This is a genomic window from Chryseobacterium sp. KCF3-3, assembly GCF_045865955.1.
Lineage (GTDB): Bacteria > Bacteroidota > Bacteroidia > Flavobacteriales > Weeksellaceae > Chryseobacterium.
The window spans coordinates 5,475,363-5,533,033 of the sequence record NZ_AP035792.1 but is presented as its reverse complement, the minus strand read 5'-3'; the positions used below and the strand labels follow the sequence as shown (position 1 = coordinate 5,533,033).

The window sequence follows — 57,671 nt, the reverse complement described above, 5'->3', positions numbered from 1 at the left end:
CATTATCTCTGATTCCCTATCTCTGGAAACAGATTGCAGATGTGAGAAATGTAAAAATGGAAATCAATTACGGAATAGAAAACCTTAAGTTCGGAGAAGCTGTTCCCGTAAATAGTGATGTCAAACTACAGGCAACCGTAAAATCTGTTACTAACCTCAGAGGAACTGTAAAAGCAATCGTGGAGGCCAAACTCCTGATTAAAGACCATGTAAAACCTGCCTATACAGGTGATGTGATCTTTCTTTATCATTTTAAAGATTGATTTTCTTGTGAGTACGCAAGCTGTTAACATTTTTATATTTTACAAATAAGAAAACATCATTGAATACAATGATGCTTTCGATTTTTATGACCTTCTTATTAAATAGTTACACTGTAAGTACAATCTTCCCCAATAAAGGTCTGTCCCGTTTAGAATCCTCTATTCTTTGATGGGCTTCCTGAATATCTTCAATCGGATATATACTGTCAATAACAGGTTTTATATGCCCGGCTTCAATTAATTCGGTGATGTGATGCAGCTCATCCCTGCTTTGTCGGGTAAAAACAAAATGATAGGTGGCATTTTTTTCCCAGGCATTGATAAGGTTTTGAGGTTGCGGAATATCTACCAGCGTTACTACAGAACCATAATCCGCTAAAGCAAGCGGACTGTCTGAAAGTGTTGTTCCTCCTACAGTATCAATAATGACATCAATACCTTTCCCTTTAGTGTAGGTCTGTATTTCTTCGATCCAGTTTTCTTTATGGTGATCAATGACTACATCTGCTCCAAGATTTCGAAGTTTTTCATGCAGAACACTTTGCCCTGTTGTATAGACAAAAACCCCTAATACCTTGGCGATTTGTATGGCAAGAGTTCCTACACCTCCGGCACCGCCAAGGATAAGAATGCTGTCTCCTTTTTTTAATTGTGCTCTTACCACCAGCATTTCCCAAACTGTTCCTCCGATAAGTGGAATGGCAGCGGCCTCTTCATAGCTGATGTTATCTGGCATTCTTGATAGTGAAGATTCATCGGTAAGGTGATACTCCGTATAACTGCCAGAGCTACCAAAACGGGGAGAATAATACACCTTATCACCAGGTTTCCATTTTTTGACCGCTTCACCTACTGCAATAATATCACCAGCGATATCATGACCCGTTATAATAGGGAGTTCGAAAAATGGCGCATAATCACCTCGTCTTACCTGATAATCAAGAGGATTAATAGAGGTTGCTCTTACTTTTACCAAGACCTGAGACGGATTTTTTATAACAGGAACAGACATTTCCTCCAGCTGCAGAACTTCTGGCCCGCCGTAGTTTTTAATAACAATTGTTTTCATATTTCTTAGCAATTGATTATATGCTCTATTGAGGTAACTTCCCCATAAATTCAAAGATTTCAGCACCTATTTCTTCCGCATGGGTTTCCAGGGCAAAGTGTCCGGTGTCATAAAATTTTAATTTCGCTTCCGGCAGATCTTTTTTATAAGCTTCAGCTCCTGCAGGAAGGAAATAGGGATCTTTGTTTCCCCATACTAATAATAATTGGGGCTGATGCTTTCTGAAATATTCATGGAATTTTGGATATAAAGCCACATTGGTTCTGTAATCTTTTACCAGATCCAGTTGAATTTCTATATTTCCCGGTCGGTCAAGGAATTTCTGGTCAAGAGTGTAGGCTTCCGGTGCAATCAAAGAAGGGTCGGATACACCATGTTGATACTGAAACAGAGTAACTTCTTTAGAAACGAAACCTTTTAATGCAAGGCGGTTGGCTTCCGTTGTGTCCTGCCAGTATTTCTGGATCGGATTCCATTCATTGCTTAATCCTTCTTCATAGGCATTTCCGTTTTGTGAAACGATCCCTGTGATTTTTTCAGGATTATTCATGGCGAGACGTAAGCCTACCGGAGCGCCATAATCAAAGATGTAAATGGCAAAACGTTTCATATTCAGCTTTTCTACAAATGCTTCTACCGTTCCTGCAAGATTGTCGAAGGTATAAGAGAATTCCTTATGATCCGGAGCATCAGAATAGCCAAATCCCGGCAGATCCGGAGCTATGACATGGTATTTTTTGCTTAAAATCGGGATCAGATTTCTGAACATATGAGATGAGGTAGGATATCCGTGCAGAAGAAGTATCGTAGGCGCATTGGCCGGACCTGCTTCTCTGTAAAACAGATTTAAATCATTTACTTTGATGTTGCGGTAGTGAACAGGGTGATTTTCCATAATGTGATTATTTACATGTAATTTTTGATTGGTTTGTGCCATTGTCATAGTGCCAGTGAAAAGGGCAACTGATACACCTGCAATGAATTGTCTTGAAATTATTTTCATTTATTTTTTTTGATAGTCCAAAATTAATACGGATATTTGATTATTAAAAACGATTAATTATAATAATTTAAATCACTAATAATGATTAATTAAGATGAACATTAATGATTTAAAAATATTTGAAGCCGTAGCTGAAACAGGAAGTTTTACAAAGGCAGCTTCTGTGATGTTTACGGTTCAGTCGAACGTTACGGCAAGAATAAAAAACCTTGAAGATGAGTTTAATACAAAGCTCTTCTCCCGGACATCCAGAAGGGTAGAGCTTACTTCTGAAGGGATGATCCTGATGCAGTATTCAAAACAGATTCAGCATTTGGTGGAAGAAGCAAAAAATAATATCCAGAGTGGTGATAATATCAGAGGATGTTTGAAAATAGGTTGTATAGAAACAACAATGGCACTGAAAGTTCCGGAAATCCTCAATACTTTTGATGAAAAATATCCTGATATTGAGCTTGAATTCAAATCAGATACCAGAGATTCAGTGCTGTCTGATGTTCTGAATTACAACCTGGATGCTGCTTTTGTTTCTGCTCCTGTGAATGCCAAAGGACTGGAAAAAATCTGCATTAAGGAAGAGCAGCTTGTGATTCTGGCTTCCTCAAAAGGTCCCAGTCTGCAGACATTGATGGAGAAAGAACCCTTGAAAATAGTGGTCTTTGATGAAGGATGTATTTTCAGGGAAAGGTTAGAATCCTGGTTAAGCCACAAAGGAATTCTTAACTACAAAAGTACAGTTCTGAATTCTATTGAAGGAGTCATCAACTTTGTGGAAGCAGGGTTAGGAGTCAGCATATTGCCGGAAGAAGTGGTTACTAAATATTATGCAGGAAGAGGAATCAAGACTTATGGACTGAATAAGCAGCTGGGAACAATGAATACGATTCTTGTTTTTAGAAAAGACGGACCGCAGTCGAAAGCTTTACAGTGTTTTATTGATATGCATTTAGAAGTATAAATTATAAAGGATATGGCAAAAACTACCGAGACACTTGATGAGTTTTACAGGAATAAATATGGAGCTTTATCGGGAGATTTTCCCCAAAATGACGGACAGTTTAATGTCTTTAGAATTGAAGACAGAATAAGCTCCCATACTTCCTCACCCACCTTTATCCGAAGAGATTTCTATAAAATTATGCTGTTCAGTGGTGATAATATATTTCATTACGGAGACCGGAGTATTCCGGTTACAGGCAATACTTTGCTCTTCTTTAATCCTCATGTGCCGTATACTTATGAATCTTTAGAAGAAGGTACTCATGGTTGTTTTTGTGTTTTTAAAGATGAGTTTTTTAAAGGGAATTTTCGTTTGAATCTATTCGAACTTCCTTTGTTTGCGGCAGGTGCACATCCTGTTTTCAGCTTGAACGAGGAAGAAACGTCAGAAATCAAAACGATATTTGAAAAAATAATCAGAGAAACTGATTCAGACTTTGTCTATAAATATGATCTCATTAAAAACTATGTCAGTGAGCTGATCTATTATGGGGTAAAGTTACAGCCCGTCAATACAGTTTCTGGACATACCAATGCATCGTTAAGAGTTACTACTGTGTTTATGGAATTGCTGGAAAGGCAGTTTCCCCTTGAATCAACAGCTCAGCGTTTCGAATTGCGTTCACCGAAAGCTTTTGCCGATCGGATGAATATTCATGTCAATTATCTCAACCGGGCTATAAAAAAACAGACAGGCCGCACCACTACAGAACATATATTTGAAAGGCTAATCTCTGAAGCCAAGGTTCTTTTAAAATATACAGACTGGAATATTTCAGAAATCAGCTATGTGCTGGGCTTTGAAGATCAATCCCATTTTAATAACTTTTTTAAGAAGAAGACAGACAGCAACCCAACAAGTATAAGAAGGGTTTGAATTTGACAATTATTGGTTTGTATATGACAAAATACCGGTGAATGTATGCGGTAATTTTGTGAAAAAATAAAATTCATGAGTCATACAAAAATCTGGTATATCACCGGAGCATCTAAAGGAATAGGTTTTTCATTGGTTAAAAAACTTTTAGAAAATGGGCACAAAGTGGCTGCTACTTCAAGAACCATTGAAGCATTGGAGAAGCTGGATGTGAATTCGGAAAATTTTCTTCCTCTGGAAGTGGATTTAAAAAATGAACAATCTGTTAAACAGTCTATTGAAAAAACAGTTCAGCAGTTTGGAGGGCTGGATGTGGTAGTGAATAATGCCGGCTATGGGCTGGGTGGAGCTATAGAAGAAGTAAGCAACACAGAAATTGAAGAAAATTTTCAGATTAATTTTTTCGCTGTTGTAAAAGTCATTCAACAGGCATTGCCTTATTTAAGAAATCAGCGTTCCGGACATATTATTAATATTTCATCCATTGCAGGTTTTGCTCCCGGGCTGGGATGGAGTATGTATTCTTCTGCAAAATTTGCAGTAACAGGTTTATCAGAAGCGCTGGCTAATGATTTGAAGCCATTGGGAATTCACGTGACAGCAGTTTTGCCCGGGTGGTTCCGTACCCATTTTGCCAAGCCGGATTCTATCGCTTTCAGTCAAAATCAGATCGATGATTATCAGTTTCTGAGGACAGCTCATCAAAGAATGAATGAAATGGATGGTAAACAATTAGGAAATCCTGAGAAGGTAGCAGACGTTTTTATCAAACTTGCAGATCATGCCAATCCTCCGGTATTGCTATTCCTGGGAAGTGATGCCACTCAGAGAGCCGAAAGCAAAATTGCAGAACTGACTGAACAGATACAATATTGGAAGGAACTTTCCTCGTCCACAGATTTTAAAGAATAGCGCTACAGTCATTTTAATGATGTCATTTTTTACCAAATGGTAAATACGCCCAGATGATAATGGCTAACTTTGTTATCATGAAAGAGTTTATAGAATATATCCTGCAGTTTGGTCATTTGAACCAGCAGCAGATAGACCTCATCACAAGCAAAGCAAAAGAGATTGAGCTGAGCAAAGATGAGTATTTTGCAGAAGCAGGAAAAGTCCTGAGGCAGGTAGGTTTTATTCTTGACGGGATCATTCGTATCTGCTATTATAACAACAAAGGGGAAGAAATTACCAAGATCTTTATTGAAGAAAAACATTTGCTCTTCAATCTGAAAAATGTGCCTTCCACAGAATATATTCAGGCAGCAACGGACTGTACATTGCTGGTGTTTTCTAATCAGGACTGGAAAGAAATTTCAGATACCATTATAGACTGGGAAAATATTATTCAAAAAGTGACGAATAAAGCCCTTGCCCAAAAGCTGGAAAGAGTGAGCCCGTTAGTCTCTCAGGATGCTACCACCCGCTATCTGGAATTTATGGAAAAATATCCCACGTTGGTCAATCGTATTCCTTTGTCTTATATCGCTTCTTATCTGGGAATTACCCAGCAGTCATTAAGCAGAATCAGGAAAAATATCCGTTAAGATGCTTTTTACCAAATGGTAAACGGGTTCTTTTTTTATCGTTGCAACTTTGCAATATCAATATAAAAGAATAAAAAATGAACCCAACAATTTTCATTACAGGCGCATCATCAGGATTAGGAAAATCCACCGCCAAACTATTTGCATCAAAAGGCTGGACTGTAATTGCCACCATGAGGCATCCCGAAAAAGAAACTGAATTTACAGAATGGCCCAACATTCATCTCCTGAAATTAGATATCAGCGATCCGAAACAGATTTCCGGAATTGCTTCAGAAGCAGAAAAAATAAGCCCGGTGGATGTAGTCCTGAATAATGCTGCTTACGGACTTATGGGACCTTTTGAAGGAATTGCGGATGAAGAATTAGCTCAACAGATTAATACTAATTTCTTAGGAACACTATTGGTGACAAAATCATTTCTTCCTTATTTAAGAGCTAGAAAAAGCGGAACAATTATTACGGTAACATCCTCTACAGCTAATATTCCTTACCCGTTTGTTTCCGTATATGCTGCCACAAAATCTGCACTGGAAAAGTGGTCAGAAGGAATGAGCTACGAACTGAAAGAGTGGGGAATTAAGATTAAAACAGTAGTTCCTGCTTATATGCAGACCCATTTCGGAAGCAATGCACAAATGGTTTCCCATTCGGATTATCAGCATATTTTTAATCAATATATAACGGCCATGAGAGCGGATTCATCTGCAAAACGGGATGCTCCTGAAACCATTGCTGCTATTGTTTACGAAGCCGCTACAGACAATAGAGCGCAGCTTCATTATATTGCTGGTGAACTGGCAACTTCTGAATATGAATGGCTGAGAAAAGAAGGTATAGAAACGGTAATTAATCAGATGAATGAACGCTTTTTTGGTTAATAGGGATTCACAATTATTGTAGTGTAAATTTTTAGGTGGAATCTATCATTTTTGCTGTTGCAAAGTTGAATGGATAATGGGCAGTTAAAAATGGATGTTTTTTATATTAATTCCTTACATGGAATAGTTTATGGCTACCTGATTATGAGTCAGGTACTCTGAGAAATGGCAATATTTTGTGAGGGAGATCTGATGATCTGCTGAGGGTTCGAGTCCCTTCTTCCAGGAAAGTTCAGAAGAGGGGTCGAATCCCTCCAACTCCCCGAAAAGAGAAGCCTGGAGTTTGATTTTTAATTACAGTCATGGACAGTTAATCCTCAGCAGCAAGATGATAAAGGTGTACTATACTTTAGATATTGCCTGGTAGAATCCTGAGGCATTAACGAATATTCCGCCTTGAGGTTTCCAGCCACGGAGGATGTAATCGTTAACTTCCTGTTCTAAATTTTCTAAAATAAAATTGGAGAGTACTTTGTAATTCATGATGATAGATTTTAGTTTTCTCGAAGATACAAATAATTCGTTCATAGCCTATGCAGACGAATATCATTTTCTCTTAATCATCAAGTCTGTAAATAAACTCCTCAATCTCCGTTTGTCTGGCGAGGGCAAATCCTTTATCGGTCCCGATTTTTACAAAGCCACATTTTTCCAGAACCTTTTGTGAGCCCAGATTATCAAAAGCAACCCGCCCAAAAAGAGGTCTTGTGGTTTCAATTGTGAGAAAATCTTTCAAAGCGTTTGTGGCAATACCTTTTCCCCAGAAATTTTTATCAATCCAATAGGTGATTTCTGCATCGCCTTCCATGATGAACTTGGCAATACTTCCAACAATCACTGTACCGGCAATGATCGTTTGGTTGTTAATGGTGGGATCAGCCAGTAACTTGGTGAACTTGGCGATATAGGCTTTTTTATTCGCAGAATCTTTTGATGTAAATGCTGCCAGATGATTGGCTTCATCATCAAGCTGAAACTGAAAAAGAGTTTCTAAATCGTCCACTACAGTCGGCCTGAGTTTGATGTCATATTGAATATCTTTCATGGTGTGAGATAGGTGTTGGTTGATTTTCAAATATAGAATTTATTTAAGCTATTTACCTAGTGTCCTGATCTTTAAAAATTAAATTATAGAAGATTTATTTTTCCCACGGATGACACAGATTTTCACAGAGGCTTATGGTTAAAATAATGCGTTGTTTTTTATACGTACAAATGCCTATCGTCTACAGTACAAATACTTGACTTCAAAATCGGAAATTTATACCCTAAAATCTGCTTTTTTTTCGTCGTTACTTTGGTATGTTCAAAAGAAGCTTCAAAACCCTGAACAACGGCAGCATCCGAAAAGCCAAGAAAAGAGTAGGAACCATACCAATATTATTATCATGAAAAATCCAGAAAATGTTGCTCCCTTTGTAGAAGCATCACAAATTATTACAGAACTGAAAGACAGAGCCAATGATATTCTTTCCAGTGTATTAAGTTCAGACCTGTCTGCAATCACCATCAATGGTAAAGGAAACTTTCCTTATTACTGGCAGGACCCTTCTAATCTGAAGTTTAATAAGAAAACTTACGACTGGATCTCTTCCAATCTTAGAGCTAATACTGAGCCCGTGCAGCTGGATCAGGTGTTTACCAATTATTTTATTGATGCTTTTTCAAAAGTCAACTATTCTTTATCTGTAGAAGATACCGCTGTACTGAATGATGCGCATACAAGAGCTACAGATCAGCAGATGGCTTTGCTTAATGCCTGGGTAGCGGCTTATAATACGCTTCCTCCAGCTACCGATACCATGCAGCCTATTGATATCATTATGGATAAAATTGCTACGGAATGGGCGAATCCTTCCACTACTTTGTACCAGATTCAGAAGAGTGATAACCTTGATGCGTTACTGAATAAGACCCCGGCAAGCGGTAAACCTATTCTCCCTGTCTTAGCCAATTATCTGGATGCACTGGGCGCTACGATATCATTACAGAACAATGTAACGATGAACAACGGTTATCTGTCCAAAGCATTGAAGAATGTACAGAACCCTAAAAAAGAGAATGGCGGACTGCTGCTGAATGACGACAGTATTTTACCGGCTTTTGAAGTGACCACTCCGCTCAACGAAATTTTAAACGGGCTCAAAAATACAGCTCAGACAGCTCAGATCGATATGGAAGTTACCCGTGAATCTGAAAGCCGTTTCAGTGTTTCCGTAGAAGGGAAGACTGGTTTTTCTATTCCTATCTTTGATTTCTTTACCTTAGGAATTGGAGGTAATGCCAATTATTTCAGTGAAGATATTGCAATCAGCAAAAATTCCATCCAGATCTCGATGATGTTTACAGGGGTTACGCTTGTGAACTTTGGACCGAAAGACTTTAATATTGCCAGCAATATGTATTGGGCATGGTTTGATCCAATTCGTAAAGCTCAGATCAACAGCAGAGACAAAGAAGAAGAAAAACATATCTCAGGGTATAAGTTTTCTCCGGATCCGGGGATGAAATTCGGACCGGAAGGACCTTTCGGATTACTGAACGGGGTGGCAATTTCCAATTATCCTACTGTAGAAATCACGGTAACAGGTGAAGATTATAAAAGCATTCAGAAAACCTTTGAACAGTCTACTTCTGCCACGCTTTCTTTCTTAGGAATTCCGTTGGCAAGCGTTAAAGAATCTACCTATTCTTCTTCCTACTCTGTAGATCATTCTAAATCTTCTATCAAGATTACACTCAGTCCTCCGCCAAGTCTGGTAGCTGGAAACAACAGAGATTCCATAGCATGGGTTCTGGGTGCAGTTGTGGATTATCCGGCTGAAGTGAGTGATGATGTTGAACTTCTTAATGATGAAGAATTAGTTGCTAAAGGAGCTTATCCCAACTATCAGCTGTATAAAGATAACTTCGGAACTACCTATTGCTCTGTAAAAAAAGTAAAATCTCATGCCGTAGGTGCTACATGGGTAAGTGAATGTCTTGCCGCCCATCCGGGAACAAGCCCTGCAGGAAAACCATGGACAAGCCCTAAACAATCCGGGGTGATCTGGCCATAAACCAATAAAAAATAAGTAATAAAAATAGACTGTCTGAATAAGACAGTCTATTTTGTTAGATTTTATTTCAAGATCTTCTTATTCTGTCTAATTTTCAGAATTTTTGCTAATTCGAACCAAAGAGACTTTGAAGAATAGGACCGTTTAAAAAACTATTTAACCAGAAGATAGATTCCTACACCAATGGCGGCATAAGCGGTAACGGTAAGAATATCAGCAATAGGCTGCGAAAAACGTTTTTCTGCAATTCTCTCGCTATTGATCTGGTTCTTATGGAATTTCAGACTTTTCTTAGCATTGCGAACAGGGTGTGCCACGAGACTGTCTCCTTCCCAACGGTCAACAATGACTTTATAACTCTTGTTGTCTACTTCAATTCTGACATTTTTACCGGCAGCCAGTTTTTCCTGAACATTGACCGGTGCAGGAGCTGACTGTGCGCTCATGTTTGGTGCGGCAGTGGTTGTTCCCATCATTTGAGAAGAAGTATTATTCGCTATATCGGTATTCTTTTTAGGGCCTTGATTATTGTTGGCAGCCATAGCCGGATCTGCAGGCTTTTTTACCTGATAGGTATAGCAGCTGGTAAGCGTAGATAATATAAGGATGAAATAAAGATTCTTTCGCATAAGCCAAATTTAAGAATTAAACGGAATATTTGGGAGTTTCTTTTGAAAGATGATGTTTTTTTTGAAAATTCCTACTGTTTTTCATGTGAAAAGTTTCCTGACATTAGTTGGGATAAAGTAAAAGGTAAAGTGTTGTTTTTATACAAAGGGATTTCAGTTAATATCCTTGTCAAGGATGTAGCAATGTCATAGATTATCCTGATGAAAAAGGACTTTTTAGATTATATTATTGTCTTTAGAATGCTTGAAATGCTAAAAACCACACGAAAGGATTCGTACGGTAGCGAGGTTAAAGTAAAAAATAGAGTGCTACTTTTATTTGTACCTCTTTACTACGCTACCGCACGATTGCATCGTGTGGTTTTAATCTCATAAAGTTTTTTATCTTTATAAAAAACATAAATGATGAGTCGTAATTACAAATTTCATAATCCTGAAGGGTTATATTTCATAAGCTTTGCTGTTGTAGGCTGGCTGGATGTTTTTATTAGAAATGAATATAAAGACATTCTTTTAGAATCTTTAAGATTTTGTCAGAAGAGCAAGGGAATGGAAATACATGCATGGTGTATCATGTCTAGTCATGTACATTTAGTTTTCAGAAGTATCAATGGACAGAAACCGGAAGCTATGATTGGTGATTTTAAAAGATTCACAAGCAAAGCCATTGTGAAAGCCATTAAGGAAAATCCTACAGAAAGCAGAAAACATTTTTTATTAGATTTCTTCCTTAAAGAAGGTTCAAAAACTTCAAATGTAATTCAATATCAATTTTGGAGACATGATAATAAACCTATTGAGTTGTGGAGTAATAGAGTAATTAACCAGAAAATTAATTATGTACATCAAAATCCGGTAGCAGCAGGTTTAGTTTTCCGTGCAGAAGATTATAGATACAGTAGTGCCATTGATTATGCTGATGAAAAAGGACTTTTAGATCATATTGTTGTATTTAGAATGTTTGATTTATGAGGCTAATAACAACCACACGATATAATCGTGCGGTAGCGGAGGAATATAACTTCCTTCTTCCAGCTTCCAGCTTCCATCTTCCCACCTCTCACAGACGATAAATAAAAAATCCGGCCAGTATCAATCAAATTTTTATATTTGCATGGGTTGGGGCAGGACTCTCGGAAGGCCGCTGGAAAACTCATCAAAACTTAAAAATATAATAACCCAAAACAAAGAAAAATAAGGAATGGATAAGAGTAATTTATTAATTATTATAGCTTCGGTTTCTATATTCATTTCCATACTTCTTGCTGTTTTCCTCGTTACCGTAAAGACGAAACATAAGGTAAGCAATGTTTTATTTGCTGTTTTTCTCAGTCTGAACGCTATAGATATTTGTGATCCTTTGTTTTATATGATGGTGGATGGGCCGTCTAACCTCGGAATGTTCAAAAACATGTTTGTTTTCCTGCAGATTCCGGTTTTTTATCTCTACGTGTTATCTGTTTGTTATTCGGATTTCAAACTGAAACCTCAGCATTTGCTGCATGCTATTCCGTTTATCATTACTAATCTTGCTTTAGTGCCTCGTTTTTATGGTGTAGATACTGCCTCCAAAATTTTCTTTATTGAAAACCGCCAAAATATGATGGAACTGAAGTTTAATCATATTCTACTGCATGTTCAGATGATTATTTACTTCGTTGCGGTTTTCAGGGTATTAAGAAAATCGAAGACGCTTTATCTTGAAAATTATGCAGGGAAAAATATAAACTCCTATAACTGGCTGTTCCAGTTTACGGTGGTATTGTGCATTGTATATGGCATAGCCCTTTTAAAAAACATCCTTAAATTTTCGGATTATGTTTACATTTCAGAAGGGATAAAGGCCGGACTTTTATTATTATCCCTTTTCATTATCTGCTGGTATCTTTTCAAAGCACTGAATCATCCTGAGCTTTTCAGAAACGTGGATTCAAAATTGAAACTGGTATCTGAGATGATTTCGGAAGAGAAAAACAATGAAGAACCGGCGGTAAGCAACAGTGAATATAATGAAGAACTTTTGAGATTAAAAAACTATATGATTGAGAAAAAACCTTTTCTTAATTCTTCCCTTACTATTCAGGAGGTGTCCGGTGAAATTGAAATTCCTGTGCGTGAATTGTCTCTTTTAATCAACCACCAATTAGGACAACATTTCTATGATTTTGTAAATACCTATCGAATAGAAAATGCAATGGACATCCTAAAAGATGAAACCAAAAGTAAGGTAACAGTCCTTGAAATTCTATACGAAGTGGGATTTAATTCAAAATCTTCTTTTAATACAGCTTTCAAAAAACACACAGGAACTACGCCTACGTTGTATCGTAAAAGTTTGTAATACAGTGTTTTGTAATTACTCGTACGCTTTTTTTGAATGATTCGTACGTATTTTTTCTGGCCAATGTGAACGATTACTTTTATTCGGTCGCCAGCTTTGAGCAGCTTGCACATCTTTGTATCGAAATTAATATTTAACATTAAAAAACGATACAATGAAAACTTCATTACCATTCTTAGCAGGTCTTTTATTTTTAAGCAGCTTTACTTTCGGACAAAAATTTTCTACAAAGATTGATTCTATTATTCAGGATAGTTATAAGAAAAATCCATCGGTAGGAATCAGTGTTGGTTTTGTCAATAATAACGAAGAACATTTTACTTCTTATGGTAATCTGAATGCAGAAAATAAAAATAAGATTGACAAAAACTCTCTGTTCGAAATTGCCTCCATCACCAAAATCTTAACTACCAATTTAATTGCTCAGGCAGTGATAGACCACAAAATAAAACTGGATGATTATATAGATAATTTCCTTCCCAAGGAATATGTTTTGCATCAAAATCTTAAAAACAAAATCAGAATTTCAGATCTTGCCTCTCACCAATCCGGATTACCTGATATCGACTTTCCAAAATTAATAGAACTGAATCCTCAGCAGCCTATAAGCAGTGTGACCCAAAATACCTTGACCACTTTAATCAATACCTGCACTGAGCTGAAAGATTATGGTAAATACAGGTATTCTACCATGGGTTATACTTTATTGGGACAGATTCTGGAAAAGGCATATGGGAAGAGCTACGATGTTATTGTTAGAGAAAAATTAACGAATCCCTTGAAAATGACTACTACATTAACGAAAGATTTTAATGTAAAAAACCGAACAACAGGTCACAATCAGGATGGAGGAACTCAGGAATTTTTCAATTGGAATGTGACTGCGCCTGCCGGATTAGTGAAATCTAATTCTGCCGATATGATCAGGTTTTTAAAGGCTGTATTAAATGATAAAACCAAAGTAGGACAGGCTTCCATCATAGGGGAGAAGATCTTTTACAAGGATGAAAAAAGAGAAATGGGATTAGGCTTAAATATCTCAACAGATGATCAAAATACACTGTATATAAAATCCGGAGATTCTATGGGGCAGTCTTCCATCCTATGTTATAACAGGGCTAAAAAGTGGGGAATTATTATCCTTCTTGATCAGAGAAACTCAAAGATGAGACAGGATCTTCTGAATAAGATTTATGATACGGTCCTGCAATAAGTATCGTTAAATAATGCAGTTTTAATACATAAAGTAATACCATGAAAACTTTTATATACTTACTGGTTCTTGCTATCATAATGACGGGTTGCAAGGCAGGGCATACAACACTGTCTCAAAAAAAAGACTATAGCTTTCTTACAGATAGTTTACATGTTGAAAAACAATTGGAGAAGTATAAACTTCCGGGATTTAGTCTTGTTGTTTTTGAAAACTATGAGATTGTCTACTCAAACCAAATCGGGGTGAAATCCATGAATTCTAAAGAAAAACTGAATGTAAATACTGCTTTTTCTACCGCTTCTATTACAAAACCTATAACAGCACTTCTTTGTCATATCCTTGAAGAGAAAGGGTTGATTAATTTGAATGATCCGATAGATAAATATTTAAAACGCTGGCATCTGCCCAAAAGTAAGTTTACTGAAAACAACAGCCCAACCTGGAAACAGTTTTTTAACCATACTTCAGGAACAAGTCAAGGTGGATTTTCAGATTATTATGAAGGAGATAAAATTCCCACGATCAAAGAAAGTCTTTTAGGGCAGATCCCGGGATATAGCAAGGAGATTGAATTTTTATTCACGCCAGGAACTGATTTTGCATACAGCGGGGGCGGCTATGTGATTGTTCAGATGGCATTAGAAGATACTTTAAATAAATCTATTGCAGAATTGGCACAGGAATATATCTTTTCACCCCTTGGTATGAAGAATACTACTATGATACAACCTAATGAAAAAGGATTTCCAATGAATGTTGCTTCTGTTCACGATAAAGAGGCAAAAGTTATTAAAACAGGCTTGCCCATTACCCCACAAGTTGGAGCATCAGGAATGTGGTCTACACCTACAGATCTGGCTAAGCTTTCTATTGAGATACAAAATGCTTTGCGCAATAAAAATAACAAAGTAATTTCTCATCAGGTTGCCCAAAAAGTAGCAGAAGTAACAGCTTTGAAAAATGCTGTTGGCGGATGGGGCAATGGATGGCAGAGATCTGTAGCTTATAACAACTATGATTGGTTGATGTGCAGTGGTTCCAATACCGGAGTTGGAGGAAGTATTTTTGCCAGTATGAAAGAGGGGAATGGTTTTGTAGTTCTTGCGAATGGTGAAAAGCCTAACCGTATCCCGGTGATCAATCAAACCCGGATCAGGATTCTGAAATTAATGGATTGGAACAATAAGCAGGCTGATAAAAACACTCAGGAGATACCGGTAAGTTTAAAAAAGCAACTCATTGGTACTTACAACGACTTTCTTTATGGACAAGGAGCGGATACAAAAATTGTAGAAAGAAACAACCGTCTCTATGTTGAAAATCAGTTTTTAGACTATTTTAAAGGAACTAATGATAATGAATTGGTATATCTGAAAAACGGACGTTTTGCCATTATAGATTATCCAAATCTATTAAAATTCGATTTCAGTAATGGAAAGCCAAATGCTGTCATCTTAACAAGAGACGCTCTGGAAACAAAGATTGATATTACCAGCAAAAATAAATAAATACTCATTTCCCATGAAAAAATTAGTGACTGGAATTGTTCTCTTTCATTCTCTGCTGTCTTATGCACAGAAGGACGACAAAACAAGGGTTCTTTCTGAAATTACCGAAAAAGTGAAGCGCTATTATGTAGATAAAGAAGCTTACAAAAAGGTAGATTCTTCATTTCAAAATGACCTTAAAAAAGGAACATTGAATACGTTGAATAAAAATGATTTTGCAGCGTTTATTGGCAAGAAACTCAGATCGGATATAAAAGACTACCATTTTTCTTTCAGATATCTGGAAAACTATAGCCCCGAAAAGGTAGTGGATGAGAAAGAAAAAGAAAAACTGCACGATTTTCACAACAGTCTTGAAAATTTTGGTTTTGAGAGTGTGCGACGGTTGGAAGGAAATATCGGATATATCAATTTTAAAGGGTTTGCTTCCCCAAAATCCAGTGCCAGTACATTAGCCGCCGCCATGAATTTTGTTGCCAGTACGAACGCTTTGATTATTGATCTTAGAGAAAATCAAGGTGGAGATAATGATATGCTTCTGCTATTCTGTAGCTATTTTTTTGATAAGAAAACAGATCTTTATACCACTTATTTCAGACACGAAGATAAAATTGTAACCAACAGTACGCAGGCAGAGGTTTCAGGAACAAAATATCTTCATAAGAAAATCTATATCCTGACCAGTAAAAATACTTTTTCTGCAGCAGAAGGACTTGCCTACTTTTTGCGGGAGCATCATCTGGCCGAAATAATAGGGGAGAAAACCCCTGGAGCAGCCAATCCGGTAGATCCTTTTGTTATTCAAAATCAATATTTACTGCTTGTTCCTACAGGCAAAGTAAGTTCTTCATTGGATGGTAAAAACTGGGAGCATATCGGGTTGAATCCTGATCTGAAGGTAGAGGCTAAAGATGCTTTAAAAGCAGCTCATCGTAAAATTTTAAAAGACATTTTAAAAACTGGAACAAAAACAGAGCTAACTCCATCCGAAATAAAAAATCTTATTCATCAACTGGAACAATAACTGAATTGAAAGTTCTTGCTATCTATTATAATGTAAAAAGATATTTTTAAAAACATACTCATAAAAAAGGGACAAGCTGAATACAACTTGTCCCATATGATTATTTTAAAACCTGCTGGTCATAAAGAATATTGTCATCTTCATCAAAGCTTATGATCAACACCTTAAACTGTTTTGCACTGTCGTTATTAAAGAATTTAATTCTTGGCGGAACATAATCACTGTCAAATAAATTAGGATTCCAGTACAGTGTTTCACGCGTATCATTTTCAATTTTTTCCGGAGCATCATTATCTATCATTTCAATAGGGAATTCTGAAGGTTTATCATATCCTTTGATGATGGATGAGTTGTTCTTTTTTACCTCTTTTTGATTGCTTTTAGCCTGCATATTGCCCTTCATTGTGTAGATGGCTACTGCATCGCCCACCAATCCTGATCCTTTGATGATTTTTACCATCGCAATATTGTTGGTGGGAAGAGTGGAAATCATGGTAGGATCGGTAGCTATTTCATCTAAATAGAGCTTAGCCTGCTGGCCGCGGATATAAGGTACGTTGGTTCCTGAATTATTTCTCTGAAATGTCAGGCCGGCAGCTTTTCCCTGCAGCCAGTCTAAAATATTGGTGTATCCTGACGTATGCTGGTCTTCATTCACGAAATCAAATACAGTAGAATTGACAGAGCTGAACATTCCGCTGGAAAGTTGTTTATCAAGATCTGCCTTCACATCTTTCTTTTTTCCTACCAAAGCAACTTCCTGAATTTGGATATCATTACTCTCTTTCTTTTTTATATTTTTTTGCGTATTGATGGCTCTGGAAATAGTTGGAGGAAGAGTTTTATTTTTATCAGCTTTTACCAATGCATATTTTGTAGCCGGGAAATTGCCCTTAAATGGGGAAGGCGTGACTAACGGTTCTATGGTGACAAACAAATCATCATTTCCAGATTCTTTATTTTCTGAATTGACAAATGCTGAAACTTCCAGCGGTTCATCATTGTTGAGGTTATTTAAATAGATATATCCATTCTGATCTGTTTTGAATTGGCTGAATGCAGGCTGGCTTTGACCCGATTTTGATAATAAATTGATACTCGTATTGGGTAGCAGAGCATTGTTTTTAATAGGTTTTACTCTGTAAGAAAGGTATTTTTGAGACTGGTTCTTAATGGTGGGTGAAACTCCGCTGAGTACAGCATTCCAATCGAATCTTTTCCAGTTTTCTGAAATAAGAAGAGCGTCCAACGCTTCAGTATTGGCATTCTTAGAGAAGTATTGTGCCGGGCTATCTATTCTTGTGGTAAAATCTCCTGTTAACCAAAGACTGCTCAGGATATTTTCTTCTTCCGGTGTCTGAGTACCATTATCTTCGCTTACCACAACCGTATAATTTTTGAAATAAGATTCCGGAGAAAGATCGATACTGTTGAAAGCTCTTGGGGTTGGTTTTAAGCTCTGACCTACTATTTCTGCTTTTTCAACCTTTAAATTACCGGGTTTTATAAAGCAAAGCCTCTGTGCCACCACATTGTCCTGTTCATCAAGAATAACCAATTGCAAGATACCGTTAGCACCACTACTGATTTTTGTAGGAATAAGGCTGGATGCTTCATTGGTCAGATGGTTGATGTTGGCTCTGTAAGCAAGATGGTTATTGATGAGTCCAATAATTTTATAACCCTGCAGTTGCTGTTTTAGGTTAACGCCTTTCAACGTGTATTTGATTCCTTCTTTAGAACTGGAAACTTCTATATTCAGACCGCTGTCTGCAGCTTGTGGCAGATCTATGGTCTGGTTCTTTCCCGCATTATCCTGAATAATAGCCTGATATTTTTTTCCTGGCGCCGGAGTTATTTTAAAAGACGCAACATTTTTATCAAAAGATTTAAATGTAGTGACAGGAGTGTTGGGATTTTGAGAATCTACTATTTTTCCGGACCAGTTTTCCGGCAGAGAAGAATTGGAAGATAATCTTACAGCAAACTTTGTAGGCATGCCGTTAATGAAAGTTCCGCCTTCCGGAAAGGCCTTGGCAGACCAATCGGAACTCTTGGCGATCACCAATGATTCTGTAGAGTTTGGATTGTAAACCGGAATCGTTTTGACAATTTGGAAGTCTTCATTAAAATTGGTCATGTAAGGCGTGTAAGCTCTTACAAAATAAACCTGTTCAGGAAGGTCTTCTTTCAGTTGAAAATCCCCGCTGCCTTCACCATTCGTAAGGAGTACCGTTTTCCAGTCTATTAATTTTTTATCAGAATTGTACAGCTCAACAAACAGAGTAGTGGATAATGCGGAGCGGTTATATCCGTCAAATACAAAACTTTTGAACCAGATTTTATCACCCGCTGCATATTGTGATTTGTCGGTAAGTACATATACTTTTTCCTGCTCGTAATTATCCTCCAGATTGGTAATTGCTTTTTCTAATTTGGTTTGTGCCAGTACAGGCTGTACCATTGAAAGAAGCAATACACAGAACATATTTTTCATAGAAATCTCAGCACATTTTAATTCTTTGCTAATGTAATCATTTAAAGACTTCTGGAGTTGATATTTAACATGTTATTTCACAAGAGTGAAAAGAAATGGATGAGGTTTTCAAGTCAAAAATTTTGAGACGCAGTGCATGGTGAGGCATTGGTGAATGCTAATAGAGAATTGTGAATTAAACAGGAACTTGCTGTAAATTAAAATTTTAGAGATGAAAATTTAATCAACATTTAGTGATAAAAAATATTTTGAATGAATATTTTTATTATTTTTATAAAATAAACTAAAACATGAAAATATATGAAATTTATTCACCTTCCCGAATTCAACCTGACATAGAACCTTAAAAAATCCTTTTAATTTAAATTACAAATAAGCCTCGTCTGATGAGAGGCCTGTAGTTCTATGTACATTAAGATAAAGCATAATTAAAAATCAATACAAACAAAATTAAGCTTAAACAAATCCTTAAATCCAATTATTCCTATGGAAAAATCACACAATCACACACATGGCTGCACTCATTGCTCTTGCCACAATCCTGTTTTGGATGTTCTTAAAGAAGAACTTTTCAGTGCAGAAAATATGACAAAAATAAATCCGGGTTCCGGAAAAGCTACCCACGAAAAACCACAAACTCTGATGGTAAGCGGAGGAATCATCCGCCCTATGATTGGAGGATCAACAGTTACCGTTGAATCTGTTGGGATCGCTGATGGAAAAGTAGTGGTGACCGGTACAAAAGATCAGGTAGAAGAGTATATGAAACAGCACTATCAAGGGTTTCAAAGAAAAGAATTAACCGGTACCCAAACTTTACTTCCGGGTCTGATAGAGCCCCATGTTCATATGGTTCCAACCGCAATGATGCAGGGCTGGCTGGATCTGAGTCCTTTTGAAGGACAGAATTTGAAGGCTGTCTACGATTTGACTTCTGTAGGGACAATCATCAATAATCACATTCCTAAAATTCCAGGTGCTGTTATTTTAGGTAGAGGACTAGATCCTTCATTAATGCCTTTTAAGGAAAAAGACGGTAAAAAAGAGTTAATAACCATTGATAATATATTACTCGACAGTATTAATCATACTACACCGATGATGTTGTTAAGTGCTTCCATGCACACTCTTTATCTGAATACCAAGGCGCTGGAATATGTATTTAAACATAATTCTGACATCAGTGACGAGTATAAAACCGTTGAAAATTATATTGCTGAGACCAAAGGTCAACTACAGGAAGGCTTACAAATGACTCCGGCATTGAAGACGGTAAAGCTGCAGATCATTGCAATGAGCATAGAGATTAATAAATACCTTACCAACCTTTTCAATACGGCAAATTCAAGAGGAGTTACTTTTATGTATGATGCCGGGCTGAATAAAGGTTCTGTAACACTTTTAACCAAATATTTTGAGACCCACCCTGAGCTGGTAAGAACAGGAGGCGCTTATCTATGTTCCAGCCAGGAAGATGTTGATAAACTGGAGCCTTATAAAGAACCAGATCACTATAAACCTGTATATAATGGACATATTAAAGTGGTTTCAGATGGTTCCAACCAAGGTTTGACAGGTTATCAGAGCGCTCCTTATCTGTGTAATCCTGCCAATAATACAGGAGTGTTTAATTTCCCGCAGGCAGGTATTCCTGCGCATACGATTCCGCCAAGCTATAATACATTAATCAATACGGTTGTAGCTGTGAAAGGTTGGCCGCTGATGGTTCATGCCAATGGAGATCAGGCGGTCACATTTGCCATCAATGCTTATCAGCGTTCTTTGGCCCAATATAAAGGTCCGGAGCTTCGTAACCGTATAGAACACTGCTCACTTCTGACGTCAGATCAGATTACCAATATGCTTCAGATGGGAGTATCTCCAAGCTTCCTGATCGGTCACGTGGGTTACTGGGGTTATGCTTTTAAAGAAGTGATATTCGGAGAAAAGGCTCAAATGCTTGATCTTTGTGGTTCAACGCTTGCTGCCGGTATGAGAATTACGCTTCACAGCGACAATGAGGTGAGTCCATTAGGTCCTCTAAGAATGATGGAACAATCCATTACCAGAATCATGGAAAAAAATCCAAACGATATTGAAGTCTTAAACAGTGCGGAACGTATTACTCCGGAACAGGCTTTGATCGCCGTTACTTATGATGCTGCCTGGCAGTGTTATGCAGATAAATGGGTAGGATCATTAAATGAAGGATACTTTGCTGATTTCGTTATATTGGAGCAGGATCCTCTTTCATTGAATACGCCATCATTACAGTATATGAAAATGAGAGACATTCCGGTATTGGAAACATGGGTAGGCGGTATACCTGTGTATACGAAAAGTAAAAATGTAAAAACAATAGCTGAAGAAGATATTCTTTTTTCAGATAAATCATAAAAGGTTCTGAAAAGGACTTAAATAATTGCTAATCAAATAACTATCAGAGCAGATCATTTCTGCTCTGATTTTATTTTTGATACTGTATTGTAATTGATGTAATTATGATTTCAATATTATTTGTTCTTGACATAAGTGTCAATCATTTTTTGAAATTTTGGATTATTAATATAAACATCAAAGCTATGGCTGTTTTGCCCATCAAAATTATCAACGGTAAAAAAACTATAGGTAGATTTTAGATTATTATATGCTCTGTCATTGTAGCCTAAGGTTGTAGGATTCAATTCATTTTGAAGACCGATGAATTTTTTCAACACGTAATCGTCTTTATTGGTTGTAATGTGAATGTTTTTTAATTGTGGGCTGAAGTTTCTATAAGCCCTGTTGTCCGATTGTTTTGTGAAATCAATTTCTCCAATGGCGGGTGCGAGCATGATGCAAACAATCCGATTGGCGTTTTCAGAAAGAGGGGTGTTGTTGTCAACAGCTATACCGAGGCTTTCTGTATCTCTTCTGAATTTATCATTGTAAGGGGGATTGCTTAGAGAGCTTAGGACAACTGATGCTCCCCGGCTATGCGAAATTATAAAAATATCTTTATTGTGTATTTCATTGAGAATCTTGCGCAATCCAAATTCTCCGGCCATTTGGCTGTATCCAGTTGCATAAAACCATATTCTTGCTGAGCTGAATGGATTATTCGAGGTTAGCCCATCCCAATAGAATTCAATGACCTGATCTTGGGTAGGATCTATATTGATTTTTGTGCGTAAAAGGTCATAATTTTTTTTAGATTTTGCTTCATTATTATTGTAACCATGAACGAAAATGAATACTCTTTTTTTGTTTGAAACATCTCTATGGTATTCTGCAAGTTTTTTAGTTTCAAAATTGGTTAGAATGTGTGTTGTATTATTCTGTTGAGCAGTTAGGTATAATGAGGATGTTTTTTTGTATGGACCTATTTGTGTATCCCAGTTTTCAGGATAGAAATTGCCATTAAGATCTACAAACGCTACCGTTGTATTTGGAGGAATCTGTATGTTGGGGTTTGTACTGTTGGGAATATTATTTGTGCGGCACGAGCACAATATAATATAAAGACAAATGATTAGATAGTGCTTTTTCATAATATTTTGATTTATAGATTATGCAAATTTTGATTTTCTAAGTATAGATTGATGGAGAAAAGTCTAGGTAGTCACTGCTGAAAATGATATATTGTTGATAGCCAATTGCTAATAAGACGGTTGAAACCAATTTCTTAAAATGAATCCAGTTTGCTTGAGGTAACAAATTGTAAAACCTTGGGATGGTCTTATTTGATTTGAGGTAGTAGTGGTGTTTTCAAAATATGATGAATTCTCTCAATAAACCTTTCCTTGCTTTTCAATATTGTTGGGTGTAATTTTGTGTAGCGGGAAATGCAAAGAAATATTTTTATTGGAAGATATTTCTTGTGATGGTTTTAGTTTTTTATAACACTAATATACGATTTTATATTGATTGTTGTAAAATAAGTTATTATAATTTATTTTATTTGATAAAATAATACCGTATGTTGTTTATTTTTAAAATATATGTACCTAGTATAAAAAATAGTATTTGTCGTGTAATCAGTCTGAGTCATCGGTATAAGATATAGAATTAACATTTTTGTAAAATATAAGCACGCACATTCAGGTATAGAATGCCATAATTTTTTCTATATTTATAATAAGTAAGTATATGTTTTACTAATGGTTAGAAAAATGGCTTGTGTTTGTATTGTACACTCTAAAGCATGCCTGTAAATAATATAAAAAAAGACAATGCCAATAAACTCAATACCTCCGGACGGAGGCCTTTTATATAAGGAAACAGATATGACTCAGTTTTTCCCTGAGCCTTTAAACGCAATAACAGCCTTATTATTTCTAGCCATAGCTATTTTCTGGACCCTCAAAATGAAAGGTGATTTTAAAAAATATCCTTTTTTAACCTACTGCCTGGTTTTATTATATATTGGTGCCATAGGGGGAACGGTTTACCATTCTTTCAGACAGTGGCCGGTATTTATCATGATGGATTGGCTGCCTATTATGTTGCTCTGTCTGTCTGCCGGATTTTATTTTATAGCGCAGAGTACCCGATGGTATTATGCTGTTGTCTTGGTTCTGGTATATACAGCACTTATGGTGTCTTTGAGAAACTGGATTTTGGTAGATAACCCTTCTCTTTTTATCAACGTCAATTATGCCATCATGGCTTCATTTGTAGTTTTCTCGGTACTAAGGTATTTGATCTATACCCAATGGAAAGCCGGCAAATGGGTAGGCTTTGCTGTATTGTCATTTGTGTTTGCACTGACCTTCCGTATCGCTGATAAATGGGAATGGTTCAGCTTCGGAACACACTTCTTATGGCATACTTTCGGGGCGGTGGCGACGTTTTGTATGTTTAATTATATTAGTTTGACGCGGGATGAAATTAGGAAGAGGTAGGTGGGTTTTGTTACTTTGCTACAAAGTCTCCCACTTTAAGCTAAGCAAATAAGGTTATTTTCTTTGAACATGTTCCGAAGTCGGGAGACTTCGCAGAGCGGGTGATTTTAATCCATGTCTAAATCTAAATAACAAATTTTCCAGATAATTTTGCCTCACAATCTGGATCATTCATAATAAATTCATCGAATGTTTTTCTTAGAATCCCATTATTCCATTTTAAATAATCTTTGAAGGTCGCAAGTATATCTTCTTTGAAATTATCAAATGTTTCCCCTCGTTTTTTACATTTCCTATGGTATTCATCAACAATTCTTTGTTTCCAATCGTAGTTATCTCCAGCAATTTTAGTTTTATATCTATACTCAATATCATAAATTTCCATCCAACGTTCCTTTCTAGTTGAGTTTATGGGAAGTGTACAATCAATTTGTAAATTCCAATTATTTAAATCATCTAAATTTGTATCTGGAGATATAATGCTTAAAATTATTTCGTGATTATCTATGTTTGAATATGGATAAAATACTTCTTCTCTAATGATAGGATTGACTTTGACATTGTATGGTATGTCTTTTTGTCCTTTATTGGGAGCTTTATTACAATTTCCACAAGTTGGAACTAAATTGTAAAAATTTATACTGCAAAATGGATATTTCCCTTTAGAGATGTAATGGTCATAATCGTTTTTAGCTTTGTCATTAATTGGAAGTAAATTTTCCATACCACAAAATGGACAAACAGATGTTTTATTTAGATTTCGAAAGGTATTAAAATGAGTTATCAAATCACCACACTTATCCTTTACTGATTTATATGCAGTTTTGGAAGTTAGTATTTTATATAAAACACCTTCAGAATCATACAGTTCTTTGACTTCTTTTCTTATACTTTCATGAAGATCTTCATATTTGTATGGCATTATCACATTATTACATACACCTTCCACATTATTATTATTTATATATGCATGTTTTACTCTATTTTTATCTTGTTGGGTGGGTAATGCTATATAAGCATTGAAAAGTGCTTCTAATTTAACATCTATTAGAGTTTTGTAATTGTCTATAATGTCTTGAAAATCATTATGAATTAAATAATCATGGGAATAAGCTGTTTGAGTATCATCAAACATTCTTGCGAAGAAAAAATCTAAATAATTATGTAGATTTTCTATAGGGTGTGGAGATATGGATTTATAGAAATAAAGCATTAATTTTCTCTTTTTTCAAGTTGTTCTTTTATATTTCTAAGTTTACTGAATAAGTCGAATTTTTCTACTGAATCACCAAAGTCTCTGTTTAATCGCTCAACTACATTTTTTAAATCATTCATCGTCTGGATGTTCTCTACCATATCAATTAATTCTTTTTTAGCCATTTCTGAAATTCCTTCTGATTTCTCGAAAATTTCATCTAAAATGATTGAAACAGAAGTACCATATACTTGGAATTTTGGATTTGTAAATTGAATCAAACCGTTAACTTTTTCAAATTTATACACATCTTCACTAAATGAATCTGAAATGACAAAAGGGGAATGAGTTGTGAGTATCAATTCTTGATTTCTAACAGTTGCTATGTTACCTTTACTATCATAAGACTTAGCAGCTGCAAGATTTAATGTTTTTATAAATTTAGCTCTCCACTGTGGATTGAAATGGGTGTCTGGTTCATCCATTAAAAACAAACATCCTTCATCTTGCATCATCATGACAGTTCCAACTACCTCGTTGAACTGATGTTCTCCATCTGATAATGATTTATAATAAATATCCTTTTCAGATTTTCCTTCCTCAAAAATTTTACTTATTACTATTTTTTCAATTCTAAAAACTAACCTTGAGGGGTCGGGTTTAGACATTTCATCTGAAATGTTTAATGTTTTATTTGCATTTAGAATTTGTCTTCTTGTAATTGAGTTAACTAAATATAAATTGAAAATTTCTAGCTCATAAAATACTTTGAACAGGGAAAATGCATTTTTAAAATGAAACTTAAAAGTATCTTTTATAGCCTCATCAATCGAAAAATCTAATAATAAGAGATTATATTTTCCCACTTTTTTTTCTTTCCAAAGCGTAGCACAACATTTTAATTTTTCTAAATTTTCAGCAATGTTTTCACTTACTGGTAAAACTTTTTTAAATAAATCATCTGTGTTTAGTGTAATTCGAAATGAAACTAAGTTTTCAATTTGAAGTACTTTTTTTAGAATGCTAGTTTTAGTGTCCTCTCCCAGCAGCATGTTTGCAATGAAGATTGAAAAGTTTGCATTATAATCTAAAAAAAATAATCTATGATTTTCCGCTAACTCATCTCCTTTTTCTATTTTACCTTTGTTTTCAAAGGCTTTAAAATAATGGTATTTTAATTTATAATAAGGATTGCTTATCAACTCATTTTGGCCTGAAGTATACGCTATAATTTTTTTTGGGAGTAGTAAATGAGTATCTTCATCAACTCTTTCAAATGTTATAGCTCCATCAATACTAACAGAAAATTCTGGTTTGTAATCTATGGGTTTAATGATTCTTATGTGTTTATCATAACTAACAGAACCTTCAATTTCACCTATCATAACTGATGAGCTCTTGTAGGGTAGAAAATATTCTATTTCAAACCCAAAATTTTTACTGTTTTTTTCTTCTTCGCTAACTGTATCTAAATGATATATTTCTAAGAAGTAGAAAATCTCTGAAAACAACTCTAAAAAGTTCGATTTACCACTTCCATTTAATCCTGCAAAAACTTTTGTGGATAGTCTATCCTCTCTAAATGAAACATTGAATTCATAGAGTTTGTTCGCCGCAAGACTTCTGAAATTATCACCTAAAATTTTTACACTTTTTATCTTCATTCGATTACTTTAAAATAAACACCTGAGCGTAATTGATCGCCTTTGTCTTTTATAACTTCATAATCTTCGTGACGAAGATTCAACTGAATATTTTCATTTACTGCGTCATAAAAAAACTGCTCTAATTTTATGAATTGATTTTTACCTTTTAAAGCAGAGAAAACAAATGATTTTATATCATCTGCTTCATTTAATTTTGGATTTGTTTTTAATTCTTCGGATGAATGATAATTAGAAAAAACAACTCGTTCACTTTCTAAAAAATTTATTAATATTTCACTGTTAAAATAATATTCTGAATATTCTTCTTTTATCCAATTGGCAACCATTTCAAAATTAACTTCTTCCCATGTAAGTTTTGTTTTAAATTGTTCTTTGGCTTCCTGATTGAGTTGACTTGTTATTGACTTAATTCCGTCAAAAGATTTCATTGCCTGTGACAAAGATTCTGGAATTTGATACGATTTTAAATTTTGAAATGGACTAGCTATTTTATTGATAGATTCAATTTGCTCAAATAAAGCTTTTGGTATCATATTATTTGCTAATGCAATGCTTTTTTGAATATCAGCGGTTTGTTTGATAAACTGTTGCATTGATTTTGATAACTTGGTTTCTAAACTAATGTCTAAAATACTTTCTGCTTTAATTTTCTTTTCAACTTCTCTCATCTGAGCACTTACATCTAGTTTACTTAAGTCTAACTCACCTTTGAACGCTTTTTGGCTAAGTGAACCAAATAGATTTTCTAACTCTTTTAAACTCTCTTTATGATGCTCTTTTACTTTTTCTGCTTTTTCTACTATTGTTGCAAATTTGTTTTGGAATTTGATTGGAGGAACAATTATTGGAATCGAATTACAAATACTTTTGTTCATATATGCAACTGTTGTTTTAGAAGCATTTGCATGCATGAATCGCTCTTCAAAACCTAGAGCAAACATTAAAAAAATATTATTTAATTCTCGGTGACATTGAAATGAATGTAACTGTTGGTTTATTATACATTCAACTTTATTAATAGATATAATATTTAGTTGACCTACACAGGTCATTATTACACTATTTGAGGGTATAATTTTACCTCTAACATTAGTTATTTCTTCAAGAGTTAAACCAATATTTTCTTTTGATTTGTTAAAAAAGGATTTGTTGTTTAAATCTTCTGTTTTAATCCACGGAATATTTCCACTAAATGATTTTGGTTTATCTCTTCCAGGAACAATGCAATCAGTATATTTGCCAACACTAGTCTTTACCCATTTTTTTTCGTTTTTAACAGGATCACCAAACATATCTAGAAAAGTACTTCTCAAAAAATTTTCTAACAAAATAATACTTTCTTTACGTTGTTGTATTAATGTTTCAACTTTTGTTAATACTTCTACAATACGAATTTGGTCTTTTCTTGAAGGAACAAATATTTTTTCATTTATATAATTATCTAATTTTAGATTTATAATTCCAGTTGTTTTATTCTGGTATTTTAGAGTTTTACCTCTGATATAACCAATAAATAATTGATAAAAAAAATATCTTGGGTATATTTTAAATTTATCGGGTCTTAATACTGCGGTAAAATTATTACATAAGTATATTTCATCTGTTACCAAATCAAAATATACAACTCTTCCAACTGGTTGAGTGGGAGAACCTCCTGATTTTTCAATAATAACATCACCTTGCTTTAACTGCTTTTGGTCAATTTTCTTTTGGTCAATTTTCCTTTGAACAATATTTGAAAAATTAATATTTCCAAGATTGGTAAAATTTGCAGTTCTAATAACATTTATACCATTACCATCAATTACCTCTTCTCCCCATTCACCAGGAATTTTATCCGTAATTAAATCTTTGATTTTAATTTCCATTAAAAAAGTTCTTTTAATTCGTTAATTCCATTTTCTATTTCAACTTCTAAATCTGATAGTTGAGATAGTATTTTTGATGGCTTATCATATTTAATTTCCACATAAACTTCTTCTTTGTATTTACTTAAACTTAAATCATAATCGTTGTCAATAATTTCCTGTTTATGTACAAAGAAATGTTGCTTAGTACGGTCTATCTCTTTTTTAGGATTTCTTTTCTTGTATTTATCAATAATTACATGTAAATCTTGAAAATCACGCTTGCCATTTGATAATATTTTTGGATTACGCTTATCGTCTAAGCTCCAACCATCGCCTTGCATTTCATAGAACCATACATCTTTAGTTTCACCACTTTTCGTAAATATTAAAATAGCTGATGCTACACCTGCATAAGGTCTAAAAATACCACTTGGCATTGCAATTACTGCTTTTAGTTCACATTTATCAAGTAGTAATTTTCTAACGGTAATAAAAGCTTTACTGCTACCAAATAAAACACCCTGTGGTACTACTACACCGGCTGTTCCACCCATTTTAAGCATTTTATAAATACGCTCTAGGAATAATAATTCACTTTTGGTTGAAGAGGTTGTAAAACTGGGGTTTAAATCTCCTTTGTCCATACTACCTGCAAACGGAGGGTTGGCCATTACAACATCGTAAAAATTATCTTCATTATAGTTTTTACTTAAAGTATCTTTATAATCAATTTTAGGTTGGGTAATTCCATGCATCATTAAATTCATTAACCCAATACGAATCATTGTAGGGTCAATGTCAAAACCATAAAACGTTTCTTCGTTTAATATTTTTTTAGCTTGTTCATCCACTAACTTATCTGCAAGTGTTCCTCTAACAAAACCATTATCGTCTTTTTGTTTGTAATTATCACTTGTAAATTCAGTAATGATGTATTTGTACGCAGATAATAGGAAACCTGCTGTTCCACTTGCTGGGTCTGCAATTTTGTGCCCTAATTTTGGTTCAACCAATTCAGTAATTAGTTCAATAATATGAGTTGGTGTTCTAAATTGTCCGTTTTTACCAGAGCTACGTAATGAATCCAAAAGAAATTCATAGAAATCTCCCTGAGCATCAATAAAACGATTCTCTTTTTCTAGTTCTTTATAAATATCATCGATAGTTTTAACTGCCTCCGTTAACATTCTTCCGCTAGGAATCAAGAAAGCAGCATTAGCCATATGTTTTGTGAAAAATGAATTGGCATCATCTAATTGTTTTATAAAAGGAAATACTTTGCTTTGAATGTGTAACAACATATCATCACTGGGCATATTTTTGAAAAAGCTCCAACGGAGTGTTTCTTTTTCTACTGCATTTTTTTCGTCTTTTTCGTCTACACCAGGTGGAAAATATTTTCCTGAAAAAATAGATTTAGAATTATCGCCCTTGTAATCAGCATCACTTATTTTCCTTTTATCCATTTCATCTAGCTGCTTGATAAAAAGTAGATATGTTATTTGTTCAATTGCGTTAAGTGGGTTTGATATACCCCCAGCCCAAAACTTATCCCATAAGGTAGCTACTTTATTCTTCAATTTTTGTGTCAACATGATATTCTAATTATTTAAAGCATTCAATTAATTTTAAAAAACATAAAAGTTGTTTTTTATATGATAATCTGAATCTTTGTTTATTCTGTATTTTTTGATAATCGATTTTAATACCCTTATGAGATTTAGCTTGAATAAGAAGAATACTTTATATATTTCATCTATTCTGAATTTTTCATTTTTTAAGTTCATTAATTCCTAAGTCATGTAAAAGTTTAATGACAATAATAGATATTAATTTTCAATTAATCTGCTAAGATAGTTATTACATAAAAAATAATAAAATAAGTAAAATCGATTTTTAAAATTTTGATGTAATTTTTAACAAGGATGATAACTGGAATATTCCAAATAACAAAAATATTAAAATCTAAACTATAACTATGACGGTAATTATGTTATCTATTCTGCTTATGACATTATTAAGGAGTTTAGTAAAAAGGAACTAAAACAAAACTGAACGAATACTTCAGCAATGTTCTAACGGTTACTACGAAGAATTGATAAAAAAATCCCAACTTTCGTCAGGATTATTCATTTATAAGTTTAAAGAAATCAGATAAACTAATTTTTCTTGCTTCACATATTTTAAAAAGTGTTTCAACTGGTATTCTGTAAGTTTCTTCACTTTTAATTTTTCTAATGGTACTTTCTTCTACACCATGATTTTTGGCAAAAGAATTTTGTGACTTGCCTTCTTGAAGCCAAGGTATCAACCATTTTTTTGTAATGTATGAACAAATTTTTTCGTTTATATCTGTCATAGAACAAATGAAATAATTAAATAATAAAAAATTACGGTCGATCGACCGTAATTGAATTTCTTTTCCTACATTTATAAAAAAATACAAACAATGAAAAAAAGCAGAACAAAATTCGACTCCCGGTTTCGGACAGATAAGAAACATTCCGGGCTGCAGCTGATGGAAACATTCTTTCAGTTCAATGAGCTGGATGTTTCCAAAGAAAGGCTCAGCAACATTATGAATTATGCAGTAAAGAGGAATAGCTGGATCAATGAAGATCCGGCGGTGATCTTTGAGTTTCATCAGTCGATGAGGTCGTTGATCCGGGCAGGATACCTCATCATGCTGAAGGAAAGAAAATGGACGGTAGATACACAACCGGAAAAGATTTCTCCGTGGGTTCTTGGTTTGCTTTCGGAGAAAGAATACCGGAATCCGCTGTTGGTTTTCAAAAAAGCATTCAGAGCCTATAGCATCAAAGAGTTTGATTATTTTATGTCCGGAATCGTCTATTTTTCAATGGGCGTCTATGAAAATCTACCGGAAAGGAATATTGTGATGCCTTACATTCATACGGTTAAAATGCTGGATGCCGCGCACCTTATCCTTCAGAGAAGGAGAGAAAAGAAGATCGCTGAAACCAGTTAAGAATAAGAAGCTTGTTGGTAAATAAAAGTTTGGGAGCTGTTGATACGGTTGATTAATACGCTGATGGCCTATTTTTCTGACGCAAAGCTTACATTTTTGAAACTGTTGATTGTAAGAGAGCAAAGGAAAGAATCAACGAAGTTGATTCGCTGAGGCATATGGATAAGCATGCCGCTTCATCAGCGACAAAGTCGCATTGCTTTGCCCACTAAAATAAAACGGAATTACTAATTATCTTTGCGTTCATCTTTCTACTCAAGAATAATTTAAATACGAACTGGTGACGTGTTTTTTTTAACGCAAAAGTTTTGTTTTTGAAACTGTTGATTGTAAGAGAGCAAAGGAAAGAATCAACGAAGTTGATTCGCTGAGGCATATGGATAAGCATGCCGCTTCATCAGCGACAAAGTCGCATCACTTTGCCCACTAAAATAAAACGGAATTATTAATGATCTTTGCGTTCATCTTTCTACTCAAGAATAATTTAAATACGAACTGGTGACGTGTTTTTTTAAACGCAAAGGTTTTGTTTTTGAAACTGTTGATTGTAAGAGTGCAAAGGAAAGAATCAACTTTGTTGATTCGCTGAAGCATATGGATAAGTATGCCGCTTCATCAGCGACAAAGTCGCATTGCTTTGCCCACTAAAATAAAACGAAATTAGTAATGATCTTTGCGTTCATCTTTTTTTCAAAAAATAACTTCAAATATTGTGTTCTGCTGTGCAAGGTCCGACTTTAAGCTTGTTTCAAAGTCAGGAGACTTCAGAGAGCAGAGAAAAGAAAATGATTGATACCAGTTAAGAATAAAAAATGCCCCTTTTTCAGGGGCATTATATTATTGTGCTTTTACTTGCTCTATCTTTATATAAATTTTAGAAAGGTTGGGTTGGGCACTGCCTGAGGTAGGGGCTCCTGCCATAATGGTTGCGGTATAAGCGGTTTTTGAAGAAGAATTACTGTCTATCCAGGTATATCTTCTATGCTCAGGTCCGCCACTGGAACCATCTATAATCCCTACGTTTCCCCAGTAAGCGCTTCCTACCGCTCCGGTGCCTTGCGGAAACCAGGTAGCCGTTGCATCTCCCATACCGCCCCATACTCCTGAAGTAATATTGTTGGTAGTTTGAGCTGCTCCAATATAACCGCCATATTCGGTATTGTAATTCCAATATAGATTTACGGTAGAACCTGTATTGTTAAATAATTGTACATTAGGAATTGCGGCGGTTGTACCACTTGTGGTATCAAATATTACTCTGATAGAATACTTACCATCCGGGGTGGCAAGAGGAAAAGTATAGGCTTGTTTCCCGTTGGAATCAGTTGTCAGAGTAGGATATCCCATTGCAGCAACAGGAGCAATATCTGCACGGCTGGAATTTCCTACGGTAGCGGTACAGTTTTGTGCTGCTGTTAAGAAAGGAACTGTAGCGTTGGTTATTGGAAGGGTCATATCATTAGCAGTGGTAGGAGTTCCACTCACCGAGAATACCAATTCGCCATCCCCAAACTCCAGAGTTCCGGGTCTTAGCTGGAAGGTTAATCCGTTCGCTACAAAAGGAGCTCCTGAATTATAAGCACCTCCGTTTCCGCCACTATAAGTAATTCTCAGGTTTCCACTGAAAGGAGTACCTGCTGTATAAGTAGAAGGATTTAAGTACGCTGTAGTACATTGTAATGCAGAAATGGCGGGAGCCACAGCATTGGTTGCTTGTGTAATTCTTTGCCATACAGATCCATCAAAATAATAATAGCCCATCGCTGTAACATTCACACGTTGTCCGGCAGTATCTCCACCAGTAACGTCTGTAATGTAAATTAATGCTCCACTCTGATTGCTGCCATACGTAGCCGTATTTACTGTAAGCTCAGCTCTTGTAAGTCTCGGGGCCTGTAATCCGAATGTTTGGGTGTTATCCGTAATCAGTCCTGAGGTGTCTCTTTTGGCAGATACATCCACCGTTGTTTTGGGTGAAGTTGTGTTGAACCCTACTTGGGCAAACGAGAATCCTGAAATAAGGATAGCACAGACTTGTGTAAATTTTGTTTTCATATAAAGGTGTGATTTTGTGTAAGTCAAATATAACTTTTTTTATGGATAATAAAAAGCAATGACTTTATAATTGATAAAAATTAATTAATTGGTAATATTTGTTTGATTTCAGTATTTTATTTCTGGTTAAAATTATTAATGTCAAATTCTGTTTTTATATAAATCATATTCTATAATTGGGGGTTTAATTGAAAAAATAAGATGTTGATTATGGGTTTATGATTCAAAACTTTCATTTTTGAAACTGCTGATTTTAGAAAAGTAAATGATGTAACCTACTTTGTTGATTTGCTGAAGTATATGGATAAGCGTATCGCTTCATCAGCGACAAAGTCACATTGCTTTGCCCGCTTAGAATAAAAGAGAATTGTTGATGAACTTTGCGTTTATCTTTCTAATCATTAATAATTTAAACAGGAACTGATGATCTGTTTTCTAACGCAAAGCTTATATTTTTGAAACTGCTGATTGTAAGAAAGCAAAGGAAAGAATCAAAAGAGTTGATTCGCTGAAGAGTATGGATAAGCGTACTGCTTCGTCAGCGACAAAGTCGCATCACTTTGCCCACTTATAATAAAGCGTAATTATTAATGAACTTTGCGTTTATCTTTCTAATCAGGAATCATTTAAACAAGAACTGATGATCTGTTTTCTAACGCAAAGCTAAAATTTTTGAAACTGCTGATTGTAAGAAAGCAAAGGAAAGAATCAACAGAGTTGATTCGCTGAAGCGTATGGATAAGCGTAATGCTTCATCAACGACAAAGTCGCATTGCTTTGCTTGCTTACAATAAAGCGTCATTATTAATGAACTTTGCGTTTATCTTTTTCTTCACACTATGATTTTGAGAAAAATATAAGAGAATGTTTGGAGTTGCCGAATGCTTTTTCTTTTATGGTTGAAAGAAAGATGATTTACTTATATTTGCCGCAAAGCAAATTTAAATGTTCAAAAAAGTAAGCACTGTATTTATTCTTGGCTTTTATACGGTATTTTGTTCGGCCCAACAGGTCCGGCCTTCCAAATCATCTGAAATTTACCGTGAAATCAAAACGCTGAAACATCTTCCTAAAGTTTTATACCTTGCAGCTCATCCCGATGATGAAAATACGGGATTGCTCTCCTGGTTAATCAACGATCAAAATGTAGAAACGGGCTATCTGTCTTTAACCAGAGGTGATGGTGGTCAGAATTTATTAGGCACAGAACAAGGAGCTGCATTGGGTTTAATCAGAACGCATGAGCTTTTAGAGGCAAGAAAGCTAGACGGTGCCCAGCAGTTTTTTACCCGTGCGATTGATTTCGGGTTTTCTAAAAATACTACCGACACCTTTAAACAATGGAATGCAGATAATATTACAGCGGATGTCGTTTGGGTAATCCGAAAATTCCGTCCGGATATTATCATTTGTCGTTTTCCTCCTACTGCTGCGGCAGGACACGGACAACATGCGGCTTCGGCTGTGGTGGCGGAAAAAGCTTTTAAGCTGGCAGGCGATAAAATGGCTTTCCCGGATCAACTGAAATATGTCAATGCATGGCAACCCAAACGTGTATTGTGGAATACTTTCCGTTTTGGTGGGGTGAATACAACCGCTGAAAATCAACTGAAAGTGACCGTTGGGCAATATGATGCACAACTGGGAATGGGCTATGGTGAATTGGCTGGATTAAGCAGAAGTTTACATAAAAGTCAGGGTGCAGGAACACAGTCTGTAGCTGGCATCAGAACAGAATATTTTTCCCATGTTATCGGTGAGCCGGCAAAAACAACACTTTTCGATGGAGTAGTTAAAACCTGGACTTCACAAGGAAACGCTGATATTGACCAGTCATTAGATCAGATTATTTCTGCTTTCAATTTCAATAATCCTGACCTCAGCTTACCTGCTTTGCTCGCTTTAAGAAAAAAGGTCATGGCACTCAAAGATGGAGATCTGAAAAACGATAAAATTAAATCTCTTGACCATATCATTTTAAGCTGTGCCGGGTTTATGGGTGAGGTTGTTACCAATCAGGCTGAAGCGGTTGCCGGAGATCATTACAATTTCAGGTTAAATCTGATTTCAAGAGCTGCAAATCCTGTTATTTTAGAGGATGTACAATGGTTAAGTCAATCAGAAAACTTTAATAGAAAACTATCAAAAGATTCTTTAATTACTATTCAGCATGACATTCAGATTCCTGCTGATGCAGCACTCACAGAACCTTACTGGTTGGCAAAACCTCCCGTGAATGCAGCCACTTTCTCCGTTCCCAATGATACTTTAATCGGTTTACCGGAGGCAGAATCACCGCTGAATGTTTTACTGGGTTTAAAAATCGGTTCGGAAAAGTTTCAGGTTAGACTTCCTTTATCTTTCAAGAAATTAGATCCGGTTCGTGGTGATGTGGTGGAAGCTTTGCGCATTGTTCCTGCATTGGAACTGAAATTCACACAGTCACTTTATTGGGTTAAAGAAAATGAAGATTTACGTTTGAGTTTAAATTTTAAGGTGAACTCTAACAAACCGTTCAATAAAGGTGTTTTAAACCTTATGTATAACGGAGAACGATTAGGGAGCACTGACGTAAATTTGCTCAATGGGAAAGATTTTACAGTCGATTACGTTATTCCAAAAACGAAGCTTGCTTCAATACATTCATCTCGTTTGCCATTGGATGCCAGTTTTATTGCAGATGGAGTAGCTTATAATAAAAAACAAGTATTAATTCAGTATCCGCATTTACCTTCTTTACAATATTTTGCGCCCGCAACTTCAATCGTAATGAAAGGCGATATTCAGGCGAAGATTAAAAAAATTGGTTACATAGAAGGTGCCGGTGATTTCATTCCTGAGTTTCTGCGCATTGCCGGTATTCAGGTAGATGTTCTGAAAGACGAAGATTTTTATGGAAACATAGATGAATCCGGTGGAAATGGTAATCAAAACAAACTATCACAATATGATGCCATCGTATTGGGTGTTCGTGCTAATAACACCGAGAAAAAGCTGGGCCGCTGGATGCCGTTTTTATGGTCCTATGCCAAGAGTGGAGGGAATCTGGTGATGCAATATAACACCAACCAGGATACAACCGTTGACAAATTGGGAATGTACAATTTCAGTATTGCCAATAAGCGTGTTACTGAAGAAAATGCTGCAGTAACATTTTTAAATCCCAATCATAAATTACTGAACTTTCCGAACAAAATTACTGCGGATGATTTTAAAGGCTGGGTACAGGAGCGTGGTGCTTATTTTCCTGCTCAATGGGATGCTGCCTATGAACCGCTTTTTGAAATGCATGATACAGACGAAGAACCTCTTCAGGGGTCAACTTTATATGCCAAATACGGGAAAGGTAATTTTATCTATACACCGTTGGCATTTTTCAGACAGTTGCCTGCAGGAAATGTGGGAGCTGCACGTTTATTTTTAAACTTTTTATCTGCACAGAAAAACTGATGAACAAACAACTTAAAAGCTGGAATATCTGGTACATACTATTAGCCGTTGCATTAGTAGTACAGATCGTATTTTATTATGGGTTTACTAAATTCTGGGCATGAGTAATGTAGATTGGACCGTTCTTATTGTTACACTTGTTGCAGTGGTAGTTTACGGCGTATTGATCGGCCGTGGTCAAAAAAGCAACGAATCATACCTGAAAGCAGATAATAAAATGCCCTGGTACATTGTACTTATAGGGATTATGGCGACTCAGGCAAGTGCTATTACATTTCTTTCAGCACCGGGCCAGGCTTATACAGACGGGATGCGTTTCGTTCAGTATTATTTTGGTTTGCCTTTGGCGATGATTGTGATCTGTATCACCTTCATCCCGATTTTTCAGCGCTTAAATGTGTATACTGCCTATGAATATTTAGAAAACCGTTTTGATAAAAAAACAAGGGTACTCACTTCACTGCTTTTTCTTTTTTCCAGAGGTTTATCAACGGGAATCAGTATTTATGCTCCGAGTATTATCTTATCAAGCGTTTTAAACTGGAATATTTATTTAACGAATGTTTTAACAGGTGGGATTCTGTTGATTTATACCTATATTGGCGGAGCAAAAGCGATCGCTCACACCCAGAAATTACAGTTTCTTATTATTCTGGGAACAATGGCATTTGCCGGGTATTTACTTATTCAGAATATGCCGGATGGAATTGGTTTTAATGATGCGCTGTATCTGGCAGGGAAATCAGGAAAGCTGAATGTCATCACCACAGAGTTCGATTGGAAAGATAAATACAATATCTGGAGTGGAATAATTGGTGGTTTTTTTCTGGCACTTTCTTACTTTGGTACAGACCAGAGTCAGGTTGGGAGGTATATCACTGCGAAAGACAATACCAATGCAAAAATGGGTTTGCTGCTGAACGGACTGGTCAAAATTCCGATGCAGTTTGCTATTCTTTTGATCGGTGCTTTGCTTTTCGCTTTCTTTTCTCTGAAACCGGCTCCGATTTATTTTAATGAACGCTCTTATCAACATTTAAAGGAAGTAAAACCTGAGCAGGCTGCCGTTTTTGAAAAAGAGCATCAGGATTTACAAATAAAATTTAATGCAGAATCGAAAGAAATTCTAAAGTTGAAAGAAACTCATTCTCCTCAACTTCAAAAAACAATTCAGGATTTTAAAAATACACAGACAGAAGTAAAGGCATTGCACAGCAGGGTAGAGGAAGCTATCAATCATTCCAACTATAATGCAGAGAAAACGGATACGAATTACATTTTCCTTTATTTCGTAAAAAATACTTTGCCTGTAGGGATGATCGGTTTACTGTTTGCCGTCATTTTTCTGGCCAGCTGGGGCTCCATTTCGGCTGCGCTGAATTCCCTTGCTGCCTGCTCGTTAAAAGATGTTCATTTGCTATTTAAAAAAGAACTTCCTGATGAAAAAACCGAATTGAAGTACAGCCGTCTGCACACTTTAGCATGGGGTATTTTCTCCATCGGTGTAGCCATGTTTGCTACGCAAATGGGATCTCTTATTGAAGCGGTTAATGTATTAGGTTCTCTTTTCTACGGTCCGATATTGGGAATTTTCCTGGTGGCATTTTACTATAAAAAAATTGACGGAGCGAATGTATTTATTGCTGCAATTTTATCAGAAATTACAGTCATTGCCATTTATCAGTTTGATATTATTTCTTTCCTTTGGCTTAATGTAATAGGGGCAGCAGCGGTCATTATATTTTCAGCAATCGGATTGCTGTTTTATAAGCAGAAAACAGTAAATTCGTAAGCAAATAATAATAAAAACAAACAAATAAAATATTATGAAAACAATGATTAAATCTGCTACTGTACTTTTCGCAGCAGTGACGCTTTCAGTAAATGCTTTTGCACAGGAAACTAAAAAACCTGCCAGCCCTCCGGCTACTGCTACAGGAAAAATTAAAGATGCAAACATTACTATTGCGTATAGCAGTCCTTCTGTAAAAGGACGTACAATCTGGGGTGGTTTGGAAGCTTATGATAAAGTTTGGCGTGCAGGTGCTAATGAAGCGACTACTTTCGAAACAGATAAAGATATTACCGTTCAGGGTAAAAAACTACCTGCAGGTAAATACAGCTTTTTCTTAATCCCTAAACAAAGCGGAACCTGGACTGCAATTTTTAACAAAGAGCCTAAACAATGGGGAGCTTATAAATACGAACAGGCTAAAGATGCTTTACGTGTTGATGTAAAAACAAAGGCTTTACCAGCAACACAGGAAGCTTTGGTTTATAAAGTAAACAATAATGGATTCACAATGGATTGGGATAAAATCTCAGTTCCTGTAGAGATCAAATAAATGTAAATACAAGAAATTAAAATCCCGGATTAACCGGGATTTTTTGTTTATCATTTTGATATTGTATTCAATAGATTGTTTTGTCTCGTATAAAAAAGGGGAATCGAAAATGATTCCCCTTTTTTATATTTTATATTAAGCCTCAATAAATTCCAAAAGATCTTTATTAATGGTTTCATGCTCTGTAGTAGGCATTCCGTGAGGGAAACCCGGATACGTAATCAGTTTTCCGTTTTTCAACAGTTTTGCAGATTTAATGGCAGAGTTTTCGATGGGAACAATTTGGTCATCTTCTCCGTGAAGAACCAAAACAGGAATATCCACAGCTTTTAAATCTTCAGTAAAATCAGTCTCGGAAAATGCTTTGATTCCGTCATAATGTGCCACAATTCCACCCATCATTCCTTGTCTCCACCAGTTTCTCTGTACCCCGTCTTTTATATTAGCTTCTTCTCTGTTGTAGCCGTAGAAAGGGAAAGTCAAATCAAAATAAAACTGGTTTCTGTTATTCAAAGTCTGTTCTCTGATTCCGTCAAAAACTTCCATCGGAACACCATCAGGATTGTTTTCACTTTTTACCATTACTGGTGGAACAGCGCTAATTAAAACTGCTTTTTTGGCTCTTCCGTTAGAATATTTGTGAACGTAACGGATCACTTCACCACCTCCTGTAGAGTGACCAATGTGAACGACATCTTTCAAGTCAAGGAATTCAACCAATTCTGCAGCGTCAGAAGCATATTGCTCGATGGTGTGATTGTAAATATTCTGGCTGGAACGACCGTGACCTCTTCTGTCGTGTGAAATTACTCTGTACCCTCTCTGAAGGAAGAAAATTACCTGTGCATCCCAATCGTCTGATGATAATGGCCATCCGTGGTGAAACATTAGTACTGGTCCTTCTCCCTGGTCTTTATAAAAAATCTCTGTTCCGTCTTTTAATTGTAATGTGCTCATTGTTTTGAATTTTTAATGTTTGGTTAATTTATTTGATAAGTATTTGTTTTCTTATTTCTTCAGCAAATGTATGGTGGATAAAGCAGGGAGAAATTAATCTAGTTTAATTTCGTACATTTTGATCAATTTTTTTTATTCTGATAGCTATTTCTATCTTCCATTCACCCCACTCATAAAGCTGCTTTCAACATCCGTATCTATTTTCTTTTCCAAACTAACACAGTCACCCAATTTTTTTATGATTATAAAAAAACATGAAATTCTAAAAAGAATGATCGAAAATAATGGAGGTTGAAAAGGGAAAATACAACATGATGAAAGACTTTGTCGGGGTTATATCAAAGAAAATGAAGTAGATAGTATTTTGCTGAGTTCAGGATTGTAAAAAAGTTTGAAAATGAGATTAAAAATTTTTGTAAAAATATAAACCAAAAATGGGAAGATAATTGTTCATTACGGCTGTGGAAGCGGGCTCCCGGAGATTGAAGTTTATATACTTTTGTCTAATTTGCAGCTGTAAAATAAATTTATGTTTCAAAATATTATCAAAAACATCTCACGATTTGTTACTTTAACACAAGAAGAGGAAAACATTTATGAAGGTTTGTTAACACTTCAGAAGTACCCGAAGAAAACACACCTTCTGCGCGAAGGAGAAATTTGTCAGTTTGAAGGTTTTATAAAGCAGGGCTGTACGCGAACTTATTATCTTGATGAAAACGGTTTTGAAGTGACCCTTCTGTTTGCTGTTGAAGATTGGTGGATTACGGATATTGATTCTTTTAATAATAAAACGCCTTCGAAGATTTTTATAGAAGCCCTGGAAGATACCGAAGTTTATATTTTGAATCCGGAAACTAAGGAGGAATTACTGCAGAAAGTTCCGAAGTTTGAAAGAGCATTCAGGCTGATGATGCAGCGGTATGTGGTAACCCTTCAAAACCGTCTTATTAACACAATTTCTCAACCTGCGACTGACCGTTATCTGGAATTTATCAGGGTTTATCCTACTATCCCGCAGCGTGTGGCGCAGTATTATATTGCATCATACCTTGGAGTTTCTAAGGAGTTTGTGAGTACAATCAGAAAACGTTTAGCTAATAAAGAGAAACAGAAACAATAAGCAGAAAATTCTTCTCTCTTGGAGTGAAAGCAAAAATTCGAAAAATTCTTAGGGTGGTTTATACAGAATGTGTAAATCACCTTTTTATTTAGAATAAAAGAAAAAGTGATTTATTAAACCAGTTCAATTTCTGAGATTTTTATCAGTTCTATATTTGCTTTATTAATTTAAACAATAAGAAAATGTTACAGGAAAACAAAATAGCAGAAGGCTTGGGAATGCCTTGGGAAGATATCTACGGGTATGCACAGGCGGTAAAAAAAGGAAATACCGTTTGGATTTCCGGTCAGTTGGGTCACAACAAGAAAGGCGAATTGGCAGAAGGAATGGAAGCACAAATGAAGCAAACTTATGCAAACATCAAAGAATTATTGTCAAGATATGATATGACGATGGAAAATGTAGTAGAAGAAGTGATCTATGCAATGGATATGACGACAGCGTTTGAGGCGAGAAAAAATTTCAAAACAGAATTTTACGATAGCCCTAAAGCTGTTGCCAGTACAATGGTTGGAGTAAGCGGGCTTGCATTACCTGAGCAGCTTGTCGAAATTAAAATTGTGGCAACTGTATGAGTTTCTGGTCTTGAAGAGAAAAAGAAGATGAAAACGGGTGAGGATTGATGAAACTAATTTATTGTAATATTGATGAGGTTTTCAGATAAAAAATCAGAGCAGAAATAATCTGCTCTGATTGTATTTTTTACTTATTGATAAATGCCTTCTAAAAACAGCATATACCTTCCGGGCTGAAATTCTCCATATGAAAACAGATAGATCACATCATTCTTTTTCAGATAATGAACTTCTAATCCCTCTTCAGATACATATTTTTCAATAAAAGTATTTTTTACATTAAATTTATTTTCTCTGACGATGGTTTCAAAGCTCTCATCATCTATTTCTTTTTTTAAATCTCTTAACGGACTGTTATAAAAATCAATCAATTTGATTTTCTGATTTTCAATTTCAAAAATTTCTTTTAGGCATTCTTGTTCATCGCCATCAAATAATTTTTGCCTGGTTATTTCGTTTTTTTTGATCATGCTGAATTACTTTATCGTTATATAATCATTTTTGTTTAATGATTCTTCAAAATTGATTGTTTTAATCAATATTGAAAGGCGCCATATCTGATTTTGCACCAAGATATTCTATTTGAAAATAATAGGTTTCATCTTGTTTTACATTAAAATTGGCTCCTTTAAAATCGATAAACAAGTCATTCTCTATTTCTTCAAGTTTCGCTTTTAATATAAGCTGAGCAAATTTTCCTGGTTCAATTGAAGTTAGATTGGTAACATCATTTATAGGAGTCATATAGTTGATTCCTTTATGTAATCTATCCTTGTTTTTATCATATAAATGAACTGATTCTCTTACAAGCCCACCCGTATTATTAGACAAGTTTAATTTTAATGTCTCTTCGGATATATTGAATATATTCACATAGAATATGAATGATTCTCCATCCTTTTCTACTTCTGCATTTATTTTAATCATATTGATTTTTAATTACTAATTCTATAGGATATTCCTATCTCCATGAATTCATTTTGTAATTTGAAAAGTTAATTTTCATATCCTCTATCCTGTCTTCAAGAGCATTAATACCTGTCTTCAAATACATTTCTTTTTCAGATTCATCCAGAATATAAATGATATCAAATCCTGGGCTGGGATTGGGAATAGGAACAGATAATTCAATATTGCTGTCTTCTTCAAAAACATAATATTCCCAATCTTTCTTTTCTAATAGTTTCTTTTTATTCATATTTTTAATCAATTTTTGGTAGAGATTTAGGTGATATTGCCTCGACTGGAACGGCTATTTTTTCCCAAGTACCCGATTCCATATTATCAATAATTAATGTTTGTTTTTTACCTCCAGTAGTTTCATAAAAATCGCCAGGATTTGATTTGGCAGATTGTTTGGTTTGTGCAATTATTGATTCAAATCCTGAAATATTATCTTTTTTTGCTACCATTTTAAAAACATCATATTCACTTGTTGTACTAGATAATGGAAGTCCCAAAACTTGCTCTAGTCTTTCCGGGTGCTGTTTCACAAAATCTAATTCGGACTTTGTTAAATAATATGGTGAAGGTCCGTCTATATTTCCTCCTTTCGGAACAATTTTAAATAACTCATCTCCTTTATTAAAAGTGACTTTGAAAGGGATAGAGCTTCCTGATTCTATTAATCCAGGTAGAAATCTATCTGCAGCAGCCATTGAGTCATATTTAGCAGCCATTTCATCAAATAAATTAGGGTGATCTGATTTAAATTTATTAAAGTCTATTCCTTCAGTAACAAAGTCTGTTTTACTCCAGTCATTTTCAGGGAAATACTTTTCTTTAAGTTCTTTCCAAAATGCTTCTCTTTCTGCTAAAACATTTTTTACTGAGGTTTTAGATTTTGGCTTAAAAATAGTTAATTTTGGTGATTTTCCACCTGTTAAATTTTCAGGCGTATCAATAAATTCACTATGCTGCTCCGGGTTGTAAGGTTTTTTTGAGGTTTGTCTTTTTACCTTTGGCAGTTTCTCTAATTCTCCTCCTTTTAAGTTCTTACTGCTTAGTACAAGTAATCCTGCAGTTAATGTCAACTGTCCTAAAATTCCAACAATACGCTCTATTTTTTCTGCTGTAGTCAGGTTTTTATTATCATGAATATCCTGTATGCTTTTTAAACCTTCAGAGGTAATCATCACTGCCGCTGTACCATTAAGGGCAAAATCAGTTAAAATGATATACTCAATCCCTGTTGATGATATTTTTATAATAGAGGATGCCTTAGCGATGCTGGATAATGTACCTGCCATTCCTAAAAAGCTGGATGCTATCATAATAACATCTAAAGTCAGGGTTTCGTTGGTTAATGTTCCTTTTTGTACTTTATCAATAATGCTGGCGGTTCCGGAAGTAGCACCTGTGGTACCTGCAGCTATAAATAAGTAAGGAGCAATAGGTGCTGCCGGCGTAAATGAGGCTACCAATCCTGCTACTGCGAAACCTAAAGAAGCCCAACCAGCTCCCGTGGAAAGCGATTCCCAAAATGATGCTCCATCAGTAGTGAAATTACCTTTTAGAGTAGGATAACCTAATGTATTGGACGGAATTTCATAAGCCAGGATACCATCCGGATAAGTGTTTTTGCTGTCAAATTCTTCAAATAAATCTTTTAAATTATTTCCTTCATAAGTACGCTGATGCTGTACACCTGGAGTAAGATCTGTTAATACATAATTGCTTGGATTCTTTTTGCTTTTTCCTATAAATAAATTGAGTGAAAGGGTTTCTGTAGTTTCCTCGTTGATGGCTACGGCATTAATAGCTAATGCTGTTTGGGGAGCAATGGTATTAAAGCTTTTGTCAATGTTTTTCTTATATTCTCGTATGTTTTTTAGAGCCTGATAATCATCCTTTGGTAAGATAACCTGTCGGTAAGATGCTTCCTGACCTGTCAGATTATTATTTTTGTCTAATACCAGACAATGAATGGTATAAACTCCTGTAAGTGATCCTAAAAAAGCAGCTGTTGTCTGAGAAGAATTCATATTCCAGCCATCTTTACCGAAATATTCTCCTCTTTTATAACCATGTACATTGGCATTTTTAGCATATTCTACACCCAGTAATGCACTTGCTCCATCAAACATTTCTTTAGGCGTATTGATTTCTGCAAACCAGAAATAATGATGATCTTTAGGGATAGGCTTTCCTTTAATTGAATAATAAGACTGCGGAATATGATTAATATCTGCAGAACTTACTCTTGCAGGATTTTCACTATATGTTGCAGATTCAATATAGAAATTCGGATCGCTTTTCTGTTCCTTGGATGCTCCTTTTGAAAGATTGAACTCAATAAAGGCTGCCTGCTGTCTGAAATCTGAATAATTTTGAATTTTATTCTTTTTCAAATCACCAGCTGCCGCCTCTTCAAGGGTCTTAACCTGGTATTCTTTGGTCTGAGCTCTGAATTCCTTTGTTAGAGTATTTTCTATGAAGAATACAAATGTAAAGTTCCCTGATTGATGGGTATTAATAGAAAACTGGCTGATTGCTGTTCCATCCTGTCTGAAAGTTTTAGTATCCTTTCTAAAAGGGTATTCAAACAGGTTGTACACTCTGCCGTCATTCTGGATCAATACTTTTCGGACAACTTCCGGAACTTTAGTCTTGTTTCCTTCAGCATACATAACAGGGGTTTCATATTGATAGATACAATCAAATTCTATAGGCTGTCCTTCTATGGCATACTTTGTCTTAGGCTTAATCCATGATCCTTTACCTGTGACAACAACTTCCTGTAGCAATTCACCTTCGGGTTGTGCCGGCTCTGGCACCAGCTGTGGTTGTGGCTCTTCATAGTTTGCATATAATAACCGTATCGCTTTAAATAAGTCTTTGTTGCCTAATTCTTCATATAAATCCTGTACTAATCCTACCTTTCTTTTAGGTTTGTATGTTGCGTCATAATATTGAATAAGCTCGTATCTTTCTTCATAGGAAAGTTTTTCTAAAGCCGTAAAAACTTTGTCTTCATCAGTTCCTGCAAAAATCCCCAGTGTTCTGTGTTCAAAGGCTTCGTACAGCATTTTTGCACGTTCAGAAACAGGAAGTCCAACTTCTTTCTTACTGTTTAAGAAGTTCAATGCTTCATTCATTTTCAGCAAGGTTTCCCTATTAAGAGTGCCGGAAGTATTGATATTATTCTTACGTTGAAAACTGATGATTCCGGTCTTTGTTTCGTTCCAGAAAAGATTCTTATTTTCAGGAGTTTTATGGCCTAATTTATTTAGGGCGTTATGAAGTGTTGAAACATGCTGTCCTTTGTCAAATAATTGAATGACAGACGCATTTTTTTCTACTTTATTGAATGCTCTGTTTTTAAAAGGTTCGTATGTTATTTGGGTAGTTTCTGCTTTGGCGAGAGATATTTTGCTGTCCTGATCGGTGATTTGTTCATGCTTATCTTTATCCTCTTTACTATTGGTGTTCTGCTTCCCGGACCTGCCAGCCCTGGGTGCAAATGTTTTTTTGTGTCTGCTCATGTTATTGGTTATTAGATGAGTTTTTTATTCTTGTTTTTGTACAAATGGGCTGAGGCGGGATTGATTTTTTCCAAAAGCCTTTTCGTTTTCTATCATTAGATAAGTGCTTATTAACGAATAGGTAATGCAGGTTTCATTACGGTCATGTAATGCCATCGCTGCATTTTTCATAATGTTTCGGATATTAGCCCCCGTATAGTTATATTCTTTGGCTAAATGTTGTAAAAGATCATTACTTTCAAAAGTTATGTTTTTAGGCAAATAATGCTCCCAAAGGGCTTTCCTTGTTGTTTCTGTCGGTCGTATTACATTCACAGAAACATCTATACGGCGCTTGAAAGCATCATCCATATTGTTTTCAAAATTGGAAGCCAGGATTGTTAATCCGTCAAATTTTTCTATTCGCTGCAATAGATAGGAGACCTCCTGGTTGGCGTAGCGGTCATGGGCATCTTTTACGTCAGAACGTTTTCCAAACAAAGCGTCAGCTTCGTCAAAAAACAACATACAGTTTTTACCCTGCAATCTGTTGAATAACACTTCAAGATTTTTCTCTGTTTCACCAATGTATTTGCTCACAACCTTTGAGAGATCTACATGATACATATCAATACCATAGGTGTTGGCAAGAATTCCTGCAAGCATCGTTTTCCCCGTTCCCGGTGCACCGTAGAATAAAGCAATGAAACCTGGTTTAAAACTATGTTCATTGGTTTTGAAAAAGCCGTTTTCCAATGCTTTTATATAATGTCCGATGGGTTTTATCTGTTCACGGACATTATCTTCCAAAATAATATCTTCCATGGTAAGGTCAGATTTGTAAAGCCTGCCTGGAAAGTAAGAACCATGATCCAGCTGTGGTTTCTGCCCTGATAAGAAATAATTGAGATAAGCGGTATCCAATTCAATTTTTCCATGAATAAATTCTGTTGAAGAACGATTGTAAATAATATCATTTTTCAATAGTACACTGCCGTTGATGAGTTGTGCTCCATACTGAGACCATAGTGATAAATCTTTACCTGCCAGCAAAAAAAGGGCAGTTTGAAATGTTGGTTTAAAGCTGCGGCTGATTTTATCATATTCACCACCTGCTTCAATAGCAAATGCATTGCTGCTTTCTTCTATCTGCACAAATGTTTTCAGGATAGACGGATAATGAGCCGAAGCAATGCCCAGCGCTAAGATGATTCTGTCCAGAACAGTAAGCTGGTGGGTATTTATTGTAACAGAATAGGGAGATTGGTCATCTGATTCCGGAGTTTCAGGTATTTCATAGCCAATATTCAATTCTACCTCATCTTCCAGAAACAATTCTTTGCATCGCTTTTCAATAAGCGATTGCAACCATTTCATTTCTTCATTTAAAGAGTTATGATTGACAGGATTGGCTTGAAATAAAGGATTGATTATTTCTGTTTTTTCATTAATATTTGTTTTTATTAATGGTGAGTGTTCATGGTTATTAGGAGATTTCATAATCTTATTTTGAATTAATAGGGTTGCAGTGAGAGTATTGCCGATGTAAAATCAGCAACTTTAGAATATGTGGAAAGCTGTAGAGTATTTAGAAAATGTAACCTGTTATTACCAGTTTACGAATATGAATTTTTTCTGCCAGGGGAGTTTTACGAGACCAATTCCCCAGGAAATTTTTTCAAGAAGAATATCCTGTGTCTTTCGTTCTACAATAATGGTATTATCAGACTCTGTGATGACTAATTTCCCAGGGCGCTGGAAAAATTCATTCTGTAGTAATGCAGCAGATGATTTTTTCATGGGAGCCCAGTTGTGCTGTACACTTTCTATGACATTTTTAGCCTGAGATTTATGCTTGCGTGAAAGTTTAATATGCCTGTTAATCGTTTGATGCATTGGAATATTGCACAGGAATTTTTCAAAAATCATGTCATATTCAGGAGCATTTGTTTTTCCGGTGGCGATATAATGCAATAGATGGGCACACAATTCAGGATCAAGGAGCTGCTGGGTTTTGGGATCAAGGAGTTCACAATGTTCAAACAGAGGTTTGATGAATGGATGGATCAAAATAAGCCCTGCATTTTGAATGTATTGTCCCTCGTTCTGGTTTACCTCTTCCTGAATGATTGCATTTTTTTCCTGAATAGTTTCTATTGAATGACTTGCATTTTCAGGCTGATCTGCTGTATTTGTTCTGGTATTTTCAGAAATTTCATGCTCTGTAATAAAGGGGAATATCTTAACTATTGTTTTCCTGTTCTGATGATTGTTTTTTGTTGTTGATAAACCAATCTGTTCTATTGTTGAAATTTTTTGTAAAAGATACTCCCTGGGATGATTATTGGATGTATTCAGATACTCCGATATTACATTGAAGACCAAGTGCCATATTGTACTTCTATCTACATGACTCAGTTTCGATAAATGACGTATTATATCAGTCTCCAGGTTGATGGTCAGTTTCTTATTTTTTAAAACTGTCAGACATAATTGTGCAATTTGTTCATTGGAAAACTGATTGATAAGCCGGTTTCGGACATTTTCTTTTGATAAAGCAGAGATGATACTTTTCTGAACTCCGGAGGCCGAAATAAGGCGATCAAAAACTGCTGGCTCCAAAATAGACATCGTATTGTTTTCCGAACTCCACCAGGGTATCGCTCCTTTTTCTAAAAAATAAATTAATGCTTTGAGCATCTTTTCCTGATGATCTATCAGATAGGATTTAGGATCACTTTCTGTTTCCTGATGGGAAGTTTCAACGGGTTTAGTTATTTCTGATAATTCATCTTTAAAGAGTTCAGCTATTTGACTTTTTAACTCCGTATTTAATGCGCTGCTTTTTACTTCCACATTTAATTCTAAACGGGGAATCTGAAGGGTATGACCAGCCAGCTTATATTCTAAAGCCTTGATATGCTTTTCTATTTCCGGGAAAACATCAATAGACAAAAAGCTGTTAATATCATCTTTTATACGAAGTGCCTTTTCTTTGTTGTTGACGGTAATTTCAAGAAAAACTTTCTGAATGATATGATTTTGCTTCACATTAAATAGATTTAAATGATACAATATTGGGAATCATCAGACAATCCTACTTTTTGTCGAATTCTCCACCCCAGAAACCTGCAGGACAAAGGCTGAATCTTGATCTCTGCTTGGCACTCAATCTGCATCCGCAGCCTCTTACAAATCCATCCTTTGGACCATCGATCACTTCCAGAGTCTCTGGATTGAGCCATTTCATGGCATTGCAATTGTTACCGTTTTTTAAAGGGCATGCATTACAAATTTCTTCCCTTAAAGAGAAAATAGCTTCTTCGTTTTGATCTGCTACACCCAATTTTGAACGTAGTTCATTAAAATGACCGCCAATGATTTCATTGCGCTTACTGAAAAGATTTTTAATGTTCATATGATTAATGTTTTTAAAATTATTGGGTCAAAATTAGAAAGAAGAGATCCTATTTTTCGAATTATAAGGCCGCTCTATTCTGTCTTTGCAGTAAAAGACAAAATCATATCCTAAGGATGCAGATTTATATTTTCCGGAAATTACCGGATGCAGAAAAGCTGATCTTTCTCATCAGGAAAGGCTATGTTTTTTTTGAGAACTTATACTTTAGGTAATCAATCATCATATTCGAATACGTACCATTCAAAAAATAAGAGACCACTAAAAACAGCCGGGATAATCATAGGTTGAAATACAATAATTTTTTCAGGCAGAATAAGGCTCAGTTGACAGACTGAAATTTGACGCTCATGAGAGGAGGAAAATCTTCGGGTTAAACTTTGATTTTTCAATATCGTTTTTAAGGCATTTATCTTCAGCGTATTAATGGTGTTGTTTTTAGTTTTCTTTGATAAGAATTAAAATCCTATTTACTGCAAAGACTGTATTGAGCGCCCAAAATATTTGTCTTTTGAGGGGGTGTGATTGTATGTTTGCACCATAATAATTAAGAACAGAAATTATGATTAATAAAGTATTAACAGTTTTAAAAAATCAGCTAAATGCTCCGGATGGTTTATGGGATCCTAACGTTCCTAGTGAGATTGAAATTGCTATCGTTGATGACATCGCAAAACATGATGAAAACACTGAAGGACTTAGTAACAAAGTAGTAATTAGTCTGCTCAATATTGAGGAAGAATCAACATTGAAAAACAGATCAAGGTATCAGCCGGTTGTGGTGGAAAATAATCCGGTCCGATATGATAAGGAAAGTACTCCTGCTTACTTAAATCTATATGTAATGATCGCTGCCAACAGAAGTACGTACAGCAAATCTTTACTGAGTATTTCGAAAGTTATTGAAGTATTTCAGGCCAAGAATGTTCTGGAGTATGTTGACCTTGAGCCTGAAAATAATTTCAGCTTCAGAATTGAACTGCATTCCATTCCCTTTGAACAGCTAAGTTACGTCTGGGGTTTATTAGGCGGAAAAATAATGCCTTCTGCTTTATATAAAATCAGTGTGATAAAAATTGCAGCTAAGGAGGTAGTTCCTGTTAAATTAATTAATGACATTAATATACAGAGTATTAAAGTTGATTAATCATAAAAGCAAAAAACTAAAAAACTAAAAACTAATAACCCTTTAAACTTTTGAACATGTTAAATCCAGCAACACCAGGTGTTTCTGTTGAAGAAATTACGAAACTTCCATACTCAGTTGCCTACATAGAAACGGCTATGCCAGCATTTATCGGGTATACCGAATTACTCCCTGTTGGGTATAATGAGCCCTTCATCATCCGTTCTCTTTTAGAATATGAGCAATATTTTGGAAAAGCAAAAGAAGAAAATATCCAATTACAGGATGTAGAAGGCAAAGGAGCAACTATTGTAGCACCTCAGGTACAATTTTTAATGTATTATTCACTGCAAATGTATTTTGCCAATGGTGGTGGACCGTGTTATATCATTTCTGTAGGGGATTATACATCAGCACAAGTACAATTATCCCCATTGGAAGCGGGGCTGGCTAAAATCGATCATAAAAAAATTAAAGAACCGATTCTTATTATTTTCCCTGATGCTATTTCGCTTACCAATGAATCTGAGTTTTATAGTATTTACAATCAGGCTATTGATAAAGCTAAAGATGAGACTAAAAACAGATTTGTTATACTGGATACCTATTACGGAAATTCTGTTATCCAATCAAACAATTTTACCACGATTGAATCTTTTAGAAGTGAAGTAAAATCAACTAATCATGCGGCAGCTTACTTTCCTCATTTAAAAACCATTTTGAATTATACTTTTGATGAGACTAAAACACCTATAGTACATGCCGGTTTACAAAAAACAGGACAAGGAAGTGCTCTTTTTTATGCTGGAGAGACTGCTGCTTTAGATGAATTAAAAAGTTTGGCGAGTGCCGAAATCTCAACCGGATCTGCGGATGCTTACGTCCTTGCCGATTTATTAGGTCAGGCTATTGCGATAGCAGAAGAAGTGAATGAAAATGCTGATGCAGGTGATAAAAAAAATGCTTTAACCGTAGCAATTTCTGAGGCACAGATTGTATTAGAAGCCATTTATGACGGAACAATAGATGATTTTATGATCCCTGATGGCTCAGATGAAAATGCACCTGATTTCACTGGAGAGTTTACTGATTTAAAAACGGCAATTCTCGGGGTAAAAGACGAAAAAGGAGATGCAGACGGGATTACCCTTAAAAATCTGGAATCATCCAATTCAGCACTGTACAATCAGGTGAAAAAAGAAATACAGTCGTTAAAAGTTGTTTTACCGCCATCATCAGCAATAGCAGGTGCATACGGCAGAATAGACAGTACAAGAGGAGTGTGGAAAGCTCCGGCAAATATCAATATCAGCCATGTCATTATCCCGACAGAAAAAATTTCAGATCAGGAACAGGCTGTTTTAAATATAGATGCTTTAGGGAAATCCATCAATGCGATCAGAACTTTTACAGGAAAAGGTACCTTAATCTGGGGAGCCAGAACCCTTGAAGGAAAAGATAAAAATGATGAAGGGAAAGATAACGAATGGAAGTATGTACATGTACGCCGCTATTATAATATGATCAGACAATCGGTCAACGATGCCCTCAACAAGTTTATGAATGAGCCTAATATCCCTCATACATGGTTACGGGCAAAAACAATGCTGGAAAATTTTCTTAACCAGCAATGGATGGAGGGTGCATTGGCAGGAAGTACTCCGAAAGAAGCTTATGAAGTAACCGTAAAAGGAGTAGAAGGAACTACTATAATGAATGTAGACCTTAAAATAGCATTAGTGCGCCCGGCAGAGTTTATTGTACTCAACTTCTCGCACAAATTGCAACAGTTCTAGAAAGATAAAATCAATAAATCAATCACGAATAAATACCCGAAGTTCTACTTCGAGGAATAATTAATATTAACGTAAAATTTTTTAAAATGAATTACAAAACCCCTGGAGTTTACGTGGAGGAACAAGGAAAATTTCCGCCTTCCGTAGCGCAAGTTGAAACGGCTATCCCTGCTTTTATTGGGTATACAGCGGATGGACCGAAAAATAAACCAACAAGAATTGCTTCGATGTTGGAGTATGAAGAAATTTTTGGAAAAGCAAACCCGGAAACTTTCGCTGTAGCTTTCAAAGATGGTGTTGCAACAGCAATACGAACTAAAGTAAACGATTTTAAGATGTACTATGCCATGCAGATGTATTTTGCCAATGGTGGTGGTCCTTGTTATATTGTTTCTGTTGGAGATTATAAAAGTCCAGAGGCTGTAGGTGCTCCTACACCGGCAGAAGCTTTTTTATCCGGTCTTGAATTATTAAAAAAAGAAGATGAGCCTACTCTGATCGTTTTCCCGGATCTTCAAAGTTTAGCTCCTTCTGCTGCTGATATTGCTGCTGCTCAGGCTGTTGTTACTAAAACGGTATATGCCAAAAATGTTGCTTCTGCCGCTAAAAGTATTGCTGGAGTTGTTGCAGATGCTGTTGCAGGTGCTAATGTAGACGCTGCAGTTGCTGCTGCAGTTGCTAAGGCAGCTGAGTTTAACGTTGCTAATCCTAACGATTTACAGGTTGCTGGTGCTAAGGGCGGTCAGGCTGTTGTAGACGCAGTTAAGGTGGCTGCAGCTATTGCTAATGCTACGGTAGCTACTGTTAAGGCTGCTGCTCAGGCTGTTGCTACTGCTCTTGAAACAGATTTTACTACAGCTTCTACTATGGAGACTGATGCTCTTGCTGCCAGCAGTCTTGTTACTTCCAGAGCAGGTAATTCTGTTGCTATCGGCAAAATCTATGCTTTGTACAATAAGGCTTTAGATCAGGCAGAATTATTAAAAGACAGGTTCGTCATTATGGATATTCTTCAAGACGCTGCTGCTTTTAGAGATAAAGTAACTTCTACAGGTCTTAAATATGGTGCGGCTTATTATCCAAAACTGAAGACTGTTTTAAGCTATGATTTCAAAGATGCTGATGTTTCAGTTACCGGAGCATCTGGTATCACAACTTTAGCGGAATTGAAGAGTGCTAATTCTGAAATGTATAATCAGGCTAAACAAGCAATTCAGTCTGCGTCAGTAGTATTGGCTCCATCATCTGCAATTGCCGGAGTTTATGCTAAAGTAGACAGTACTTCCGGAGTATGGAAATCACCAGCTAATTTAGGGCTTAGTCTTGTAGATGTACCGGCAGTAAAAATTTCCAACAAAGAACAGGAGCTGCTTAATGTAGATGCTACCTCAGGAAAATCAATCAACGTGATCAGAACTTTTGCAGGAAAAGGAACCTTAGTCTGGGGCGCAAGAACATTAGACGGAAACAGCAACGAATGGAGATATGTATCTGTACGTAGATTCTTCAACATGGTAGAAGAGTCTGTGAAGAAAGCGACAGAACGTTTCGTCTTTGAACCGAATACTGCCAATACTTGGACTCGTGTACAGGCTATGATCGAGAATTTCCTTGATCAGCAGTGGAGAGACGGTGCATTAGCAGGAAGCAAGCCTGAAGAAGCTTATTACGTAAGTGTTGGTCTGCACAAAACAATGTCGGCTCAGGATATTTTAGAAGGAAGAATGAACATCGAAATCGGTATGGCTGCAGTTCGTCCTGCTGAATTTATCGTCCTCAATTTTTCACACAAATTACAGGAAGCATAAAATCAATTAAATAACAATTAAAATTAAAAATAAATTATGAGTACATATCCATTAGTAAAGTTTGCCTTTGAAGTAGATTGGGGCGGAACAAAAGTAGGTTTTCAGGAAGTCAGCGGTTTAAATGTTGAAGCAGCTTTAATTGAATACAGACATGGCGCAAGTCCTGACTTCAGTAAGATTAAGATGCCTGGAATGAAAAGTTTCAGTAACATCACCTTAAAAAGAGGAACTTTCAAAAGTGATAACGAATATTTCGATTGGTTCCAAAGTATTCAGCTAAGTACAGTAGAACGCAGATCTATCACGATCTCCCTTTTAGATGAAACAGGAGCTCCTGCAGTAACCTGGAAAGTGAAAAATGCATTCCCGCTTAAATTACAGTCAACAGACCTGAAAGCTGAAGGTAATGAGGTGGCTATTGAAACACTGGAAATTGCCCACGAAGGATTAACTATTGAAAATAACTAATATTAACTTTAAAATTTTTAACAAATGAATTACAAAACACCTGGAGTTTACGTAGAAGAAATTGCGAAATTCCCACCATCTGTAGCACAAGTAGAAACGGCTATCCCTGCTTTTATCGGACATACAGATAAAGGACCAAGAAATGAACCGACAAGAATCTCTTCTATGTTGGAATATGAAACCATTTTTGGAGGAGCAAAAAATGAAAAAACAGCGATCTCTATTTCGATTGAAGATACTGTGGTAACAGCAAAAGTAGACAACGCCAAACTAAGTCCTTATAAAATGCATTATGCGATGCAAATGTACTTTGCCAATGGTGGAGGTCCATGTTATGTTGTTTCAGTGGCAGATTATGATAAAACTCCTGCCTTAGGAACAGAAACTGTTGTTGGCGGTTTATGGTTTGGATTAAAATCCTTAGAAAAAGAAGACGAACCAACACTTATCGTTTTCCCGGATGCTGAAGGTCTAGGAGCAGACGCTTATAAGCTATACAATAAAGCTTTGGATCAGGCAGAAGACTTGAAAGACAGATTCGTTATTATGGATGTTTTTGAAGATGCTGCTGCTTTTAGAGCCGGAGTAAATGCTACGGGATTAAAATATGGAGCTGCATATTATCCAAAATTAGAAACAGTATTAAGCTATAGCTTTGATGATAAAGACGTTAAAATTGATAGCTATAAAGAAATCAATGCTGCAGGAGCACTTGTAGACGTTACAATGCCTCAGAATGAAAATAATTTAGCATGGTTGAAATCAAAAAGTTCAGCATTGTACAATCAGGCTCAGGTAGTCATTGCCTCTAAAAGAGTGGTATTGGCTCCATCTTCATCAATGGCTGGAATTTATGCTAAAGTAGACAGTACTTCCGGAGTATGGAAAGCGCCTGCCAACTTAGCAATCAGCAATGTACTGGCACCTGTAGCGAAAATTTCTCATGAAGAGCAAGAAGGATTGAACGTAGATGCAGTAGCAGGAAAATCAATCAACGCAATCAGAACTTTTACAGGAAAAGGAACATTAGTGTGGGGTGCAAGAACATTAGACGGAAACAGTAATGAGTGGAAATATGTGCCTGTACGTAGATTCTTCAACATGGTAGAAGAGTCTGTGAAGAAAGCTACAGAACGTTTCGTTTTTGAACCGAATACTGCCAATACATGGGTTCGTGTACAGGCTATGATTGAGAATTTCCTTGATCAGCAGTGGAGAGACGGTGCATTAGCAGGAAGCAAGCCGGAAGAAGCGTATTATGTAAGCGTTGGTCTGCACAAAACAATGTCTGCTCAGGATATTTTAGAAGGAAGAATGAACATTGAAATCGGTATGGCTGCAGTACGTCCTGCTGAATTTATCGTGTTACGTTTTTCACACAAATTACAGGAAGCATAAAATAAAATTAAATAACAAATAAATATAAAAACATTATGAGTACATATCCATTAGTAAAGTTTGCCTTTGAAGTAGATTGGGGAGGAACAAAAGTAGGATTCCAGGAAGTGAGCGGTTTAAATGTGGAAGCAGCTTTAATTGAATACAGACATGGCGCAAGTCCTGATTTCAGTAAGATTAAAATGCCTGGAATGAAAAGTTTCAGTAACATTACTTTAAAGAGAGGAACTTTCAAATCTGATAACGAATATTTCGACTGGTTCCAGAGTATTCAGCTGAGTACAGTAGAGCGTAGATCTATCACGATCTCTCTTTTAGATGAAACAGGAGCTCCTGCAGTAACGTGGAAAGTGAAAAATGCATTCCCGCTTAAATTACAGTCAACAGATCTGAAAGCTGAAGGTAATGAGGTGGCTATTGAGACCTTAGAAATTGCACACGAAGGATTAACTATTGAAAATAACTAATCATGGCAGTTTTATATCCTCCAACCAGTTTCTCTTTTATTGTTAACGGGATTTCAACAACAGAGGGTATTGACTCCAGATTTCAATCTATATCTGGTTTATCAACAGAAATTGGAACTGAAGAATATGCCGAAGGAGGCGAAAACAGGTTTACACACCAACTTCCTTTGAGACCCAAATATCCTAATTTAGTTCTTAAGCGTGGGTTAATCGTAAGTTCCGGATTGATAAGCTGGTGTAGAAATGCGATGGAAAACTTCCAGTTTGAACCCAGAGACCTGATCATTACTCTTTCAGGCGGGATTCAGTCTACAGCACCTCTAATGGTTTGGAATGTAGTGGGAGCATACCCCGTAAGATGGGAAGTATCCGAATTCAACGCAGAAGAAAGCAAACTTGCTATTGAAACAATAGAACTGAAATATAGATATTTCACAATACCCTCATCGTTAGCAAGCTTAGGCTTGTAATTTCTAAATCAAATCTAAGCACTTGAGCGTGTGTTAGTTTAAAGATAAATTTTACCCAAATCTTTTTTCATAAAAAAACAACAGATTGGTCTATAACAGAGACTGAACACACCCTTTATGTGCTTGGATTTTTTCAAATAAACATGTTAAATCATTGGTTATTAGTGTTTTGAATATTAATGATCATTAAAAAACAAACGAAATGCCAATAGAAATAAAAGAGCTTCACATTAAAATAAATGTGGACGAAAAAGC

At 35.8% G+C, this 57,671-nt stretch carries 49 protein-coding genes (2 of these 49 cut by a window edge); 28 read left to right on the top strand and 21 right to left on the bottom strand.

What is annotated here, in order from left to right; genetic code table 11:
- Positions 1-263 carry the 3' portion of a MaoC family dehydratase gene (locus ACKTTZ_RS24565; RefSeq protein WP_407846857.1) on the top strand. Its footprint begins 199 nt before the window's first position, so the window shows 263 of its 462 coding nt (coding positions 200-462); its start codon lies off the left edge, out of view; the stop codon is at positions 261-263.
- 106 nt (positions 264-369) lie between these two features.
- On the opposite strand, the gene ACKTTZ_RS24560 is transcribed toward ACKTTZ_RS24565, so the two are convergent.
- Both ACKTTZ_RS24560 and ACKTTZ_RS24555 read right to left on the bottom strand, forming a co-directional pair.
- Positions 370-1,332: a zinc-binding dehydrogenase gene (locus ACKTTZ_RS24560; protein WP_407846856.1), complete on the bottom strand. Its 963-nt coding sequence runs from the start codon at positions 1,330-1,332 to the stop codon at positions 370-372.
- Between the two features lie 25 nt (positions 1,333-1,357).
- Positions 1,358-2,335, bottom strand: coding sequence for an alpha/beta fold hydrolase (locus tag ACKTTZ_RS24555; RefSeq protein WP_407846855.1), 978 nt, complete (start codon positions 2,333-2,335; stop codon positions 1,358-1,360).
- A gap of 94 nt (positions 2,336-2,429) precedes the next feature.
- Here ACKTTZ_RS24555 and ACKTTZ_RS24550 point away from each other — a divergent pair, with 94 nt between their 5' ends.
- From ACKTTZ_RS24550 to ACKTTZ_RS24530, 5 genes are all read left to right on the top strand, one after another.
- Positions 2,430-3,293 (top strand): LysR family transcriptional regulator, encoded by an 864-nt coding sequence (locus ACKTTZ_RS24550; RefSeq protein WP_407846854.1) that lies wholly within the window; start codon positions 2,430-2,432, stop codon positions 3,291-3,293.
- A 12-nt stretch (positions 3,294-3,305) separates the two neighbouring features.
- The gene (locus ACKTTZ_RS24545) at positions 3,306-4,211 is read left to right on the top strand and encodes a helix-turn-helix domain-containing protein (protein ID WP_407846853.1); all 906 of its coding nucleotides are present in this window, start codon (positions 3,306-3,308) and stop codon (positions 4,209-4,211) included.
- A gap of 75 nt (positions 4,212-4,286) precedes the next feature.
- Positions 4,287-5,123, top strand: coding sequence for an SDR family oxidoreductase (locus ACKTTZ_RS24540; RefSeq protein ID WP_407846852.1), 837 nt, complete (start codon positions 4,287-4,289; stop codon positions 5,121-5,123).
- A gap of 77 nt (positions 5,124-5,200) precedes the next feature.
- Complete coding sequence (locus ACKTTZ_RS24535; RefSeq protein WP_407846851.1) at positions 5,201-5,758, top strand: Crp/Fnr family transcriptional regulator; 558 nt, start codon at positions 5,201-5,203, stop codon at positions 5,756-5,758.
- 77 nt (positions 5,759-5,835) lie between these two features.
- Positions 5,836-6,639, top strand: a complete 804-nt coding sequence (locus tag ACKTTZ_RS24530) for an SDR family oxidoreductase (RefSeq protein WP_407846850.1) — start codon at positions 5,836-5,838, stop codon at positions 6,637-6,639.
- A 342-nt stretch (positions 6,640-6,981) separates the two neighbouring features.
- On the opposite strand, the gene ACKTTZ_RS24525 is transcribed toward ACKTTZ_RS24530, so the two are convergent.
- Positions 6,982-7,167 carry a hypothetical protein gene (locus ACKTTZ_RS24525; protein WP_156106463.1) on the bottom strand — a complete coding sequence of 62 codons (186 nt, stop codon included), beginning with the start codon at positions 7,165-7,167 and terminating at the stop codon, positions 6,982-6,984.
- Between the two features lie 28 nt (positions 7,168-7,195).
- Positions 7,196-7,684: a GNAT family N-acetyltransferase gene (locus ACKTTZ_RS24520; protein ID WP_407846849.1), complete on the bottom strand. Its 489-nt coding sequence runs from the start codon at positions 7,682-7,684 to the stop codon at positions 7,196-7,198.
- Between the two features lie 343 nt (positions 7,685-8,027).
- Between ACKTTZ_RS24520 and ACKTTZ_RS24515 the strand changes: the two genes are divergently transcribed.
- Positions 8,028-9,698, top strand: coding sequence for a hypothetical protein (locus tag ACKTTZ_RS24515; RefSeq protein WP_034697488.1), 1,671 nt, complete (start codon positions 8,028-8,030; stop codon positions 9,696-9,698).
- 152 nt (positions 9,699-9,850) lie between these two features.
- On the opposite strand, the gene ACKTTZ_RS24510 is transcribed toward ACKTTZ_RS24515, so the two are convergent.
- The gene (locus tag ACKTTZ_RS24510; RefSeq protein ID WP_407846848.1) at positions 9,851-10,327 is read right to left on the bottom strand and encodes a hypothetical protein; all 477 of its coding nucleotides are present in this window, start codon (positions 10,325-10,327) and stop codon (positions 9,851-9,853) included.
- Between the two features lie 402 nt (positions 10,328-10,729).
- On the opposite strand from ACKTTZ_RS24510, the gene ACKTTZ_RS24505 reads away from it, so the two are divergent.
- From ACKTTZ_RS24505 to ACKTTZ_RS24485, 5 genes are all read left to right on the top strand, one after another.
- A complete protein-coding gene (locus ACKTTZ_RS24505) occupies positions 10,730-11,299 on the top strand; it encodes an REP-associated tyrosine transposase (protein WP_407846847.1) in 570 nt (189 codons plus the stop codon).
- 229 nt (positions 11,300-11,528) lie between these two features.
- Positions 11,529-12,668, top strand: coding sequence for a helix-turn-helix domain-containing protein (locus ACKTTZ_RS24500; RefSeq protein WP_407846846.1), 1,140 nt, complete (start codon positions 11,529-11,531; stop codon positions 12,666-12,668).
- A 154-nt stretch (positions 12,669-12,822) separates the two neighbouring features.
- Entirely contained in the window at positions 12,823-13,881 is a 1,059-nt protein-coding gene (locus ACKTTZ_RS24495; protein ID WP_253316763.1) for a serine hydrolase, read from the top strand.
- Between the two features lie 41 nt (positions 13,882-13,922).
- Entirely contained in the window at positions 13,923-15,392 is a 1,470-nt protein-coding gene (locus ACKTTZ_RS24490) for a serine hydrolase domain-containing protein (RefSeq protein WP_407846845.1), read from the top strand.
- A gap of 13 nt (positions 15,393-15,405) precedes the next feature.
- Positions 15,406-16,416, top strand: coding sequence for a S41 family peptidase (locus tag ACKTTZ_RS24485; protein WP_407846844.1), 1,011 nt, complete (start codon positions 15,406-15,408; stop codon positions 16,414-16,416).
- A gap of 100 nt (positions 16,417-16,516) precedes the next feature.
- Here the strand turns inward: ACKTTZ_RS24485 and ACKTTZ_RS24480 are convergent, their stop codons facing one another.
- Positions 16,517-18,913 (bottom strand): hypothetical protein, encoded by a 2,397-nt coding sequence (locus ACKTTZ_RS24480; protein WP_407846843.1) that lies wholly within the window; start codon positions 18,911-18,913, stop codon positions 16,517-16,519.
- Between the two features lie 486 nt (positions 18,914-19,399).
- Here ACKTTZ_RS24480 and ACKTTZ_RS24475 point away from each other — a divergent pair, with 486 nt between their 5' ends.
- Complete coding sequence (locus tag ACKTTZ_RS24475; protein WP_407846842.1) at positions 19,400-21,310, top strand: amidohydrolase; 1,911 nt, start codon at positions 19,400-19,402, stop codon at positions 21,308-21,310.
- Positions 21,311-21,426: 116 nt separating this feature from the next.
- On the opposite strand, the gene ACKTTZ_RS24470 is transcribed toward ACKTTZ_RS24475, so the two are convergent.
- On the bottom strand, positions 21,427-22,443 hold the full coding sequence (locus ACKTTZ_RS24470; RefSeq protein ID WP_407846841.1) for an alpha/beta hydrolase: 1,017 nt from the start codon (positions 22,441-22,443) through the stop codon (positions 21,427-21,429).
- Positions 22,444-23,124: 681 nt separating this feature from the next.
- Here ACKTTZ_RS24470 and ACKTTZ_RS24465 point away from each other — a divergent pair.
- Positions 23,125-23,796, top strand: coding sequence for a hypothetical protein (locus ACKTTZ_RS24465; protein ID WP_407846840.1), 672 nt, complete (start codon positions 23,125-23,127; stop codon positions 23,794-23,796).
- Between the two features lie 124 nt (positions 23,797-23,920).
- Here the strand turns inward: ACKTTZ_RS24465 and ACKTTZ_RS24460 are convergent, their stop codons facing one another.
- The 5 genes from ACKTTZ_RS24460 to ACKTTZ_RS24440 all read right to left on the bottom strand — a co-directional run bounded on the left by ACKTTZ_RS24460 (position 23,921) and on the right by ACKTTZ_RS24440 (position 30,867).
- Positions 23,921-25,009 (bottom strand): hypothetical protein, encoded by a 1,089-nt coding sequence (locus tag ACKTTZ_RS24460; protein ID WP_407846839.1) that lies wholly within the window; start codon positions 25,007-25,009, stop codon positions 23,921-23,923.
- Positions 25,009-26,655: a restriction system-associated AAA family ATPase gene (locus tag ACKTTZ_RS24455; RefSeq protein ID WP_407846838.1), complete on the bottom strand. Its 1,647-nt coding sequence runs from the start codon at positions 26,653-26,655 to the stop codon at positions 25,009-25,011. The genes ACKTTZ_RS24460 and ACKTTZ_RS24455 overlap by 1 nt, the downstream gene beginning before the upstream one ends.
- Positions 26,652-28,526 carry a restriction endonuclease subunit S gene (locus ACKTTZ_RS24450; RefSeq protein ID WP_407846837.1) on the bottom strand — a complete coding sequence of 625 codons (1,875 nt, stop codon included), beginning with the start codon at positions 28,524-28,526 and terminating at the stop codon, positions 26,652-26,654. Before ACKTTZ_RS24450 ends, ACKTTZ_RS24455 begins: the two co-directional genes overlap by 4 nt.
- Positions 28,526-30,103: a type I restriction-modification system subunit M gene (locus ACKTTZ_RS24445; protein WP_115928906.1), complete on the bottom strand. Its 1,578-nt coding sequence runs from the start codon at positions 30,101-30,103 to the stop codon at positions 28,526-28,528. Before ACKTTZ_RS24445 ends, ACKTTZ_RS24450 begins: the two co-directional genes overlap by 1 nt.
- Positions 30,104-30,633: 530 nt before the next feature.
- Positions 30,634-30,867: a helix-turn-helix transcriptional regulator gene (locus ACKTTZ_RS24440; protein ID WP_002977873.1), complete on the bottom strand. Its 234-nt coding sequence runs from the start codon at positions 30,865-30,867 to the stop codon at positions 30,634-30,636.
- 90 nt (positions 30,868-30,957) lie between these two features.
- Between ACKTTZ_RS24440 and ACKTTZ_RS24435 the strand changes: the two genes are divergently transcribed.
- A complete protein-coding gene (locus ACKTTZ_RS24435) occupies positions 30,958-31,497 on the top strand; it encodes a hypothetical protein (RefSeq protein WP_407846836.1) in 540 nt (179 codons plus the stop codon).
- 837 nt (positions 31,498-32,334) lie between these two features.
- On the opposite strand, the gene ACKTTZ_RS24430 is transcribed toward ACKTTZ_RS24435, so the two are convergent.
- The gene (locus tag ACKTTZ_RS24430) at positions 32,335-33,552 is read right to left on the bottom strand and encodes a hypothetical protein (RefSeq protein WP_407846835.1); all 1,218 of its coding nucleotides are present in this window, start codon (positions 33,550-33,552) and stop codon (positions 32,335-32,337) included.
- A 945-nt stretch (positions 33,553-34,497) separates the two neighbouring features.
- Between ACKTTZ_RS24430 and ACKTTZ_RS24425 the strand changes: the two genes are divergently transcribed.
- The 3 genes from ACKTTZ_RS24425 (at position 34,498) to ACKTTZ_RS24415 (ending at position 39,347) form a co-directional block, all read left to right on the top strand.
- Positions 34,498-37,002 (top strand): PIG-L family deacetylase, encoded by a 2,505-nt coding sequence (locus tag ACKTTZ_RS24425; protein ID WP_034697551.1) that lies wholly within the window; start codon positions 34,498-34,500, stop codon positions 37,000-37,002.
- 100 nt (positions 37,003-37,102) lie between these two features.
- Positions 37,103-38,794 (top strand): sodium:solute symporter, encoded by a 1,692-nt coding sequence (locus tag ACKTTZ_RS24420; RefSeq protein ID WP_407846834.1) that lies wholly within the window; start codon positions 37,103-37,105, stop codon positions 38,792-38,794.
- A gap of 34 nt (positions 38,795-38,828) precedes the next feature.
- Positions 38,829-39,347, top strand: a complete 519-nt coding sequence (locus ACKTTZ_RS24415; RefSeq protein WP_034697549.1) for a DUF2911 domain-containing protein — start codon at positions 38,829-38,831, stop codon at positions 39,345-39,347.
- A 135-nt stretch (positions 39,348-39,482) separates the two neighbouring features.
- Here ACKTTZ_RS24415 and ACKTTZ_RS24410 read toward each other — a convergent pair whose 3' ends face one another.
- The gene (locus tag ACKTTZ_RS24410; protein WP_407846833.1) at positions 39,483-40,304 is read right to left on the bottom strand and encodes an alpha/beta fold hydrolase; all 822 of its coding nucleotides are present in this window, start codon (positions 40,302-40,304) and stop codon (positions 39,483-39,485) included.
- 529 nt (positions 40,305-40,833) lie between these two features.
- Between ACKTTZ_RS24410 and ACKTTZ_RS24405 the strand changes: the two genes are divergently transcribed.
- Entirely contained in the window at positions 40,834-41,427 is a 594-nt protein-coding gene (locus ACKTTZ_RS24405) for a Crp/Fnr family transcriptional regulator (protein ID WP_034699458.1), read from the top strand.
- A 182-nt stretch (positions 41,428-41,609) separates the two neighbouring features.
- The gene (locus ACKTTZ_RS24400; RefSeq protein ID WP_034699461.1) at positions 41,610-42,002 is read left to right on the top strand and encodes a Rid family hydrolase; all 393 of its coding nucleotides are present in this window, start codon (positions 41,610-41,612) and stop codon (positions 42,000-42,002) included.
- A gap of 131 nt (positions 42,003-42,133) precedes the next feature.
- On the opposite strand, the gene ACKTTZ_RS24395 is transcribed toward ACKTTZ_RS24400, so the two are convergent.
- The 7 genes from ACKTTZ_RS24395 to ACKTTZ_RS24365 form a co-directional block, all read right to left on the bottom strand.
- Positions 42,134-42,472: a hypothetical protein gene (locus tag ACKTTZ_RS24395; RefSeq protein ID WP_407846832.1), complete on the bottom strand. Its 339-nt coding sequence runs from the start codon at positions 42,470-42,472 to the stop codon at positions 42,134-42,136.
- Positions 42,473-42,533: 61 nt separating this feature from the next.
- Positions 42,534-42,929: a hypothetical protein gene (locus ACKTTZ_RS24390; RefSeq protein ID WP_407846831.1), complete on the bottom strand. Its 396-nt coding sequence runs from the start codon at positions 42,927-42,929 to the stop codon at positions 42,534-42,536.
- Positions 42,930-42,963: 34 nt separating this feature from the next.
- Positions 42,964-43,200: a hypothetical protein gene (locus ACKTTZ_RS24385; RefSeq protein ID WP_034699467.1), complete on the bottom strand. Its 237-nt coding sequence runs from the start codon at positions 43,198-43,200 to the stop codon at positions 42,964-42,966.
- 4 nt (positions 43,201-43,204) lie between these two features.
- Positions 43,205-46,486 carry a peptidoglycan-binding domain-containing protein gene (locus ACKTTZ_RS24380; RefSeq protein WP_407846830.1) on the bottom strand — a complete coding sequence of 1,094 codons (3,282 nt, stop codon included), beginning with the start codon at positions 46,484-46,486 and terminating at the stop codon, positions 43,205-43,207.
- 24 nt (positions 46,487-46,510) lie between these two features.
- Positions 46,511-47,965: an ATP-binding protein gene (locus ACKTTZ_RS24375; protein ID WP_253316745.1), complete on the bottom strand. Its 1,455-nt coding sequence runs from the start codon at positions 47,963-47,965 to the stop codon at positions 46,511-46,513.
- 108 nt (positions 47,966-48,073) lie between these two features.
- Positions 48,074-49,516, bottom strand: coding sequence for a contractile injection system tape measure protein (locus ACKTTZ_RS24370; protein WP_407846829.1), 1,443 nt, complete (start codon positions 49,514-49,516; stop codon positions 48,074-48,076).
- Positions 49,517-49,562: 46 nt separating this feature from the next.
- Positions 49,563-49,883: a hypothetical protein gene (locus tag ACKTTZ_RS24365; RefSeq protein ID WP_034699477.1), complete on the bottom strand. Its 321-nt coding sequence runs from the start codon at positions 49,881-49,883 to the stop codon at positions 49,563-49,565.
- A 562-nt stretch (positions 49,884-50,445) separates the two neighbouring features.
- Here ACKTTZ_RS24365 and ACKTTZ_RS24360 point away from each other — a divergent pair.
- The 8 genes from ACKTTZ_RS24360 to ACKTTZ_RS24325 all read left to right on the top strand — a co-directional run.
- Positions 50,446-51,030 carry a DUF4255 domain-containing protein gene (locus tag ACKTTZ_RS24360; protein ID WP_051934615.1) on the top strand — a complete coding sequence of 195 codons (585 nt, stop codon included), beginning with the start codon at positions 50,446-50,448 and terminating at the stop codon, positions 51,028-51,030.
- A 56-nt stretch (positions 51,031-51,086) separates the two neighbouring features.
- On the top strand, positions 51,087-52,805 hold the full coding sequence (locus ACKTTZ_RS24355; protein WP_407846828.1) for a phage tail sheath family protein: 1,719 nt from the start codon (positions 51,087-51,089) through the stop codon (positions 52,803-52,805).
- An 86-nt stretch (positions 52,806-52,891) separates the two neighbouring features.
- Complete coding sequence (locus tag ACKTTZ_RS24350) at positions 52,892-54,613, top strand: phage tail sheath family protein (protein ID WP_407846827.1); 1,722 nt, start codon at positions 52,892-52,894, stop codon at positions 54,611-54,613.
- A 36-nt stretch (positions 54,614-54,649) separates the two neighbouring features.
- Positions 54,650-55,081 carry a phage tail protein gene (locus ACKTTZ_RS24345; RefSeq protein WP_047378140.1) on the top strand — a complete coding sequence of 144 codons (432 nt, stop codon included), beginning with the start codon at positions 54,650-54,652 and terminating at the stop codon, positions 55,079-55,081.
- A gap of 24 nt (positions 55,082-55,105) precedes the next feature.
- Positions 55,106-56,479 (top strand): phage tail sheath C-terminal domain-containing protein, encoded by a 1,374-nt coding sequence (locus tag ACKTTZ_RS24340; RefSeq protein ID WP_034699486.1) that lies wholly within the window; start codon positions 55,106-55,108, stop codon positions 56,477-56,479.
- A gap of 35 nt (positions 56,480-56,514) precedes the next feature.
- Positions 56,515-56,946, top strand: coding sequence for a phage tail protein (locus ACKTTZ_RS24335; RefSeq protein ID WP_047378140.1), 432 nt, complete (start codon positions 56,515-56,517; stop codon positions 56,944-56,946).
- Positions 56,947-56,948: 2 nt separating this feature from the next.
- Entirely contained in the window at positions 56,949-57,416 is a 468-nt protein-coding gene (locus ACKTTZ_RS24330; RefSeq protein WP_047388278.1) for a phage tail protein, read from the top strand.
- A 202-nt stretch (positions 57,417-57,618) separates the two neighbouring features.
- A protein-coding gene (locus ACKTTZ_RS24325; RefSeq protein ID WP_185103756.1) for a DUF5908 family protein crosses the window boundary here: on the top strand, positions 57,619-57,671 show its 5' portion. 109 nt of this gene lie beyond the right edge of the window; 53 of the gene's 162 nt are visible here — the first part of the coding sequence; it begins with the start codon at positions 57,619-57,621; the stop codon falls past the right edge of the window.

What these genes read in the sequence shown, in the direction of transcription:
- ACKTTZ_RS24560 (WP_407846856.1), bottom strand. Translation starts at nt 1,332, where the DNA reads ATGAAAACAATTGTTATTAAAAACTACGGCGGGCCAGAAGTTCTGCAG.
- ACKTTZ_RS24555 (WP_407846855.1), bottom strand. Translation starts at nt 2,335, where the DNA reads ATGAAAATAATTTCAAGACAATTCATTGCAGGTGTATCAGTTGCCCTT.
- ACKTTZ_RS24550 (WP_407846854.1), top strand. Translation starts at nt 2,430, where the DNA reads ATGAACATTAATGATTTAAAAATATTTGAAGCCGTAGCTGAAACAGGA.
- ACKTTZ_RS24545 (WP_407846853.1), top strand. Translation starts at nt 3,306, where the DNA reads ATGGCAAAAACTACCGAGACACTTGATGAGTTTTACAGGAATAAATAT.
- ACKTTZ_RS24540 (WP_407846852.1), top strand. Translation starts at nt 4,287, where the DNA reads ATGAGTCATACAAAAATCTGGTATATCACCGGAGCATCTAAAGGAATA.
- ACKTTZ_RS24535 (WP_407846851.1), top strand. Translation starts at nt 5,201, where the DNA reads ATGAAAGAGTTTATAGAATATATCCTGCAGTTTGGTCATTTGAACCAG.
- ACKTTZ_RS24530 (WP_407846850.1), top strand. Translation starts at nt 5,836, where the DNA reads ATGAACCCAACAATTTTCATTACAGGCGCATCATCAGGATTAGGAAAA.
- ACKTTZ_RS24525 (WP_156106463.1), bottom strand. Translation starts at nt 7,167, where the DNA reads ATGAACGAATTATTTGTATCTTCGAGAAAACTAAAATCTATCATCATG.
- ACKTTZ_RS24520 (WP_407846849.1), bottom strand. Translation starts at nt 7,684, where the DNA reads ATGAAAGATATTCAATATGACATCAAACTCAGGCCGACTGTAGTGGAC.
- ACKTTZ_RS24515 (WP_034697488.1), top strand. Translation starts at nt 8,028, where the DNA reads ATGAAAAATCCAGAAAATGTTGCTCCCTTTGTAGAAGCATCACAAATT.
- ACKTTZ_RS24510 (WP_407846848.1), bottom strand. Translation starts at nt 10,327, where the DNA reads ATGCGAAAGAATCTTTATTTCATCCTTATATTATCTACGCTTACCAGC.
- ACKTTZ_RS24505 (WP_407846847.1), top strand. Translation starts at nt 10,730, where the DNA reads ATGATGAGTCGTAATTACAAATTTCATAATCCTGAAGGGTTATATTTC.
- ACKTTZ_RS24500 (WP_407846846.1), top strand. Translation starts at nt 11,529, where the DNA reads ATGGATAAGAGTAATTTATTAATTATTATAGCTTCGGTTTCTATATTC.
- ACKTTZ_RS24495 (WP_253316763.1), top strand. Translation starts at nt 12,823, where the DNA reads ATGAAAACTTCATTACCATTCTTAGCAGGTCTTTTATTTTTAAGCAGC.
- ACKTTZ_RS24490 (WP_407846845.1), top strand. Translation starts at nt 13,923, where the DNA reads ATGAAAACTTTTATATACTTACTGGTTCTTGCTATCATAATGACGGGT.
- ACKTTZ_RS24485 (WP_407846844.1), top strand. Translation starts at nt 15,406, where the DNA reads ATGAAAAAATTAGTGACTGGAATTGTTCTCTTTCATTCTCTGCTGTCT.
- ACKTTZ_RS24480 (WP_407846843.1), bottom strand. Translation starts at nt 18,913, where the DNA reads ATGAAAAATATGTTCTGTGTATTGCTTCTTTCAATGGTACAGCCTGTA.
- ACKTTZ_RS24475 (WP_407846842.1), top strand. Translation starts at nt 19,400, where the DNA reads ATGGAAAAATCACACAATCACACACATGGCTGCACTCATTGCTCTTGC.
- ACKTTZ_RS24470 (WP_407846841.1), bottom strand. Translation starts at nt 22,443, where the DNA reads ATGAAAAAGCACTATCTAATCATTTGTCTTTATATTATATTGTGCTCG.
- ACKTTZ_RS24465 (WP_407846840.1), top strand. Translation starts at nt 23,125, where the DNA reads ATGCCAATAAACTCAATACCTCCGGACGGAGGCCTTTTATATAAGGAA.
- ACKTTZ_RS24460 (WP_407846839.1), bottom strand. Translation starts at nt 25,009, where the DNA reads ATGCTTTATTTCTATAAATCCATATCTCCACACCCTATAGAAAATCTA.
- ACKTTZ_RS24455 (WP_407846838.1), bottom strand. Translation starts at nt 26,655, where the DNA reads ATGAAGATAAAAAGTGTAAAAATTTTAGGTGATAATTTCAGAAGTCTT.
- ACKTTZ_RS24450 (WP_407846837.1), bottom strand. Translation starts at nt 28,526, where the DNA reads ATGGAAATTAAAATCAAAGATTTAATTACGGATAAAATTCCTGGTGAA.
- ACKTTZ_RS24445 (WP_115928906.1), bottom strand. Translation starts at nt 30,103, where the DNA reads ATGTTGACACAAAAATTGAAGAATAAAGTAGCTACCTTATGGGATAAG.
- ACKTTZ_RS24440 (WP_002977873.1), bottom strand. Translation starts at nt 30,867, where the DNA reads ATGACAGATATAAACGAAAAAATTTGTTCATACATTACAAAAAAATGG.
- ACKTTZ_RS24435 (WP_407846836.1), top strand. Translation starts at nt 30,958, where the DNA reads ATGAAAAAAAGCAGAACAAAATTCGACTCCCGGTTTCGGACAGATAAG.
- ACKTTZ_RS24430 (WP_407846835.1), bottom strand. Translation starts at nt 33,552, where the DNA reads ATGAAAACAAAATTTACACAAGTCTGTGCTATCCTTATTTCAGGATTC.
- ACKTTZ_RS24425 (WP_034697551.1), top strand. Translation starts at nt 34,498, where the DNA reads ATGTTCAAAAAAGTAAGCACTGTATTTATTCTTGGCTTTTATACGGTA.
- ACKTTZ_RS24420 (WP_407846834.1), top strand. Translation starts at nt 37,103, where the DNA reads ATGAGTAATGTAGATTGGACCGTTCTTATTGTTACACTTGTTGCAGTG.
- ACKTTZ_RS24415 (WP_034697549.1), top strand. Translation starts at nt 38,829, where the DNA reads ATGAAAACAATGATTAAATCTGCTACTGTACTTTTCGCAGCAGTGACG.
- ACKTTZ_RS24410 (WP_407846833.1), bottom strand. Translation starts at nt 40,304, where the DNA reads ATGAGCACATTACAATTAAAAGACGGAACAGAGATTTTTTATAAAGAC.
- ACKTTZ_RS24405 (WP_034699458.1), top strand. Translation starts at nt 40,834, where the DNA reads ATGTTTCAAAATATTATCAAAAACATCTCACGATTTGTTACTTTAACA.
- ACKTTZ_RS24400 (WP_034699461.1), top strand. Translation starts at nt 41,610, where the DNA reads ATGTTACAGGAAAACAAAATAGCAGAAGGCTTGGGAATGCCTTGGGAA.
- ACKTTZ_RS24395 (WP_407846832.1), bottom strand. Translation starts at nt 42,472, where the DNA reads ATGATCAAAAAAAACGAAATAACCAGGCAAAAATTATTTGATGGCGAT.
- ACKTTZ_RS24390 (WP_407846831.1), bottom strand. Translation starts at nt 42,929, where the DNA reads ATGATTAAAATAAATGCAGAAGTAGAAAAGGATGGAGAATCATTCATA.
- ACKTTZ_RS24385 (WP_034699467.1), bottom strand. Translation starts at nt 43,200, where the DNA reads ATGAATAAAAAGAAACTATTAGAAAAGAAAGATTGGGAATATTATGTT.
- ACKTTZ_RS24380 (WP_407846830.1), bottom strand. Translation starts at nt 46,486, where the DNA reads ATGAGCAGACACAAAAAAACATTTGCACCCAGGGCTGGCAGGTCCGGG.
- ACKTTZ_RS24375 (WP_253316745.1), bottom strand. Translation starts at nt 47,965, where the DNA reads ATGAAATCTCCTAATAACCATGAACACTCACCATTAATAAAAACAAAT.
- ACKTTZ_RS24365 (WP_034699477.1), bottom strand. Translation starts at nt 49,883, where the DNA reads ATGAACATTAAAAATCTTTTCAGTAAGCGCAATGAAATCATTGGCGGT.
- ACKTTZ_RS24360 (WP_051934615.1), top strand. Translation starts at nt 50,446, where the DNA reads ATGATTAATAAAGTATTAACAGTTTTAAAAAATCAGCTAAATGCTCCG.
- ACKTTZ_RS24355 (WP_407846828.1), top strand. Translation starts at nt 51,087, where the DNA reads ATGTTAAATCCAGCAACACCAGGTGTTTCTGTTGAAGAAATTACGAAA.
- ACKTTZ_RS24350 (WP_407846827.1), top strand. Translation starts at nt 52,892, where the DNA reads ATGAATTACAAAACCCCTGGAGTTTACGTGGAGGAACAAGGAAAATTT.
- ACKTTZ_RS24345 (WP_047378140.1), top strand. Translation starts at nt 54,650, where the DNA reads ATGAGTACATATCCATTAGTAAAGTTTGCCTTTGAAGTAGATTGGGGC.
- ACKTTZ_RS24340 (WP_034699486.1), top strand. Translation starts at nt 55,106, where the DNA reads ATGAATTACAAAACACCTGGAGTTTACGTAGAAGAAATTGCGAAATTC.
- ACKTTZ_RS24335 (WP_047378140.1), top strand. Translation starts at nt 56,515, where the DNA reads ATGAGTACATATCCATTAGTAAAGTTTGCCTTTGAAGTAGATTGGGGA.
- ACKTTZ_RS24330 (WP_047388278.1), top strand. Translation starts at nt 56,949, where the DNA reads ATGGCAGTTTTATATCCTCCAACCAGTTTCTCTTTTATTGTTAACGGG.